Annotated in this window: 60 protein-coding genes and 1 riboswitch (1 of these 61 running past the window's edge); of the genes, 56 read left to right on the plus strand and 4 right to left on the minus strand. The window is 48.3% G+C overall.

Annotated elements, in window-relative coordinates; translation table 11 throughout:
• Positions 1-171 precede the first annotated feature (171 nt).
• A complete protein-coding gene (locus FHS16_RS30010) occupies positions 172-702 on the minus strand; it encodes a transposase (protein ID WP_183571195.1) in 531 nt (176 codons plus the stop codon).
• 234 nt (positions 703-936) lie between these two features.
• Here FHS16_RS30010 and FHS16_RS30015 point away from each other — a divergent pair, with 234 nt between their 5' ends.
• From FHS16_RS30015 to rsmI, 10 genes are all read left to right on the plus strand, one after another.
• Positions 937-1128, plus strand: coding sequence for a sigma factor G inhibitor Gin (locus FHS16_RS30015; protein WP_183571197.1), 192 nt, complete (start codon positions 937-939; stop codon positions 1126-1128).
• 102 nt (positions 1129-1230) lie between these two features.
• Entirely contained in the window at positions 1231-2733 is a 1503-nt protein-coding gene (locus FHS16_RS30020; RefSeq protein ID WP_183571199.1) for an aminotransferase class I/II-fold pyridoxal phosphate-dependent enzyme, read from the plus strand.
• 115 nt (positions 2734-2848) lie between these two features.
• The gene (gene tmk, locus FHS16_RS30025) at positions 2849-3505 is read left to right on the plus strand and encodes a dTMP kinase (RefSeq protein WP_183571201.1); all 657 of its coding nucleotides are present in this window, start codon (positions 2849-2851) and stop codon (positions 3503-3505) included.
• Between the two features lie 124 nt (positions 3506-3629).
• A complete protein-coding gene (gene darA, locus FHS16_RS30030) occupies positions 3630-3959 on the plus strand; it encodes a cyclic di-AMP receptor DarA (protein ID WP_137186827.1) in 330 nt (109 codons plus the stop codon).
• Positions 3960-3975: 16 nt separating this feature from the next.
• On the plus strand, positions 3976-4419 hold the full coding sequence (locus FHS16_RS30035) for a YaaR family protein (RefSeq protein ID WP_183571203.1): 444 nt from the start codon (positions 3976-3978) through the stop codon (positions 4417-4419).
• Between the two features lie 33 nt (positions 4420-4452).
• Positions 4453-5430 carry a DNA polymerase III subunit delta' gene (gene holB / locus FHS16_RS30040; protein ID WP_183571205.1) on the plus strand — a complete coding sequence of 326 codons (978 nt, stop codon included), beginning with the start codon at positions 4453-4455 and terminating at the stop codon, positions 5428-5430.
• 3 nt (positions 5431-5433) lie between these two features.
• Complete coding sequence (locus FHS16_RS30045) at positions 5434-6237, plus strand: PSP1 domain-containing protein (protein ID WP_053373398.1); 804 nt, start codon at positions 5434-5436, stop codon at positions 6235-6237.
• 62 nt (positions 6238-6299) lie between these two features.
• On the plus strand, positions 6300-6701 hold the full coding sequence (locus FHS16_RS30050; RefSeq protein WP_183571207.1) for an initiation-control protein YabA: 402 nt from the start codon (positions 6300-6302) through the stop codon (positions 6699-6701).
• 153 nt (positions 6702-6854) lie between these two features.
• On the plus strand, positions 6855-7523 hold the full coding sequence (locus FHS16_RS30055) for a tRNA1(Val) (adenine(37)-N6)-methyltransferase (protein ID WP_183571321.1): 669 nt from the start codon (positions 6855-6857) through the stop codon (positions 7521-7523).
• Entirely contained in the window at positions 7520-8404 is an 885-nt protein-coding gene (gene rsmI, locus FHS16_RS30060; protein ID WP_183571209.1) for a 16S rRNA (cytidine(1402)-2'-O)-methyltransferase, read from the plus strand. The genes FHS16_RS30055 and rsmI overlap by 4 nt, the downstream gene beginning before the upstream one ends.
• A 127-nt stretch (positions 8405-8531) precedes the next feature.
• On the opposite strand, the gene FHS16_RS30065 is transcribed toward rsmI, so the two are convergent.
• Positions 8532-8786, minus strand: coding sequence for an AbrB/MazE/SpoVT family DNA-binding domain-containing protein (locus FHS16_RS30065; protein WP_028609554.1), 255 nt, complete (start codon positions 8784-8786; stop codon positions 8532-8534).
• Between the two features lie 271 nt (positions 8787-9057).
• Here FHS16_RS30065 and FHS16_RS30070 point away from each other — a divergent pair, with 271 nt between their 5' ends.
• From FHS16_RS30070 to urtE, 23 genes are all read left to right on the plus strand, one after another.
• The gene (locus tag FHS16_RS30070; protein WP_183571211.1) at positions 9058-10356 is read left to right on the plus strand and encodes an HD domain-containing protein; all 1299 of its coding nucleotides are present in this window, start codon (positions 9058-9060) and stop codon (positions 10354-10356) included.
• 22 nt (positions 10357-10378) lie between these two features.
• The gene (locus FHS16_RS30075) at positions 10379-11146 is read left to right on the plus strand and encodes a TatD family hydrolase (RefSeq protein ID WP_183571323.1); all 768 of its coding nucleotides are present in this window, start codon (positions 10379-10381) and stop codon (positions 11144-11146) included.
• Between the two features lie 184 nt (positions 11147-11330).
• Positions 11331-11512, plus strand: a riboswitch (cyclic di-AMP (ydaO/yuaA leader).
• 250 nt (positions 11513-11762) lie between these two features.
• Positions 11763-12911: a resuscitation-promoting factor gene (locus FHS16_RS30080; protein ID WP_312891128.1), complete on the plus strand. Its 1149-nt coding sequence runs from the start codon at positions 11763-11765 to the stop codon at positions 12909-12911.
• A gap of 125 nt (positions 12912-13036) precedes the next feature.
• Positions 13037-13594: a ribonuclease M5 gene (gene rnmV / locus FHS16_RS30085; RefSeq protein ID WP_183571213.1), complete on the plus strand. Its 558-nt coding sequence runs from the start codon at positions 13037-13039 to the stop codon at positions 13592-13594.
• Positions 13591-14535, plus strand: a complete 945-nt coding sequence (gene rsmA / locus FHS16_RS30090; RefSeq protein WP_183571215.1) for a 16S rRNA (adenine(1518)-N(6)/adenine(1519)-N(6))-dimethyltransferase RsmA — start codon at positions 13591-13593, stop codon at positions 14533-14535. The genes rnmV and rsmA overlap by 4 nt, the downstream gene beginning before the upstream one ends.
• 56 nt (positions 14536-14591) lie before the next feature.
• Entirely contained in the window at positions 14592-15476 is an 885-nt protein-coding gene (gene yabG / locus FHS16_RS30095; RefSeq protein WP_183571217.1) for a sporulation peptidase YabG, read from the plus strand.
• Positions 15477-15740: 264 nt separating this feature from the next.
• Complete coding sequence (veg, locus tag FHS16_RS30100) at positions 15741-16016, plus strand: biofilm formation stimulator Veg (protein ID WP_053373389.1); 276 nt, start codon at positions 15741-15743, stop codon at positions 16014-16016.
• A 196-nt stretch (positions 16017-16212) separates the two neighbouring features.
• Positions 16213-16398, plus strand: coding sequence for a small, acid-soluble spore protein, alpha/beta type (locus FHS16_RS30105; RefSeq protein WP_183571220.1), 186 nt, complete (start codon positions 16213-16215; stop codon positions 16396-16398).
• 137 nt (positions 16399-16535) lie between these two features.
• On the plus strand, positions 16536-17390 hold the full coding sequence (ispE, locus tag FHS16_RS30110) for a 4-(cytidine 5'-diphospho)-2-C-methyl-D-erythritol kinase (protein ID WP_183571222.1): 855 nt from the start codon (positions 16536-16538) through the stop codon (positions 17388-17390).
• A gap of 82 nt (positions 17391-17472) precedes the next feature.
• Positions 17473-18300: a pur operon repressor gene (purR, locus tag FHS16_RS30115; protein WP_183571224.1), complete on the plus strand. Its 828-nt coding sequence runs from the start codon at positions 17473-17475 to the stop codon at positions 18298-18300.
• Positions 18301-18352: 52 nt separating this feature from the next.
• The gene (locus FHS16_RS30120) at positions 18353-18751 is read left to right on the plus strand and encodes a RidA family protein (RefSeq protein ID WP_312891129.1); all 399 of its coding nucleotides are present in this window, start codon (positions 18353-18355) and stop codon (positions 18749-18751) included.
• 130 nt (positions 18752-18881) lie between these two features.
• Positions 18882-19169, plus strand: coding sequence for a septation regulator SpoVG (spoVG, locus tag FHS16_RS30125; protein WP_183571227.1), 288 nt, complete (start codon positions 18882-18884; stop codon positions 19167-19169).
• A gap of 258 nt (positions 19170-19427) precedes the next feature.
• Positions 19428-20825, plus strand: a complete 1398-nt coding sequence (gene glmU, locus FHS16_RS30130) for a bifunctional UDP-N-acetylglucosamine diphosphorylase/glucosamine-1-phosphate N-acetyltransferase GlmU (RefSeq protein WP_281379236.1) — start codon at positions 19428-19430, stop codon at positions 20823-20825.
• 281 nt (positions 20826-21106) lie between these two features.
• Positions 21107-21757 carry a 50S ribosomal protein L25 gene (locus FHS16_RS30135; RefSeq protein WP_183571229.1) on the plus strand — a complete coding sequence of 217 codons (651 nt, stop codon included), beginning with the start codon at positions 21107-21109 and terminating at the stop codon, positions 21755-21757.
• A 183-nt stretch (positions 21758-21940) separates the two neighbouring features.
• Positions 21941-22501, plus strand: coding sequence for an aminoacyl-tRNA hydrolase (gene pth, locus FHS16_RS30140; RefSeq protein WP_183571231.1), 561 nt, complete (start codon positions 21941-21943; stop codon positions 22499-22501).
• A gap of 63 nt (positions 22502-22564) precedes the next feature.
• Entirely contained in the window at positions 22565-22795 is a 231-nt protein-coding gene (gene fin / locus FHS16_RS30145) for an anti-sigma-F factor Fin (RefSeq protein ID WP_183571233.1), read from the plus strand.
• Positions 22796-22845: 50 nt separating this feature from the next.
• Positions 22846-26433, plus strand: coding sequence for a transcription-repair coupling factor (gene mfd, locus FHS16_RS30150; protein ID WP_183571235.1), 3588 nt, complete (start codon positions 22846-22848; stop codon positions 26431-26433).
• 71 nt (positions 26434-26504) lie between these two features.
• Positions 26505-27572 carry a peptidylprolyl isomerase gene (locus tag FHS16_RS30155; protein WP_183571238.1) on the plus strand — a complete coding sequence of 356 codons (1068 nt, stop codon included), beginning with the start codon at positions 26505-26507 and terminating at the stop codon, positions 27570-27572.
• Positions 27573-28146: 574 nt separating this feature from the next.
• Positions 28147-29421 (plus strand): urea ABC transporter substrate-binding protein, encoded by a 1275-nt coding sequence (urtA, locus tag FHS16_RS30160; RefSeq protein ID WP_183571240.1) that lies wholly within the window; start codon positions 28147-28149, stop codon positions 29419-29421.
• A 127-nt stretch (positions 29422-29548) separates the two neighbouring features.
• Entirely contained in the window at positions 29549-30454 is a 906-nt protein-coding gene (gene urtB, locus FHS16_RS30165) for an urea ABC transporter permease subunit UrtB (protein ID WP_183571242.1), read from the plus strand.
• A gap of 21 nt (positions 30455-30475) precedes the next feature.
• Entirely contained in the window at positions 30476-31564 is a 1089-nt protein-coding gene (urtC, locus tag FHS16_RS30170; protein ID WP_246432054.1) for an urea ABC transporter permease subunit UrtC, read from the plus strand.
• Entirely contained in the window at positions 31536-32309 is a 774-nt protein-coding gene (gene urtD, locus FHS16_RS30175) for an urea ABC transporter ATP-binding protein UrtD (RefSeq protein WP_183571244.1), read from the plus strand. The genes urtC and urtD overlap by 29 nt, the downstream gene beginning before the upstream one ends.
• Positions 32287-32982, plus strand: a complete 696-nt coding sequence (gene urtE, locus FHS16_RS30180; protein WP_183571246.1) for an urea ABC transporter ATP-binding subunit UrtE — start codon at positions 32287-32289, stop codon at positions 32980-32982. The genes urtD and urtE overlap by 23 nt, the downstream gene beginning before the upstream one ends.
• 262 nt (positions 32983-33244) lie before the next feature.
• On the opposite strand, the gene FHS16_RS30185 is transcribed toward urtE, so the two are convergent.
• On the minus strand, positions 33245-33571 hold the full coding sequence (locus tag FHS16_RS30185) for a thioredoxin family protein (protein WP_183571248.1): 327 nt from the start codon (positions 33569-33571) through the stop codon (positions 33245-33247).
• On the minus strand, positions 33561-33947 hold the full coding sequence (locus tag FHS16_RS30190; RefSeq protein ID WP_183571250.1) for a MerR family transcriptional regulator: 387 nt from the start codon (positions 33945-33947) through the stop codon (positions 33561-33563). Before FHS16_RS30190 ends, FHS16_RS30185 begins: the two co-directional genes overlap by 11 nt.
• Positions 33948-34132: 185 nt before the next feature.
• Here FHS16_RS30190 and FHS16_RS30195 point away from each other — a divergent pair, with 185 nt between their 5' ends.
• From FHS16_RS30195 to FHS16_RS30305, 23 genes are all read left to right on the plus strand, one after another.
• Positions 34133-35005: an SPFH domain-containing protein gene (locus FHS16_RS30195; protein WP_183571252.1), complete on the plus strand. Its 873-nt coding sequence runs from the start codon at positions 34133-34135 to the stop codon at positions 35003-35005.
• A gap of 11 nt (positions 35006-35016) precedes the next feature.
• The gene (locus FHS16_RS30200; RefSeq protein WP_183571254.1) at positions 35017-35190 is read left to right on the plus strand and encodes a type II toxin-antitoxin system antitoxin; all 174 of its coding nucleotides are present in this window, start codon (positions 35017-35019) and stop codon (positions 35188-35190) included.
• Positions 35191-35594: 404 nt separating this feature from the next.
• On the plus strand, positions 35595-36368 hold the full coding sequence (locus tag FHS16_RS30205) for an ABC transporter ATP-binding protein (RefSeq protein ID WP_183571256.1): 774 nt from the start codon (positions 35595-35597) through the stop codon (positions 36366-36368).
• Between the two features lie 51 nt (positions 36369-36419).
• On the plus strand, positions 36420-36614 hold the full coding sequence (locus FHS16_RS30210) for a hypothetical protein (protein ID WP_183571258.1): 195 nt from the start codon (positions 36420-36422) through the stop codon (positions 36612-36614).
• A 296-nt stretch (positions 36615-36910) separates the two neighbouring features.
• Positions 36911-37453, plus strand: coding sequence for a stage V sporulation protein T (gene spoVT / locus FHS16_RS30215; RefSeq protein WP_183571260.1), 543 nt, complete (start codon positions 36911-36913; stop codon positions 37451-37453).
• Between the two features lie 162 nt (positions 37454-37615).
• Positions 37616-39481 carry a polysaccharide biosynthesis protein gene (locus tag FHS16_RS30220; RefSeq protein ID WP_183571262.1) on the plus strand — a complete coding sequence of 622 codons (1866 nt, stop codon included), beginning with the start codon at positions 37616-37618 and terminating at the stop codon, positions 39479-39481.
• A gap of 286 nt (positions 39482-39767) precedes the next feature.
• Positions 39768-41258 carry a bifunctional methyltransferase/pyrophosphohydrolase YabN gene (yabN, locus tag FHS16_RS30225; RefSeq protein ID WP_183571264.1) on the plus strand — a complete coding sequence of 497 codons (1491 nt, stop codon included), beginning with the start codon at positions 39768-39770 and terminating at the stop codon, positions 41256-41258.
• Positions 41259-41431: 173 nt separating this feature from the next.
• On the plus strand, positions 41432-41704 hold the full coding sequence (locus FHS16_RS30230) for an HU family DNA-binding protein (protein WP_053373361.1): 273 nt from the start codon (positions 41432-41434) through the stop codon (positions 41702-41704).
• A gap of 3 nt (positions 41705-41707) precedes the next feature.
• Positions 41708-41998 carry an RNA-binding S4 domain-containing protein gene (locus FHS16_RS30235; RefSeq protein ID WP_183571266.1) on the plus strand — a complete coding sequence of 97 codons (291 nt, stop codon included), beginning with the start codon at positions 41708-41710 and terminating at the stop codon, positions 41996-41998.
• Positions 41999-42122: 124 nt separating this feature from the next.
• Positions 42123-42422 (plus strand): hypothetical protein, encoded by a 300-nt coding sequence (locus FHS16_RS30240; protein ID WP_183571268.1) that lies wholly within the window; start codon positions 42123-42125, stop codon positions 42420-42422.
• A gap of 166 nt (positions 42423-42588) precedes the next feature.
• Positions 42589-42876 (plus strand): sporulation protein YabP, encoded by a 288-nt coding sequence (gene yabP, locus FHS16_RS30245; protein ID WP_183571270.1) that lies wholly within the window; start codon positions 42589-42591, stop codon positions 42874-42876.
• The gene (yabQ, locus tag FHS16_RS30250) at positions 42873-43481 is read left to right on the plus strand and encodes a spore cortex biosynthesis protein YabQ (protein WP_312891131.1); all 609 of its coding nucleotides are present in this window, start codon (positions 42873-42875) and stop codon (positions 43479-43481) included. Before yabP ends, yabQ begins: the two co-directional genes overlap by 4 nt.
• 8 nt (positions 43482-43489) lie before the next feature.
• Positions 43490-43801, plus strand: coding sequence for an FtsB family cell division protein (locus FHS16_RS30255; RefSeq protein ID WP_183571273.1), 312 nt, complete (start codon positions 43490-43492; stop codon positions 43799-43801).
• Between the two features lie 148 nt (positions 43802-43949).
• Complete coding sequence (locus FHS16_RS30260; RefSeq protein ID WP_183571275.1) at positions 43950-44474, plus strand: S1 domain-containing RNA-binding protein; 525 nt, start codon at positions 43950-43952, stop codon at positions 44472-44474.
• Positions 44475-45174: 700 nt separating this feature from the next.
• Positions 45175-47667: a stage II sporulation protein E gene (gene spoIIE / locus FHS16_RS30265; RefSeq protein WP_183571277.1), complete on the plus strand. Its 2493-nt coding sequence runs from the start codon at positions 45175-45177 to the stop codon at positions 47665-47667.
• Between the two features lie 444 nt (positions 47668-48111).
• Positions 48112-48837, plus strand: coding sequence for a vWA domain-containing protein (locus tag FHS16_RS30270; protein ID WP_183571279.1), 726 nt, complete (start codon positions 48112-48114; stop codon positions 48835-48837).
• Complete coding sequence (locus FHS16_RS30275) at positions 48821-49744, plus strand: protein kinase domain-containing protein (RefSeq protein WP_183571281.1); 924 nt, start codon at positions 48821-48823, stop codon at positions 49742-49744. Before FHS16_RS30270 ends, FHS16_RS30275 begins: the two co-directional genes overlap by 17 nt.
• A 33-nt stretch (positions 49745-49777) precedes the next feature.
• Positions 49778-51190 carry a tRNA lysidine(34) synthetase TilS gene (gene tilS / locus FHS16_RS30280; RefSeq protein WP_183571283.1) on the plus strand — a complete coding sequence of 471 codons (1413 nt, stop codon included), beginning with the start codon at positions 49778-49780 and terminating at the stop codon, positions 51188-51190.
• Between the two features lie 51 nt (positions 51191-51241).
• Positions 51242-51781, plus strand: a complete 540-nt coding sequence (hpt, locus tag FHS16_RS30285) for a hypoxanthine phosphoribosyltransferase (protein ID WP_183571285.1) — start codon at positions 51242-51244, stop codon at positions 51779-51781.
• Positions 51782-51879: 98 nt separating this feature from the next.
• The gene (gene ftsH, locus FHS16_RS30290) at positions 51880-53880 is read left to right on the plus strand and encodes an ATP-dependent zinc metalloprotease FtsH (RefSeq protein WP_183571287.1); all 2001 of its coding nucleotides are present in this window, start codon (positions 51880-51882) and stop codon (positions 53878-53880) included.
• Between the two features lie 349 nt (positions 53881-54229).
• Entirely contained in the window at positions 54230-55297 is a 1068-nt protein-coding gene (locus FHS16_RS30295) for a BMP family lipoprotein (protein ID WP_183571289.1), read from the plus strand.
• A 163-nt stretch (positions 55298-55460) separates the two neighbouring features.
• Positions 55461-56996, plus strand: a complete 1536-nt coding sequence (locus FHS16_RS30300) for an ABC transporter ATP-binding protein (RefSeq protein ID WP_183571290.1) — start codon at positions 55461-55463, stop codon at positions 56994-56996.
• Between the two features lie 5 nt (positions 56997-57001).
• A protein-coding gene (locus tag FHS16_RS30305; protein ID WP_183571292.1) for an ABC transporter permease crosses the window boundary here: on the plus strand, positions 57002-57671 show its 5' portion. The gene runs 413 nt beyond the window's last position; 670 of the gene's 1083 nt are visible here — the first part of the coding sequence; it begins with the start codon at positions 57002-57004; the stop codon falls past the right edge of the window.

Raw genomic sequence — 57671 nt, forward strand, 5'->3', positions numbered from 1 at the left:
CTCCAGCGCCAATGGTACTTAGACCGCAGGGTCTTGGGAGAGTAGGACGTCGCCAAGCACGAGAGACCTATCGCATGTGATGCGATAGGTTTTTTGTTTGTTCTGATATTAAATACGTCATAAAACCAAGAGGCCTTAGAACGCTCTACGTGAGCATCTAAGGCCTGTCTACTAACGGCGGTAATAGGAGGCTTCTTTAGATTCAAGCCGGAGCACGCCATCATTCTGTTCTTTACGAAATGAAAAGGATAGAAGCAAACGCGGAATGAGCAGCCATAGATGCCAGCTTACGATGCTTATCATCAATGATTCCTTAACCCAAGGATAAAGAAGTGCTACAGTACATAAGCCAATCCAGAACATATGACGATGCACACGGCGAAATAAAAGCAGTTTAATGTCATTGGCAGGCTTGAATCCGATCCATGGAGGCGCAATTCTCCAAATCCATTTGCGGTCGGCAGCTTCGTCTACTCCAATAAAAGTAACAAGAATAATGGCGATATGTATAATTTGTACGACCGCAAATCCGAATAACCAGGAGAATAATCCGTCCATTTGATACATAAGCACTTGGAATGCAAGGAATATCGCTGCTATAAGTATGTGGCTCTGGATGAGCTCAGTACGAATAATCGTTCGTTTTACAAGTTGGTATTGGTAAATGGTAGCGTTTTTTTGCTCAGATAATTTTTGATGCATAGCTAGGCGTCCTTTCTTTATCAACCTGACAAGCGACTCTCGTTAACTATATCGGTATTTATTGGCTAACTATCCATAGCTTTGGCGAAACAATTTTCTTGAAACAGTAACCATTTGCCCAGATGGGGCATACGATATATAAATATTTGAAATGCACTATGAAACAAGTATAAAAAGATAGACTATGTGTCATAATAGTAGCTATATAGGAACAAGCAGAAAGCGGGGATTGTTATGGACGATAATCGCGAGTATCAATGCAATATTTGCAGCGAAACGAAAGAAGAAGGTCAAGGTATCCGAATTGTGACTGGCTTCATATGCGAAAGCTGTGAAACGGAAATGGTCAAAACGGATGTTAAGGATGCCAAGTATCCATTTTTTATCCATCAGATGAAACAGATATTTTTAGGTAAAAATGCATGAGCGGTTTCTGATTACAGAAGCTGCTCTTTTTTTGTATGAGGTTAAGGTACAATGGAGTAAACCATTATTATGCATGCATATTGAAGGGATTGTCATTATATAATGAAGCCATTTATAGCACCTGTATTCGAAGCTTTGCTCCAGCATGCCAAATCAGCAGTTACGGGGTTCCACGTGCCAGGCCATCATGGCGGGAAAGCGCTCAACCAGCCTGGATGGACCGATTCAACAGATGCAAAGGTAATTGAATATTTTTACAAAATAATGGAAATTGATGTGACAGAACTTTCGTCAACAGATGATTTGCACCATCCGGAGGCTTGCATTAAAGAAGCTCAGCAGTTAGCGGCCCTTACTTTTGGCTCAGATGATTCTTATTTTTTGGTAGGCGGCAGCACATCAGGCAATATTGCTTTGCTGCTTACGGTCTGCGAACCGAATGACCTAGTGATCGTACAGCGCAACGTACATAAGTCTGTGCTTAATGGCTTGCGCTTAGCAGGAGCTCGTGCTGTGTTTCTATTGCCCGAGCTGGAATCACATTCCGGATTAGCGACCATACCTTCTGTTCAGGATGTGAAAGCAGCGCTTGCTAAATACCCGGAGGCGAAAGCAGTCTTTTTGTCCAATCCTAATTATTATGGCATGAAAGTTAATCTTGCTCCGTATGCAGAGGCTATCCACCATTATCATATACCGTTATTAGTTGATGAAGCTCATGGCGCTCATTTTGGCATGCACAGCGCCTTCCCGCGTTCTGCGTTATCAGAGGGGGCAGATGCAGTCGTGCAGTCAGCTCATAAGACGCTGCCAACGTTGACTATGGGGGCTCTGCTTCATGTTCAAGGCGACCGAATCGCGAGAAGCGTGTTAAGCGAGTCATTAGCGATGATTCAAAGCTCGAGCCCTTCATTTCCGATTATTGCGTCTATCGATATTTCCCGAGCAATGATCGATGCGTTAGGTCCGTCTATGTTCGAACAAAGCTTAAACGCGGCAGAAGCCTTCCGTTCGTGGCTAATCAGACAAGATACCGACATTTGTGAAATGACTATAGAAAGTGGAACAATGCTTGAACTAAGCAAGGATCCGTTGAGAGTCGTGCTTTTTGATAAAACAGGCAGGCAGACGGGCTTCGAGCTGCAGCACATGCTGGAGACGCATGGTTGTTATATTGAAATGGCTGACCCCCGATATGCTGTACTGGTTTTTGGAATTCAAACTTCATTGCATGATATACAGAAGCTTCAATATGCAATTACACAGCTGGATGACAGAAGATCGAAGAAACAGGAAAGCATTAAGGAACTACGATATGAACGTGGCTTCTTTAGTCCTGATGAGAACCGGATTTCGGAGCCTGTTTCGTTTGCGAGAGCCAGGTTTAAGAATGAAGCAACAGAACGCATACATTTGGAGGATTCCGTGCACCATATTTCGGCCGAGCTGGTTGTACCGTATCCGCCAGGAATTGCCGTGCTCTATCCAGGCGAAAAGATTACGGCTGCAGCGATAACCCGAATTAAGGAGCTGTCGTTGGCAGGCGCTAAGTTCCAAGGCGCAAGCGATGGGCAAATGAAAACAATTGCGGTATACCGCGAATAGACAGATTGGACAGAAGCTTTTGAAAAATGAAGTATTTCTTCATTGTACAAGGCATACTGCTTTGTTAATATAGAAGAAAGTATAGTTAACATAAACGTTAGGAGAAGCCTTAGTTTTGAGAAAAGGTATTTTCATCACCATAGAAGGCGGCGAGGGAGCCGGCAAATCGACACTGATTGAACAGCTTTCGAATATAATGCTTCAAAGAGGAGTAGCGGTTATAACAACGCGAGAACCTGGCGGGATTCCAATTTCGGAGCAGATTCGAGGCGTTATTCTGGATCGCAGTCATACGGCAATGGATGCTAGGACAGAGGCGCTGCTTTATGCAGCAGCCCGTAGACAGCATTTGGTGGAGAAGGTCGCACCAGCGCTGGAGCAAGGACTAATGGTCATATGCGATCGGTTCGTAGATAGCAGCTTGGCTTATCAAGGGCATGCTCGCGGTCTAGGAATGGATGAAGTATGGTCAATTAATCAATTCGCGATACAGGAATTTATGCCTGATCTGACGATCTACATGGATATTTCTCCAGATATCGGTCTTAAGCGTATCGCCGATGCTTCCGAGCGGGAGATTAACCGATTGGATCTTGAGAAACATTCGTTTCATGAAAAGGTAAGAGAAGGCTATCTGCAGCTGTTGCAGCAAAATCCGGATCGAATGGTGTTAATTGATGCCGAACAACGTCCGGAAATGGTGTTTAATGACGTTTTAGAAGCAATCGACAGTCGATTTGCAGGATTTTATGCAACCGATGTCAAACTTTAAAGTATAGACTTTTTTATTGCACGCAGTAATCTCTTTGAGACCGTTCTCAAAGGGGCATGCGGTCGATGAGCATGAGTATGAACCATCAATAACCTATTCTAATAGTAGTCAAGGGGGAATGAAGATGAAATTAGTAATCGCGGTTATTCAAGATAAGGATAGCAATCGACTGTCAAACGCGCTTGTGCGCGAAGGATTCAGAGCGACAAAGCTTGCAAGTACTGGTGGGTTTCTAAGAGCGGGCAATACTACTTTTATGATCGGTATAGAGGACGAAAGAGTACATGAGGTGTTGCAGGTAATTAATGCGAATTGCAAGGTGCGGGACCAGCTGGTTACTCCTGTATCACCGATGGGCGGTTCAACCGATTCATATATTCCTTTCCCCGTCGAAGTTCAAGTTGGGGGCGCAGCAGTATTCGTCATACCAGTTGAACGATTCGAGCATTTCTGATTGGGCGTGACAAAAGATGAAAATTGATCAGGGTTTCAGGCCGTTAGGGCAAAACCGTACAAATAACGATGCGTCAAGCAAGCAGGTTCAGCCTAAAAATTTTGCGGACGTCATGGTACAGCAGGATGCTGATCGCACTGCAGAACAGCTGCAGCTGAAGCTGCAGGATATTCATAGGCAAGGCGAGCGGCTTAGCCGAATCATGACAGTGCGGGAATTAAAGCTATACCGTCAAATGATTAAGAAGTTTTTGGAGGATACGGTCAGGCGCGGTGTCGTGTTGAAAGAGGTCAAAGGCTTTGATCGCAGAGGTCGTATCAAGCGATACAAGCTTTTGGATGAGATTGATGCCACACTGATTGCCATGGCTGAGGACTTGCTCGACAGCGAACAAGGAAGAATTGACTTGCTTAATAAAATTGGCGAGATAAGGGGTTTGCTAATCAACTTGTTGTTTTGATTAGCCGGCCATAGGGAAAGGTAAGGAACGGCTATGAGCCTTGAACAAATTCCAGGGCAATGGAAAGCACAGCGAATTCTCTCGCATGCACTGCAAAGCGGAAAGGTTTCTCACGCTTATTTATTTAACGGACCTTCAGGCACTGGACGTATGGCAATGGCTCGTGAATTCGCGAAGGCGCTGTTCTGTACAGCAGGAGGCGCAGACTCATGCGGAGAGTGCTTAGAGTGCAGAAAGTTCGAACATGGGAATCAAACGGATTTAACGATTGTAACCCCTGACGGCCAATCGATCAAAATCGACCAAATTCGAGAACTTCAGCGTGATTTCTCCTATCGCAACAGTGGAACGAAGCGAAAGGTATATATGATTGAGCAGGCCGACAAGATGACGATGCAAGCGGCAAACAGCCTGCTTAAGTTTTTGGAGGAGCCCCTGTCACCGGTTGTTGCTATATTGATAACGGATAATGGACAAGCTGTTCTTCCAACGATTCGATCACGTACGCAGTGGGTTCCCTTTCTCCCAATGCCGCCTGAGAGCATGCTGCAGGTTCTGATAGCTGAGGGCGCACCATCCATTCTGGCTCGAACGGCAGTCCATTTAACGTCCGGACTGGATGGAGCGAGACAATTTCTCCAGCAGAATCAGTTTGCAGAAATTAGAACCCTAGTGATACAATTAGGCAAGGAGAGTTTGACCCGATTCACCGCGGCGATGATCACTGCTGGACAGCAGCTATTTAAAACGGATTTAGTGGAGCATACACAGCTGCTGCTGTCGTTATTAGTTATATGGTTTAAAGATTTGATACAATTCCAGGCCGGTAGGCAGGACAACATTGTTTTTATAGATCAGTTGGATTGGTTAAGCAAACATGCCTTCAATCGTTCATTCGCAGGTTGGGTGTCCTGCATCGAGCATACGTTAGAAGCGAGTAAGCGTATGCGCGCAAATGTTACGCCTCAGCTCGCATTTGAGCAACTATTGGTAAACTTACAGGAGGGCTAATTCTTGTATAATGTCATCGGTGTCCGTTTCAAGAAAGCGGGCAAGATCTATTACTTTGATCCGGTTGAGCATCCCGTGGATAAGGAGCAACATGTTATTGTTGAAACAGCACGCGGAATCGAATACGGTAAAGTGGTGGTGGGACAGAAGCAAGTCGGTGAATCGGATGTCGTTCTTCCTCTTAAGAAAGTGATACGTATTGCAAGCGATGTGGATGCGAAAGTCGTCGAGGAAAATCGCGCTGCAGCTAAAAATGCGTTTTCTACTTGTCTTGAAAAGATAAAAGGACATCAGCTGCGAATGAAGCTGGTTGATGTCGAATTTACGTTTGACCGCAACAAAATTATATTTTACTTTACGGCAGAAGGCAGAGTAGACTTCCGTGAGCTAGTTAAGGATCTTGCCAGCGTGTTTCGTACACGGATTGAGCTCAGACAAATCGGAGTTCGTGATGAGGCGAAAATGCTTGGCGGGATTGGCCCATGTGGACGTGTATTATGCTGCTCCTCTTGGCTGGGTGATTTCGAGCCCGTATCCATTAAGATGGCCAAGGATCAGAATTTATCGCTTAATCCGACAAAAATATCAGGATTATGCGGACGCCTCATGTGCTGCCTAAAATATGAGCATGACAATTACGAAAGCATCCGCGAGGAGCTTCCGGCAATTGGTAAATTCGTGGTCACCTCATATGGTGAGGGTAAAGTAACGGGCATTAACACATCCACCAAAAGCGTGTATGTGCAGTTATTTGATACACCAGGTAAACCGAAAGAACTGTCGATGGATGATGTCGTCATCAAATAAGCGGCAGAGTGCGATTCTCACGGGTGAGGTTACACTCACGCTTGAAGCTCTGGGGTGGGAACTTGGAGAAGAACAAGATTTTTGCGAAAATGGACGAGTTGGATAGCCAAGTAGGCGTGTTCCATAAGGAGCTTACCGATTTGAAGCAGAAGGTAAAAGAGCTGCTTGAGGATAATAAGCGTCTAAGTGAGGAGAACAACCAGCTGCGTCAGTTGTTTAAGAGAGAAGCAGAGCTGGAGCGCGAAGTGGTTAAAGCGCCAGCCAAAGGCAAGAAGCCTGGTGCAAATCAAGAGGTTCTTCTTCCACCTGATCATGCTTTCGCAGAAGCGAGTGTCGCGATCGGAGAAGGACATGACAATTTGACCCGGCTGTACCACGAAGGATTCCACATATGCAACGTATATTACGGGCATTTGCGGACGGAGGGAGACTGTTTATTCTGTCTTTCCTTTTTAAATAAATAATGGAATCCATATCGACATGCCGTCCTTGCCGCAAAGGGCGGTATTTTTATTCATATATAGCTATGCAATAATGAAAACAAACCAGGACGAGGAGCGGCTTACAACGTGTCGGAACAAATAACTTTAGCAGCAAATGAACGGCTTGATGATCTCATGACAGAATCAGGCCTGAAAATTATACAAAGCAGGGAAGTGTTCAGCTTCTCGCTTGACGCTGTATTGCTTTCTCGATTTGCAAGTATTCCGAAGCATGGTCGCATCGTTGACTTATGTACGGGAAATGGCGTTATTCCTATGCTACTGACGACAAGAACGAATGCAAAGATCGATGCGGTTGAAATTCAGCCAAGACTTGCCGATATGGCTAGAAGAAGCGTTGAGCTTAATCAGTTAACGGAGCAAATTACAGTGATTGAGCAGGATCTTAAATTATATCCTAAGCTAGCGGGAAATGGGATATATGATGCAGTTACCGTTAATCCGCCTTATATGCCGGTCACAGCAGGTGAACAGAATGAAAATGAGCATTACGCAATAGCTAGGCATGAGATTCATTGTACGCTTGAGGATGTAGCTGAGGCTTGCTCGCGGCTTGTCCGTCCAGGCGGTAAAGTCTCAATGGTGCATCGCCCGTCTAGGCTGTTGGATATCGTTGAAACGATGCGCAAATGGAGACTTGAGCCTAAGCGCATTCAATTTGTCCATCCACATGCAAATGCTGAGGCTAATATGGTGCTAATAGAAGCGATGCGTGATGGCAAGCCGGATATTAAGCTTCTTCCGCCTATTATGGTTTATGAGAATGGGGTGCAAATCGTTTGAATATACAAAAAAGCTTTGCTGACGCAGCAGCTTCCGGTGTAGGCAGCCTTTATCTCGTCGCTACACCAATAGGCAATCTAGAGGATATGACCTTTCGTGCGATTCGCACGCTTAAGGAGGTGCAGCTCATTGCAGCAGAGGATACGAGACAAACTCGTAAGCTGCTTACACATTTTGAAATACCGACGAGAATTGTAAGCTATCATGAGCATAACAAGCGGGCTAGCGGGCCTGAGCTGGTCAGATTGCTGCTAGAAGGACAATCGATTGCACTCGTTAGCGATGCGGGGTTACCGGCCATATCAGATCCAGGGGCAGACCTTGTGAAAGAAGCTATCGAGAATGACATTCCGGTGATTCCTATTCCTGGTGCAAATGCAGCATTGTCTGCCCTTATTATCTCGGGTTTGCCGACTGACCGTTTCTTGTTCGCAGGATTCCCTCCACGCGAGAAAAAATCATTAACCAAGTGGCTGCAAGAGATGCAAGGCCAAGCAGGGACGCTTCTATTCTATGAATCTCCGCATCGGATCAGTAAAACACTCGTTATTCTCGGCGAGGTTCTTGGAGATCGCCAAATCGCATGCATAAGAGAGTTAACGAAGCGCCACGAGGAAGCCATACGCGGAACGATATCGGAATGTATAGATTGGTTTGAGGAGCATCCGCCTCAAGGAGAATTCTGTGTAGTCGTAGAGGGAGCAGGAGGAATAGGCGCAAGTGAGCAGCCGGCCGCTGTGATTTGGTGGAAGGACCTAGACCTAGCGGCACATGTTGCCCACTACGAGGAACAATACGACCGTAAGGAAGCAATAAAAAGAGCAGCGCTTGATCGAGGTTTACCTAAACGCGACGTATATAATGAGGTAAACAGAGGATAATGAGTTAAAAACAGGAAATGTAGACAAAAAAAGACCTTCCTGGCCGGGTTCAAGCACAGGAAGGCATCAAGGAGTATAAAAAAGGTTAGAATTAACAAGTTGATAAGTACAGTATAACCTATTTTTTTTATTTTGTCACAGGTGTTGGCATCTCTGACAAACAAATATGACAAACTATTTTTCCTTTAAAATAGGAAACGTTTTCTGCGTTGCCGCAGAAGATACATGCAGGCTCATATTTCTTAAGCATAATACGCTCTCCGTCTACATAGATCTCAAGCGCATCTTTCTCACCTATACCTAGTGTACGACGAAGTTCGATCGGAATAACGACGCGTCCCAGTTCATCAACCTTACGAACAATACCAGTAGATTTCATCATAATCTATCATTGCCCCTCTCAAAATACGATTCGCCATCGTTCGACATAGTTTTTACTTTTAGTATTACTATAATACCAACGATTACCATAATAGTCAACTAAGAATATTGCTTATAAGTACCGTAGTAGTGAGTATTTGACTAGATACCAAGGTCATATTACTCTGTAATAGAATACAACAGCATCGACAATTTGGAAACTAAATTACGACACTATTCGACATGATATTCGGTTAATGTGTCGAAAATATGAACAAAGGAGATGAGAGACGATGAAGCAACCGCTGACAGAAGAGAAAGTTTTTAAGGATCCGGTCCACAATTATATCTATGTGCAGGACCAGACAATTTGGGACCTAATCAATACAAAGGAGTTCCAAAGATTGCGCAGAATACGGCAATTAGGAACGTCATATTTAACTTTTCATGGCGCGGAGCATAGTCGATTTTCGCATTCGCTCGGTGTCTATGAAATTACACGTAAAATCATATCGCAGTTTGAGCGCAATGGTTATCCGGACTGGCCAGCTGAGGAGAAACTGGTCTCATTATGCGCAGCTTTACTTCATGACGTCGGCCATGGCCCATTCTCCCACTCGCTAGAAGAGGTATTCGACACGGACCATGAACAGTGGACCTGCAAGATTATTCTGGAGGATACGGAGATCAATCGGGTACTGCGTTCCGTATCTGAACAATTCCCAGAGCAAGTGGCGGCTGTCATCCAAAAAACCTATCCCAAACCCATTGTCGTTAGTTTAATATCGAGTCAAATGGATGCGGATAGAATGGACTATTTGCTCAGAGATGCTTATTTTACCGGCGTTAACTATGGCACCTTCGATTTAGAGCGCATTTTGCGTGTATTACGACCCTATAAAGGGAAAATTGTAGTGAAAGAAAGCGGCATGCATGCTGTTGAGCATTATTTAATGTCGCGTTACCAAATGTACTGGCAGATTTATTTCCATCCTGTTACAAGAAGCTCAGAAATTATATTACGTCAAATATTTCGCAGAGCACAGGAGCTTTATGTGGGTGGGTATGTTTTTGATTGGATGCCGACACCAATTATGAGGCTTATTCAGAATACAATGACAGTTCAGGATTATTTGAAGCTGGACGAGGCACTGGTTCAAACGGCATTCACACAGTGGTCGGAAGAGTCTGATCTCATATTAAACGATCTATGCAGTCGATTTATGAACCGGCAATTATATAAGTACATAACCATAGATAACCCAGATGAAGCGTTATTAAATGAGATAAGTGATTGCTTCTCTTCTATAGGAATGAATCCCGAATACCATATGGAAATTGATTACCCTTTCGACTTGCCGTACGACGTTTATAGACCGGATAAGAAAGAAGGCGAAAAAAAAGAAAAAGCGCCGATTTTGTTGCTTGATGGCCAGGATGAAATAAGCGAAATATCTGCCAAATCCGACATCGTTCGCTCAATTACGGGGCTGCATCAAGGGCAGTATCATCTCTATTATCCGGAGGAGCCGCTCAAAAAAAATATACATTCCATTCCGGATTCATTAAAAAAAATATTTAAACTTGATTAAAGGAGTTAACACAAACATGACATTGTTATTTGACACACACACCCATTTGGATTCCTATAAATTTGACGAGGATCGTGACGAAGTGATTCAGCGTGCAAAGGATGCTGGGGTGCACATGCTCGTCAATATCGGCTTTAACCGCGAAACGATCCCAACGACGATGGCTCTTGCTGAGAAACATGATTTTATTTATGCAGCGGTAGGCTGGCATCCCGTAGACAGCATTGACATGCGGCCAGAAGATCTAGAATGGATTGAACGGCTTTGCTCCCATGAGAAGGTTGTTGCCATCGGTGAAATAGGGCTCGATTATCACTGGGATACCTCACCTAAGGATGTTCAGCAGCGTGTATTCAGGGAACAGATTCGACTAGCCCGCAAGGTTGGAAAGCCGATTGTCATTCACAACCGAGATGCTCACGAGGATGTCATTCGCATCCTTCAGGAGGAGAATGCATCCGAGATCGGAGGAGTCATGCACTGCTTCTCAGGGAGCTGGGAGACAGCTAAGCAATGCTTGGATATGAACTTCTATATTTCATTCGGGGGACCGGTTACATTCCAAAATGCAAGGGTGCCAAAAGAGGTGCTTAAACAGGTTCCGCTCGACCGGATTTTGATTGAAACCGATGCTCCTTACTTGTCGCCTCACCCCTTCAGAGGGAAGCGAAATGAGTCTGCATATGTACTGCGGGTAGCGGAGACGGCAGCAGAATTATTAGGCAAATCGGTAGAAGAAATAGCCTTAATTACGACCGAAAACGGTAAAAAATGTTTTGGTATTGTATAAAAACGAGAGAAATGGAGAGAATGAGAGACCTTTATCGCGTAAAAACTGATTTTTATAGCGAATATCGCTTAATTTTTCCGTCTTTATCCACCTTTTTCGCTTAAATCGTCTTTTATCGTATCTTTACAATTCACCTCGTATGAGGGTATGATTCATCTCAGAGCTTTAAAATTTTGTATTGGATTTCCAGTTTGCGCTTAATCTCCAAGTTGGAGAGCGGGGGAACCAGATGCGGGAAAGCGTTCCGTGTTTTGAATTCTTCAGGGGTGAATTTTGCAGCCATTGCCATGAGCATTGTTTTGCGAATAGGGCGACTCTCTTGTCCGAATCCGTCAGCTAACCTCGTAAGCGTTATAGAGAGTGATCAACCTCGTGCATCCATTTTCTGTATCCCAGTGTAATCAATTACTCGGGAAGCCACGAAACAGATCCTCTGTCGACGGCTTCTTTTTATTTTCGAATAATCGAGAATTTGTCGACATAGGGATAAAAGATGGGGGTGCCTGGATCGATATAGCAGTACTGGATTGCGTGCTTGCACGCCAATATACTATAGTCGCGTCAGTTGTATCATGCGTAACACTTGGCGGCGGGGCTATGAAGGAGGACCGATGAAGTGGGAATACTCCAGGTTAAGGACACCCATGGGAAACGATCATCCAGCATGTCTTTCGCATTGCGATGGAAGCGTGAAAACTTGCGTTTGATTCTTTTGAGTGCTATTATCTCAATCGCTATGACTTTCATGTTTTTGGTGTTGTTGTACGGAACGGCTGTCAAAAGCGTCTCCGTAGTAGTGAACGGACAAGAAACCATTGTAGAAACGAAGCAATGGGTCCTGCAACGCCTACTGGATGAACAAGCTATCGCAATTGGACCACATGATGAGGTGTCCATACCGCTTAATGCGGCTATAAAGGACGGAGATCGTATTGAGGTGACTCATGCGATACCGGTAATTGTGAAGGCTGATGGCAAGACCTCTACTGTGTACACGACAGAGAGAACAGTGCAGGCAGCGATCGAGGAATTACATATTCCAGTTCGTGATCAAGATAAAGTTCAGCCTCCGCTCCATACCGTTTTGGATAACGAGCTTACGGTAACCGTTGTTCGCGTCGACACGAAGGTGGCAGAGTCCGAGCGCTCCATGCCATTCTCGATCGTGAAGAAGGTGGACCCGACACTTGCTGCAGGCAAGGAAAAACTTGTGCAGACGGGTAAGGAAGGTCTCATCGTAGAGAGCATCGAGAAGCAGTATGAGGACGGAGTTTTAATTTCGAAGAAAATGGTCAGCAAGGTTGTTCAGACAGCTGCTGTTGATCAGGTCGTAGCCATTGGTACGAAGAAGGAAGAGCCTAAGGTGACGGTTCTGTCTAGCAAGAGCCCGAGCATTGCAACACTAGCCAAAGGCGGCGTTAATTTCAAGGCCAAAAGCGTCCTTAAAAATGTTACATTAACTGCTTATTCAGCAGGCGTGGCTTCGACAGGCAAAGAAAAGGGCCATCCTCAATATGGAATTACAGCTTCGGGAACCAAGGTCCAAGAGGGACGAACGATTGCCGTAGATCCCAAAATCATTCCAATCGGCTGGTGGGTATATATAGAAGGAATAGGTTTCCGTCGAGCTGAGGATAAGGGCAGTGCGATTAAAGGAAACAAAATTGACGTATACTTTGATAGTACAAAGGTCGCTAATAAGTTTGGCAGAAAGAAAGGCATAACCGTTTATGTCCTTGGGCCGAATAAGCCTACTGCAAGCTAGAGCAGCAGTGATACCATCAGCATATCGCCATTTATAATTAAATATGCCATCATAAGGAGAGGCACTGCCTCTTCTTTTTGCATGTTTCGGAGTAAATGGAGTTTATGTAGAAAGGAAATGGCTTGATGATTAAAGAGATCATTGTCGTAGAAGGCAAGTCTGATACCGTTGCAATCAAACGTGCGGTGGAGGCAGATACAATAGAAACCAATGGCTCGGCTATCGGTGAGGATGTCCTCAGAAGAATCGCGTTAGCGAACGAGCGCCGCGGCATCATCATTTTTACGGATCCAGACCATGCGGGCGAGCGTATTCGTAAGATCGTTGCGCGTCATGCGCCTGGCTGCAAGCATGCCTTTTTGCCGCAGGAGAAGGCCTTGTACAAGGGGGATATCGGAATCGAGAATGCAAGCCCGGAAGCAATCCGGACTGCACTCTCCGAGCTTCGTACAGAGTCGGTGGATGAAGCCGGGGAAGTGAGCTTTGAGGACTTAATGGAAGCGGGCTTAATTGTTCATCCAGATGCGTCTAATCGACGTTTGATCATTGGCAAGCTGCTGGGCATCGGTTATGCGAACGGCAAGCAGTTTTTTAAGCGCTGTACAAGCTTTCAAATAACGAAAACAGAGTTTATTGCCGCATATCGGAAAATGGAAGAACAATTGGAGGGGGAGATTCGATGAGCGGTCAAGAACAGAATGAAGCGGGCAGTAAAGCGGCGGTGAAACAAGCTGGGACTGAAGTGGCTACACCCAAACGGACGAAAGAGATTATCGCCAAATATGGTTTCTCTTTCAAGAAAAGCCTCGGTCAGAATTTTTTGATCGATCAAAATATTCTAAACAACATCGTCGCGGCTGCCGAGCTGGATGAAACAAAAGGAGCGCTTGAGATTGGCCCGGGTATTGGCGCGCTTACACAAAGGCTCGCACAAGCAGCTGGCAAGGTGACAGCCGTAGAGATTGACAATAGGCTTATCCCTATCCTGAAGGATGTACTTGCAGAAGAAGCCCATACAACAGTTATCCATGGCGACGTGCTTAAACTTGATTTGAAGCAGTTATTTGCGGAGCAGTTTGCAGATGTTTCCGGTGTGAGCGTCGTAGCGAACCTGCCTTATTATGTGACTACCCCAATTTTGATGAAGCTGCTTGAGGAGAAGCTGCCGCTTGAGCATATCGTCGTGATGATACAAAAGGAAGTAGCGGAGCGTATGGCTGCAAAGCCAGGGGGCAAGGAATACGGAAGTCTGAGCGTTGCAGTACAGTACTACTGCGTGCCTAAGGTTGTTTGTACGGTGCCGCATACGGTATTTATACCTCAGCCTAATGTCGATTCGGCTGTTATTAAGCTATCCCTGAGAGAGAAGCCGGCTGTCGATGTCCCTGATGAGGACCATTTTTTCCGCGTTGTGCAAGCGAGCTTCGCACAGCGCCGAAAGACGCTGGCTAATAATCTGACTGCGTTTGTCGGCAAAGAGCGCCGGGAAGCGTTGACTGAGATGCTTCTGAGTAATGATATTGACCCGATTAGACGGGGAGAGACACTGTCTCTTGTAGAATTTGCCCGCATTAGCCGCAGCATGCTTGAAGCGGGCTGGGGCACCCAAAGCGTTTCGTCATAAAAATACTCACCATTCGCACTGTCTGCCCATAGGATAGACGAAGAGGTGATTTACCCATGAAGCAAGGGGACCTGGTCGTCCGCAAATCGTATGGCGGTGACGTGCTGTTCAAGGTAGAGGCTGTTCGTACACATACCGCGGTTCTTAAGGGCACGGATTACCGATTGCTTGCGGATGCTCCGATTCCTGACCTGTCGGTCATACGAGATCCGGAAACGACAAGCGCGGTTCAAGAAGTGCGGATTAAAGTCAACGATTCCTTAAAACGGATGCACTCCGAGCGAGAGCGTCAAGCTATGGAGAATGAAGATCATATTCGGCATGCGATGCAGCAGAGCCAGCCATTTTTTGAAGTGCCTGGGAAGGTGCTTCATCTCGACGGCGACGGTAACTATTTGAAGAAGAGCATGCAATTGTACAATACGATGCATGTCCCTTCGCATGGACTTCACGTACATGAATCGCAAATGGCTGATGTGCTGTACCGACTGCTGCCGCAAATACAACCTGATATTGTCGTCATTACGGGTCATGACGGAGTTCTGAAAAATCGTGCTCAAATGGATCTGTACAGCTTAAGCAGCTACAAAAACTCGCAGCACTTCGTGAATGCCGTTCGTGTTGCGCGCGAATATGAGAAGAATCGTGATGGTTTAATCGTAATTGCCGGAGCTTGCCAGTCACATTTTGAGGCTTTGCTGCAGGTAGGCTCTAACTTTGCAAGCTCACCAGGCCGAATATTGATTCATGCGCTGGATCCGGTCTATATCGCGATTAAAGCCAGCTATACATCCATTAAAGACACGATTAATTTGTCTGATGTTATTCACGGTACGATAAGCGGTATCGATGGCGTAGGCGGCATCGAGACGATGGGACGATTCCGCGTAGGGTTGCCTAAGCCCAAAATAACAGCGTCCAACTCGGTCTTAAAACAGTAAATGGTTAGTTTCAGCCTTGGTAAAGATGGTCCATATCCTACGGGTGAGGGCGAAAAATAGCCGCTGAAAATGCGTAAATATACATATTGAAGTGTAACCAACTTCTTAATATGTATATTTTTTGCATATCTATGCATCATTTTTTAAAAATTGGGTGAAATCACCGTTGACAAGTAAATATTCCTACTGATATAATATTTTGCTTTGTTTGACAAGCCCTCTCTTTTTGGTTATAATGAACAAGGAAAGAGGTGGTAGTGGACAATGGCAAAAAATGCGCTATTGGATATTAAACGCAGCTTGGAAGCTCATGTTGGCTCCAAAATACGTCTTCGAGCGAACGGTGGCCGACGAAAGACCATCGAACGAACCGGTACGTTGGAAGAAACCTACCCTTCTGTTTTCATTGTTAAGCTGGATGAAGAACAACACGCGTTCAAGCGTGTCTCATACAGTTATGCGGACATACTGACTGAGTCGGTGGAAGTGACCGTATGCAATGATGAAGGTCAAGTCCGTATCGCACATTTGCAACAGTAGAATATATATCGCCTTGAGGCATGTTAGCGCAGAAAGCATCTGCGCTTTTTTTTTTTTCGTAAATAAGCATAGCTCCCGCAATAAAGCTGGTTGGCATTCCTTTGTATCGTTGTCCTTGAACGGAAGCATACTAGCTAGGCAATTGTGACAATGGCATAAAGAATTAGGTGACAATTCAGAAGCGGAGGTTTTGCGAATGGGTCGACGAAGACGCGGAGTAATGTCGGAGCAATTGAAATATGAGCTGGCCAAGGACTTGGGATTTTATGATACGGTTCAACAAGAAGGCTGGGGAGGCATTCGTTCGAAGGATGCCGGAAACATGGTTAAACGCGCGATACAGCTTGCAGAGCAGGCAGCTGCCAAGAGCAATCAGCCTTAGATTAATAGCGTATTACGGCATGAAAAAGCTAAGTGGAAGACGTCCGGATATAAACGGATTGTCATCTCTTAGCTTTTATTGCGTTCGTTTGATATAATGTTGCTTAAAGCTTATGGACGAACGGGTGAACTCATCGGATGAAAATTTATGAAAAAGCTCCAGCCAAAATTAATTTACTGCTCGACGTGCTCCGCAAGCGTGATGACGGGTACCATGAAGTCGAAATGATTATGACGATGGTGGACCTCGCTGACCGACTTGAAATGGAAGAGCTGCCTAGAGATACGATCATTATCTCTAGCCAAGTGGGCTACATACCGCTAGACGAGAAGAACCTGGCCTTTCAAGCGGCTAGGCTAATTAAAGAACGCTACGACGTGAAGCAAGGCGTTTATATCCATTTGGACAAAAAGATACCGGTCGCTGCAGGTCTTGCTGGAGGCAGCAGTGATGCTGCTGCTGCGCTGCGCGGGCTCAATCGGCTATGGAAGCTGCAAATCCCAGAGGACGAGCTATGCCGTTTAGGAGCGGAGCTCGGCTCTGACGTTCCTTTCTGCGTCACTGGCGGAACCGCAATAGCCCGCGGCCGCGGCGAGAAGCTCGAGCATATCGAGAATCCGCCGCAATGCTGGGTCGTGCTTGCAAAGCCGCCAATCAACGTATCCACAGCAGATGTGTATGGACGATTCCGTGCCAATGAGCTGAAGGAGCATCCATCCATACCCAATATGGTTCGTGCGCTTGAGCAGGGCTCCTTCACCGATATTTGCGAAGGACTCGGCAATGTGCTTGAGAATGTTACGCTAGGCCTCTATCCGGAGGTCATGCAGCTGAAGGAAAGCATGATTCGTCTCGGCGCTGACGGCGTCCTTATGTCGGGGAGCGGACCGACTGTATTCGGGCTCGTTTCGAAGGAAGCCAAACTTCCGCGCATTTATAATGGGCTTCGCGGCTTCTGCAAAGAAGTCTATGTGGTAAGAATGCTGACATAGGACTGACGTTCTTCTTGATTAAATCCGTATAAAAATGTTATATTGACAATATATTATTCGGATTTAGTGGGGGGAGATGTGTTTGAAGAAGTTGAAACGGAGCTCGCGGTTGGTAGAAATGACTCAATACCTGTTAAGTCGTCCCCACACGTTAATTTCACTGACAGCATTCGCTGATCGATATCAATCGGCAAAGTCTTCTATAAGCGAGGACCTGGCGATTATTAAAGAAGTGTTTGAGGAAGAAGGCATTGGTGAGCTTCATACCCATGCAGGGGCTGCGGGCGGAGTGAAGTATACGCCAAAAATGCAAGAAGCGACGGCTCTTACGATTATGACGAGCATATGCCGCCAGCTAGAGCAGCCTGAGAGGGTTCTTCCCGGCGGCTATTTGTATATAACGGATATGTTAGGCCAACCGGAGCTGCTTGCCGATGTCGGAAGGATGTTTGCCACCGCATTCGCAGACCGGAAAATCGATGTCATTATGACCGTAGAAACGAAAGGCATTCCTCTTGCTTATGCAACGGCTGCCTGTTTGAATATCCCGGTTGTCATCGTGCGTCGCGATAATAAGGTAACGGAAGGCTCAGCGGTAAGCATCAACTACGTGTCGGGCTCAACCAAGCGTATTCAGACCATGTCTCTGGCCAGACGCGCGCTGAAGGAACAGTCACGCGTTCTTATTATTGATGACTTCATGAAAGCGGGCGGGACGATCCAGGGCATGATGGATCTGCTGTTCGAATTCAAGGCTATCGTAGCGGGAGTCGGCGTATTTGTCGAGTCTGGCGAGGTAGAGCTGGAAGAGAGGCTGCTGGAGGACTATATCTCGCTCGCTAAGCTGACAGCTGTTGATATGAAGACCAAGCAGACGACAGTCATTCCAGGCAATTATTTTCAAGCATAACGACATGCAGCAGCATACTCATATCATCTCTTTATGGAAGGCTGGGACCTCAGTGACAACAAAACAACCATTGCAAGTTATTTCAACGGACAAAGCACCAGCGGCGATCGGACCGTACTCACAAGCAATTAAGCTCGGAGGGCTATTGTTTACTTCTGGACAAATACCGCTTGATGCATCGGGCGAGCTTGTTGAAGGCGGCATTGAAGAGCAGACTCATCAAGTATTCCGCAACTTGGAGTCCGTGCTTGCGGCTGCTGGTGCGAGCTTTCAAGATGTCGTAAAGGCGACTGTATTTATGAAGGATATGAACCAGTTTGCGACGGTAAACAGCATTTACGGCTCTTACTTTGGAGAGCATAAGCCAGCCCGGTCTACCGTTGAGGTAGCAAGACTGCCAAAGGATGTTTTTGTCGAAATAGAGGTCATTGCATCGACAATTGTCGAATGAAAACGAAAAAGATTCAATTTGAAAAAAATATTTTAAATAGAGCATGAATTTACCAAAAATGTAGAAGGAATTGGCACAAAAACGTGGAAGTATACACCAAGTCTCTGATAGACAAAGGTGGTGAACACAAGTGCAAATTACTGATGTCAGACTCCGCCGCGTAAATTCCGAAGGGCGTATGAAGGCAATCGCATCCATTACTATTGATAATGAATTCGTTGTTCACGATATTCGTGTCATCGATGGAAACAATGGTATGTTCGTTGCAATGCCAAGCAAACGTACTCCGGATGGAGAATTTCGGGATATCGCTCATCCGATCTCTTCAACAACTCGGGAGAAAATCCAGGCTGCTGTTCTCGCTGAATACGAGCGTGCCGCAGAATCAGAAGAAGTAGTCATTGAAGAAGGCGCTTAAACAAGTTTTTTCGAGGTTGGGGTTGATTGGAGAAGAGAGCCATGGCTCTCTTTTCTTTTTTTTGCAGTTTTCTGATAGAGTCGAGATACAGGGGCAGCTCTGTTAAGCTGAGGCCTAGACGTACGTAGGAATAGACGGCCCATTAGCGTTAACGCTTGGAAAACCAAGAACATCTTCGTATAATGGAATATATAATATAGCTAGTAAATGGCGAAATGCTGCAATGATTATCGATAGACGATCTAGGGGGTCTTTTAATTGAAGGTTATGGCGATTGTGCTTGCTGCTGGACAGGGCAAGCGAATGAAATCGAAGTTATATAAAGTGATGCATCCGGTATGCGGCAAGCCGATGGTCGGTCATGTGCTGGACGTAGTTAAAGAAGCGCAAGCAGAACGTGCAGTCGTAATCGTTGGACATGGTGCGGAAATGGTGAAGTCGTACTTGGGAGATCGCGCAGAATATGTGCTGCAAGAGCAGCAGCTAGGTACGGGCCATGCCGTGCGCCAAGCAGAAGCGCTGCTTGGCGATGAAGAGGGCACGACGATCGTTATTTGCGGCGATACTCCGCTTGTGAAAGCTGCAACAATTACAGCAATGCTTGAGCTCCATCAAACAAGCGGGGCAGCTGCAACCGTACTGACGGCAGCTTTTGCCGATCCAACCGGTTATGGACGCGTTATACGGGGCACTGACGGCACTGTGCAGCGGATCGTAGAGCAGAAGGATTGCTCTGCCGAGGAAGCAGACGTTAAGGAAATTAATACAGGAACCTATTGCTTTGATAACAAAAAGCTATTCGCGGCCCTCGCAAAGGTAACAAACAATAATGCGCAGGGCGAATATTATTTACCCGATGTGATCGGCATCTACCGCGAGGCAGGAGAATCGGTTCAAGGCTACTGCACGACTGACTTAGCCGAAGCGATTGGTGTAAACGACCGCGTTGCGCTTGCAGAGGCTGAGGGCTTTATGCGTGAGCGAATTAATCGCAATCATTTGCTAGGCGGCGTAACGTTGATTGATTCAACTTCAACCTATATAGAGGCTGATGTTCAAATCGGATCGGATACGGTGATTTACCCGGGTACCTTTCTGCGCGGTGCAACGGTTATTGGAGAAGATTGCGTGATCGGCCCGCAGGCGGACATTGCTGATAGTACGATAGGCAATGGCGTAGCCATCAAATATTCGGTAGTTGCAGACTCAATTGTTGGCGATAAGAGCGCAGTGGGTCCTTATGCCAATCTGCGTCCAGGCTCAAAGCTCGGCATAGGCTGCAAAATCGGCGATTTCGTCGAGCTTAAAAATGCGTCGCTTGATGACGGCAGCAAGGTATCCCATTTAAGCTATGTCGGCGATGCAAAAGTCGGCAAAGACGTAAATATTGGCTGCGGCGCGATTACGGTCAATTATGACGGCTACAATAAATTCGTAACCGAGATCGGCGACAATGCGTTCGTCGGAAGCAACGTCAACTTGATTGCTCCTGTGAAAATCGGTGATGGCGCATATGTCGTGGCTGGCTCAACAGTAACACATGACGTGCCAGCCGGAGACCTTGCTATCGCGCGCGAGCGTCAAGTCAACAAAGCGGGCTACGCGGATAAAATCCGTGGACGTGCCAAAGCGAAAAAAGATAAAGGCAAGCAATAATTAGGTTCTAAGCGACAACATGCAGGGAAGAATTCGTAATCGAATTCGTTCCTGCATGTTTTTTTAAAATATAGGAAAGTATATCATTTCGCCAACTTTCTCTATATTTCTACGCGAAACGTAAGCTTAACCGCCAGAGGACGGCTTCAGCCGTTTACGCTTGTGTGGTGAGGAGGAATTAAAAGTTTAATTTTTGGTGGGAGTGGGTAAGTTATAGGGAAATGATTTGCAATGCTTCGTTTAGTTCTTCTAAACAAAGCAAACTCTAGGAGGTAATTGATATGGCGATAGCTATGAAGGCGGATCAACGAACGGTCGCGACGAAAGGCGAGTTGCGCCAATTGCGGCTCCAAGGAAAAATACCTGGTGTGGTTTATGGAAAACAATTAGACCAAGCAGCGCAAGTAGCTGTGGATGGCAAAGAGCTGCAAGCGCTGCTGCGCAGCCAGCCTAATGCTGTGCTGGAGATTAATATTCCTTCACACGGCAAAACGTCTGTGATGATATCGGAAATCCAGCGGGATTCGTTAAGCCGTCAGGTGCTGCATGTGGATTTCCATCAAATAAATATGAATGAAAACGTCCGTGCCAATGTCCGCATACAAGCGGAAGGAGATTCGCAAGGGGTGCGTGAAGGCGGAATCCTCCAAATCATCCTCCATGAGCTTGAGGTACAGTGCTTGCCGGGCAGTATTCCTGATGCGGTAACTGTAGATATCTCGGCGCTAGAGGTTGGCGGAAGCTTGCTTGTAAGCGACTTGAGCCTGCCGAAAGGCGTAGAGGCGCTAGCTGATCCAGAGCAGGTTGTCGTGACTATACTGGCGCCGCAGAAGGAGCTTACCGAGGAAGAAGCAGAGAATGCTGCAGTGGAAGCTGCAGAGGCCGATGCCCGTTCCAAGGAAGAGCAGCTTGAAGGCGTCAAAAGCTTGTAGCGATATCTGCTTGGCAGGGTATAAATGCGCAGCGCAATCGGCGCCGTCCAGAATAAGGACGGCGTTGTTTGTTGTTTGCTTGAGAGGGTTAATCGAAATCATACTGCTTCCGCCGGATACCTCCACGTGTTTACGCTTGCAATAGATTGTGTTACATTTGTCCGTAAAGGAGTGGAGCAAGCAATGAGGTGGATTGCAGGACTAGGCAATCCCGGCGGCGCTTATCAAGGGACTAGGCATAATGTCGGATTTATGGTCATTGACGAGCTGGCAAAACGCTGGGGAATTAACGTAACGCAAAATAAATGCAGAGCATTAATCGGCGAGGGCAATGTGCAAGGCATGAAAGTCATCCTTATAAAGCCGATGACATATATGAATTTATCGGGTGAGTCCGTTCGTTCGTTCCTTGATTACTTCAAGGCGGATCTCGAAGACGGGGTCGTAGTATATGATGATTTGGATACTGAAATCGGCAAGCTGCGTCTCCGCTATCAAGGCAGTGCTGGGGGTCATAATGGAATCAAGTCTCTCATCCAGCATTTGGGCACGCAGACGTTTGATCGCGTTAGAATGGGCATTTCCCGGCCGCAGCCGGGAATGAATATTGCCGATTACGTGCTTTCGTCATTTCCGAAGAGTGAGCAAGAAAAGCTGTCTGCAATGATTTCAGACGCGTGCGATGCAATAGAATTCAGGCTGAAGGCACCATTCGAGGAAACAATGGCAAAGTTTAACCGTTAATCTGTTAAATTGCCATTAAGCGGGCATACTGAAGGGAATAACAAACCTTCAGGAGGCATACATATGGCTGTAAACTATATCTGTCGGCATTGCAGAACGTCAATCGGTTCCCTTAGCGGGTCGAATATTACCGAGCAGCAGCTCGGTTTCCATTTCTTGACCCCCGAAGAACGCAGCGATATAATAGCGTATGACCCAAATGGAGATGTAACGGTAAAGGTTGTTTGCGATTATTGCCGAGAGGCGATTGATGCGAACCCAGAGCTTCATTTGGTAACTAGTCCACTTCAATGACGGCAAGTAAATGTTGTGAGCCTTAGCGGTTTGGCTGAGGCTTCTTTTCAATGTACAGGGAGCGATCGTATCACTCTCCGATTGTGTATAGAAACGGGGTGTCGCAAAAGTTGAAAGCGTTAATTAATGCTTTTGCCGCGGATGCGGACGTTCAGTCCGTCATATCCGGTATTCGTAAAGGCATGCGTGAACAGATGATATCTGGACTCGCAGGCTCTTCCAGGCAGGTGCTTATTGCAGCACTGCAGGAAGATGTAGAGCGTCCTATGCTCGTAGTTACCCATAATATGTTCTCGGCACAGAAGATTGCAGAGGATCTGCAGGAATGTCTTTCTCCAGATAGCGTATTGTTATATCCCGCCAATGAGCTGGTTGCTGCAGAAGCAGCGATCTCGAGTCCCGAGACGCTGGCGCAGCGAATGGACGTGCTGATCAAGCTGTCTAAAGGCTATCGCGGGATTGTTGTCGTGCCGTTCTCCGGGGTTCGTCGGTATTTGCCGATCAACAGCGTGATGGCTGAAGCGCAAATCGATGTAAAGGTCGGCGATTCACTGCCGATTGACACGTTCCTTCGCCAAATGACGGCGCTCGGCTACGCGAGAGCTGACCGGGTTGAGCTTCGCGGCGAGATGAGCGTGCGCGGAGGCATTGTTGACTTCTATCCTTTAATGGCTTCTCATGCGTATCGCATCGAATGGTTCGGAGACGATATCGATTCCATTCGTACCTTTGACCCGGCGGATCAACGTTCTTCCGACAGGTTGGAGTCTTTTGTCGTTCCGCCTTGCCAGGAGCTTCTAGCAGACGGACACCGTATGGAAATTGCGGCTGGCCACGCGCAGCAGCTGCTTGAGAAGCAGCTCGACAAAATGACGGACCGTACGGCGAAGGACCGTCTTCGCACGGAGCTCGGCGGCGAGATTGAGAGATTGCGCGAGCATGTTTATTTTCCTGAGATATATAAGTATGTTTCATTGCTGTATCCAGAGCGGCAAACCATTGTCGATTATATGCCGAGCGATACGTTGCTCATACTAGATGAGCCAACGCGCCTAATCGAGACATCCAAACAATTGGAACGGGATGAGGCGGAATGGTCGATGCATCTGCTTCAGAACGGCAAATCGCTGCCAGGCTTTGTATTGGCGCGCGACACGGAAGAGATCTTGCATCACCGTCCGTTCCCGACTTTGTTCTTATCCCTGTTCCTAAGACAAATTCCGCATTCGCAGCCTCAAAATATTTTAAATATGACCAGCCGTTCGATGCAAAATTTCCATGGGCAGATGAATGTGCTCAAGACGGAAATGGAGCGTTGGCATAAAACAGGGGCAACGGTCATGATGCTTGCCGGCAATGCGGAACGCATGGAGCGGATGCGGCGTGTTCTGGATGATTACAGCATTGAAATGCCTACGCTGCTGGAGGGCAACCTGCAGTCCGGATTTGAGCTGCCGTCATCCCACCTTGTTATTATTACGGAAGGCGAGATGTTCTCGCAGAAGCAGCGCAAAGCTAGGAGATTGGATAAAAAGGTAGACAATGCCGAGCGCATTAAAAGCTACACCGAGCTTAAGGTTGGCGACTATGTCGTTCACCATAATCATGGTATCGGCAAATACGTAGGCATCGGTACGCTTGAGATTGCAGGCATTCATAAAGATTATTTGCATATCCTTTACGCGGGCGGGGATAAGCTGTCCGTCCCGATTGAGCAAGTGGACATGATTCAGAAGTATGTGGGCAACGAGGATAAAGAGCCAAAGGTCAACAAGCTCGGCGGCAGCGAATGGACGCGGGCCAAGAGCAAGGTAAAGGCGTCTGTGCAGGATATTGCAGATGATCTCATAAAGCTGTATGCAGAGCGGCAAACGGCGCCAGGCTATTCCTTCGGACAAGATACCTCGTACCAGAATGAGTTCGAGGCGATGTTCCCCTATGACGAAACGCGTGACCAGCTTCGTGCAATCGAAGAAATTAAGAAGGATATGGAAAAAACGCAGCCGATGGACCGGCTTCTTTGCGGCGACGTGGGCTACGGCAAAACGGAGGTAGCAATCCGTGCAGCATTTAAAGCGGCGATGGACAGCAAGCAGGTCGCGGTTCTGGTGCCAACCACTATTCTGGCACAGCAGCATTATGAGACATTCCGGGAGCGTTTTGCCGGTTATCCAATTAACGTTCAGGTGCTCAGCCGATTCCGTTCGCGCAAAGAGCAGAATGATACGATGAAGGGTCTGAAAGCAGGGACGGTTGATGTCGTTATCGGCACGCATCGCTTGCTTTCACAGGATATTATATTCAAATCGCTGGGACTGCTAATCGTCGATGAGGAGCAGCGTTTCGGTGTTTCGCACAAAGAGAAGCTGAAAAAGCTGAAAACAAATGTCGACGTACTCACGCTGACAGCGACGCCGATTCCGAGAACGCTGCACATGTCGATGCTCGGCGTACGCGACTTGTCGGTTATTGAGACCCCTCCAGAGAATCGCTTTCCGGTTCAAACGTATGTTGTGGAATACAGCCCGTCTCTCGTGCGGGAGTCGATCGAGCGGGAGCTTGCGCGCGGCGGCCAAGTCTATTATCTCTACAACAGGGTGCAAGGCATCTATCAAATGGCCGAGCAGATTAATGCTCTGGTACCAGGAGCTAGAGTTGCTGTTGGGCATGGGCAAATGTCCGAGCAGGAGCTGGAGAAGACGATTCTTGATTTCCTTGATGGCGAGTCGGACGTTCTAGTCAGTACGAGCATTATCGAAACAGGCGTAGATATTCCGAACGTCAATACGTTAATTGTGCATGATGCCGATAAGATGGGACTCTCGCAGCTCTATCAACTGCGCGGCCGTGTTGGACGCTCAAACCGAATTGCATATGCATACTTTACGTATCAGCGGGATAAGGTGCTTACCGAAGTAGCAGAGAAGCGTCTGCAGTCGATAAAGGAGTTTACGGAGCTTGGTTCCGGCTTCAAAATCGCAATGCGGGACTTGTCCATACGCGGAGCGGGCAATCTGCTTGGGGCCGAGCAGCATGGTTTCATTGCTTCAGTAGGCTTTGATATGTATTCACAGATGCTTGCTGATGAGATTGCGAAGCGCAAGGCAGAGATGAGCGGCGAGGAAATAAAAGAAGAGAAGCCGGTAAGCACAGTAATCGATGTCAGCATCGACGCTTATTTGCCTTCGGATTACATTTACGACAGCATTCAAAAAATCGAGATTTACAAAAAAGTCGCTGCCATTCGAACTTTCGAAGAGTCGGATGATGTAATTGACGAGCTGGTAGACCGGTTTGGAGATCTTCCGCAGGCAGTAAGCAATCTGCTTGCCGTAGCGCGAATGAAAGTATACGGGACGCAATATAGAATGGAGCAAATTAGCGGCAAGGGTGACGATATTCTCCTTCGCTTCGCGACGGGCGAGAAACGCCGCATTGACCGAAAAAAGGTCGATCAGCTATGTCTGAAGCACGAGAATCGATTCAAGCAGGGAAGCGACCAAGAGCCGAATCCGAGCATCCTGCTGCGAGGCAAGGGATTGAACATGGAGCAGAAGATTCATATGATCGAGCAATTTTTGCAAGGCTACAAAGATACGCTTCTGTATCAGGACCAATTGCAAAAGGTGACCCCATAGACAATATTCGCTTTATATGTTCCTTTTCTGATACAATACTATCAAGCTCACAAAATGAAAGGGGATTCAACATGTTACACAATTCACGCAAATTGGCATGGCGCAAGAGCGCGCTGCTTATCGTGGCAGTGCTGCTAGTCATGACAATGGCGGCATGCGGCGCGAAAGAAACGGAAGTAGCAACATACAAAGGCGGTAACGTAACCGATAAGGAATTCAATAAGTATTTGGATGTATTCACGGTTATTCAGCCGACTTACGCGCAGCTCATTGAAATTCCGCAATTTAAGGAGCAGTTGCTCCAGCAGTATATTTCTTACAAAATTCTTGGCAGCCAGGCTTCCGAGGAGTCGGTTAAGACAGCTGAGACAGAAGTGGCTGAGCAAATGAAGCAATTCAAGGAGCAGCTTAAAACGAATACGGAATTGAAAGCGGCTTTGGATGAGAAAAAATTGAAAAACAAAGATATGGAAAACTACCTGCTGCTTACCTCGAAGGTTGTGGCACATATGAATTCCCAGGTAACAGACGAGCAAATGAAATCGGAATATGAAACGAATCTAGTCAATTACGCTACCGTTTCGGTGCGTCATATTCTAGTTGCAACAAAAACAACGGATCAAACGACGCAAGAGGAGAAAGAGCTCCGTACAGCCGAAGAGGCTTTGGCGCGTGCCAAAGAAGTGAAGCAGAAGCTTGATGCAGGCGGAGATTGGACAGCCCTTGCCAAAGAATATTCTGACGATCCAGGCTCCAAGGAAAAAGGCGGTCTTTATGAGGACCAGAAGAACGGCAATTGGGTAGAAGAGTTCAAACAAGCTTCATTCAAACAAGAAATTGGCGTTGTGGGCGAGCCGGTTGAAACCGAGTTTGGCTACCATGTTATTCTTGTGGAAAAACGCGATACGCCGGCATACGACAAAGTGACTGATGCGACTAAAGAAGAAGTGAAAAGCGCTGTCGCATACACGCTCATGAACAAATATATGACGGACGAGCTGCCTAAACAAGAGATTGTCAGCAAGCTGCCAAAAGCTGAAGAAGAAACACCAGCAAGCGACGCGCCTGCCGGTGACGATGCAGCGGCAACAGATGCTCCGGCTATGGATGCACCTACAGAGGCGCCTGCAACGAAATAAGAAATATAAAGGCTTGTCAGACCCTTTAACCGTTCTATGGTTAAGGGGTCTTTTGCAATTGTATGGAGCTAAGGAAGGATGGCAGGATGAAAACGAATCCGTATTGGCTCCGCAAGGCGACTAGCCTCGTGTGTAAAACAGCTGATGTGTCTACCCTGATTGATATAACACCAAGTGTGTGGATTAGCTTGCAATTACGGAGCAAATAGACCAATTCGTTAACATAATGATTCAATGGATCGAAGAAATTAAAGATGCATGAAAACTCACCTGGGGCTTTTAGAAGCCCTAGGTGAGTTTTTATTTTATGTGATTAAACCTATCATAAAATAAGCGATTTAGGCATACATAAAAAGAGTATTATACAATTGTGTAAATATACCTAACTTTACAACGGTGAAATTCCCCCTAAAAGCCTATTTTTGAGTGAAAATCTATCCCTCAAAAATTTTGGTGTAAAGTATATTGACATACATAATCTGGTCATTCTATAATGAATCCACGAACGTTAGAAAATGTTTTGTAGAGAATGTTCGGAAATAGAGACAAATATAAAGAAATGGGGAGTGGGAAGATGAAAAAGAGAATGTTTTATCAATTCAGCTTGTTGCTAGTAGCGGTAACGATCGTATTGGCAGGCTGCGGAGGCAATAACAACAAAACGGCATCTACGAATGGGGAGACAGATAAAGCAACAAACACAGCGAATTCGGGATCTAACGCGGAGGGGGAAATTAAAGTAGGCATCTTGCACTCGCAGAGCGGCACGATGGCCATCAGTGAGGTTTCTGTCATTGACGCAGAAATGATGGCCATTGACGAGATCAATGCAGCCGGCGGCGTATTGGGCAAAAAAATCGTTCCCGTACTGGAAGATGGCGCATCCGATTGGCCGACCTTTGCTGAGAAAGCACGCAAGCTGATTTCGGAGGATAAGGTCGCTACGGTATTCGGAGGATGGACTTCGGCAAGCCGGAAAGCAATGAAGCCGGTATTCGAAGAGTTGAACGGGCTGCTCTGGTATCCCGTGCAGTACGAAGGATTGGAATCATCCCCTAATATTTTCTACACGGGCGCTACGACGAACCAGCAGATCGTACCCTCGGTCTCTTGGCTGCTTGAGAACCGGGGCAAGAAGTTTTACTTGCTCGGTTCAGACTACGTATTCCCTCGTACCGCAAACCTCGTCATTAAAGAACAGTTGAAAGCGGAAGGCGGCGAGCTTGTAGGTGAAGAATACACGCCGCTCGGCCACACGGATTATAGTACGTTGATTAGCAAAATCAAAGAAGCGAAGCCGGATGTTGTTTACAACACGTTGAATGGTGACAGTAACGTCGCTTTCTTCAAGCAATTAAAGGATGCGGGAATTACGGCAAAAGATTTGACCACCTTGTCCGTATCGGTTGCGGAGGAAGAAATTCGCGGCATTGGCGTCGATGTGCTGGAAGGCCACTTGGCAGCGTGGAACTACTATCAAACGACAGACACGCCGGCTAACAAAACGTTCGTGGAAAATTACAAGAAAAAATACGGAGACGAACGCGTAACTGCTGATCCGATTGAAGCCGGCTACACAGCGGTATACTTGTGGGCGGCGGCTGTTGAGAAAGCGGGCTCGGTCGAGGTGGATAAAGTAAAGGAAGCCGCGAAAGAACTGGAGTGGGATGCGCCAGAAGGCAAAGTGAAAATTGATGGTGCGACGCAGCATATATACAAAACGGTTCGGATTGGCGAAGTGCAGGCTGACGGTCAATTCAAGGAATTGTGGAATTCAGGCGAAGCGGTTAAGCCGGATCCGTATTTGAAAGGTTACGATTGGGCGGCTAGCATTCAGCCGACAGAATAATTCATAAACAAGCTATGGTCTAATACGCAGCGATACACGGGGGAGTATTCGGCTAACTTCGAATACTCCCTATCTTTTTTGAATAGGCGAACGGCTACAGTGGTTTACGTTAGAGGGGAGTGGTCATGTGGAAGTATTTCTGCTGCAGCTATTTAATGGTTTAAGCATCAGCTCCATCTTGTTGCTGGTTGCCCTAGGACTGGCAATTACGTTCGGCCTAATGAAGGTTATCAATATGGCGCACGGCGAGTTGATTATGATCGGTGCCTACTCCACGTATCTTACGCAAAATCTATTTCAAGATTATTTGCCCAAATCCCTGTTTGATTGGTATTTCGTGCTAGCGGTACCTGTCAGCTTTGTGATTGCTTTTATCTTTGGCCTCATTCTTGAAATATCGCTCATCCGCTTTCTGTATGGCCGACCTCTCGACAGCTTGCTGGCCACCTGGGGCGTCGGCCTTGTGCTACAGCAGCTTGCGAGATCCATCTTCGGCGCACCCAACGTAGCCGTGACGAGCCCGGCGTGGCTGAATGGCGGCATGAAAATCATGGACGGCACGCTCTTGCCTTACAAGCGTATTTTTATTATTGCACTCGTAATCGCTTGCTTAGTTTCCATGTACTTCTATATTTACCGCAGTCATGAAGGAAGAAGAATGCGTGCCGTTATGCAGAATCGTGACATGGCCTCTTGTCTAGGTGTATCGACGCGGAGAGTCGATGCCATGACTTTTGCTATCGGGTCGGGTATTGCTGGTATTGCTGGTTGTGCGCTAACGCTGCTTGGTCCTATCGGACCTTCGCTCGGGACGTACTATATTGTCGATGCCTTTATGGTCGTTGTGCTTGGCGGTGTTGGCAAGCTTGTTGGAACCGTGCTTGGTGCAACGGGAATCGGCATGTTCAATACGCTGTTTGAATATTGGACAAATGCGTCGCTTGGCAAAGTGCTCGTGTTTGTGTGCATCGTTGCTTTCCTGCAGTGGAAGCCGATGGGACTTGTTGCGATGCGCTCGCGGTCGCTGGATTAGGAAAAGAAGGGTGGGATGCTCATGCGTATACAAATGAAAAAATTTACGCCACAGCGTATATGGATATTGATCGCATACACGGCAGCCGCTGCGGCGCTATTCTCTGCACCGCTTTTCGTCAGTGATTTCAGGCTTAATCTGCTTGCGAAATTTCTAGCCTTTGCCATCGTAGCATTGGGGCTTGATTTAATATGGGGCTTCACCGGCATCCTGAGCCTTGGACACGGTATTTTCTTCGGTCTTGGCGCGTATGCCATGGCTATGTATCTGAAGCTTGCGGCAAGCGGAGGCAAACCGCCCGATTTCATGGGCTGGAGCGGGCTTAAGGAGCTCCCTTTATTCTGGCAGCCGTTCCAAAACTTCTGGTTTGCTGTCGCTATGGGTATCGCCATACCGGCGTTCTTGGCTCTTGTGCTTGGATATTTCACCTTCCGCAACCGAATTCGCGGCGTTTACTTTACGATACTGACGCAAGCGCTCGTTATTATTACGACGACCCTGCTTATTGGACAGCAAGCGTTCACGGGGGGAACGAATGGAATTACAGGTTACTCAACCGTGCTTGGCTATTCGATTGGATCTCCGGAAACGAAGCGCGTGCTGTATTATGTCACCGTTGCCGCTCTTATCGCTATTTTTATTTTCTGCCGCTACGTCATTGGAAGCCGGTTCGGCAAGGTGCTTCGCGCCATACGCGACGGAGAGAACAGGGTTCGATTCATCGGATACAATCCGGCGATTTATCAGATGGTCGTATTCACCATATCCGCAGGCATAGCGGGAGTAGCTGGCATGCTGTTTGTGCTCCATGTCGGCATTATTTCACCGTCCATGCTGGGAATCGTACCTTCTATTGAAATGGTGCTATGGGTTGCGATTGGCGGGCGCGGAACGCTTGTTGGAGCGGCTCTCGGCGCCATTCTAATGAACTGGGCAAAAAGCGAATTCAGTACGGCATATCCGCAAGGCTGGCTTTTCTTCATGGGCTTGCTGTTCGTGGTAGTCGTTGTGTTTCTTCCGAAAGGCGTTGCCGGCCTGATTGGTCAAATAAAGTTCCGCAGAAAAAGGAGAGAGCCGAATCATGAAGGAGTCCGCAATCCTGCTGTGTGATGATGTTACGGTTGAGTTTGATGGGTTTAAGGCTGTTCAAGGGATGAACCTGAAGCTGGAGAAGGGGGAGCTTCGGTTTCTTATCGGGCCAAACGGAGCCGGGAAAACGACGATATTGGACGTGATCTGCGGCAAAGTAAGGCCAAGTGGCGGGCGGGTGACCTTTGGCAAGGTGGATATTACCAAAAAGAAGGAGCATCAAATCGCTGAGCTCGGTATTGGCCGTAAATTTCAAGCGCCTTCGATTTTTCCGTCCATGACCGTGTCAGAAAACCTGGAAATCGCTATGCGCCAGAGGAGAACGGTGTTTGCCACGCTCTTTGCCAAAATGGCGGAGGAGGAGCGTTCGCGCATCGATGGACAGCTTACGATGATTGGCTTGCAGAATAAGGCGGATTGGCGGGCAGGCGGCTTGTCGCATGGTGAGAAGCAGTGGCTGGAGATTGGCATGATGCTGCTTCAGGAGCCGGAAATTTTGCTGCTCGATGAGCCTGTGGCGGGGATGACGGACAAGGAAACGGATAAGACGGGTGAGCTGCTGCATGAGATTGCGCGCAAGCGTTCCATTGTTGTAGTAGAGCATGATATGGAATTCGTGCGGAATTTCGCGAGCAAGGTCACGGTCATGCATGAAGGTAAATTGTTAAAGGAAGGTTCTATGGACGAAATTCAGCGGGATGACCGTGTAGCCGAAGTGTACTTGGGGAAAAGGCGGGATGCCGATGTTAGCCGTTCAACAGCTTGAGGCCGGGTATGGTGAAAGTGTTATTTTGCGCGATGTTTCTTTGAAGGTGAAGCGGGGGCAGGTTGTTTGTCTGCTTGGACGCAATGGCGTCGGCAAGACGACCCTTATGAAAAGCATTATGGGTTTGTTGAAGGCACGGGAAGGCTCGGTTACCTACAACGGCAAGGACTTAACGAAGAAAGCGCCGGGGCTGAGGGCCAAAAGCGGAATCGGCTACGTGCCGCAGGGCCGCGAGATATTTGCGCAGCTGTCTGTTTACGAAAACCTGCTGCTTGGCTTGGAGGCCTCCCGGGTTAAGGTGTCGACTGTGCCGGAAGAGGCAATAGCTAAATTCCCGGTATTGCCGACCATGTACGAGCGCAGGGGCGGTGATCTGAGCGGCGGGCAGCAGCAGCAGCTGGCATTCGCAAGGGCGCTTGCCGCAAGGCCTGAGGTGCTGCTGCTTGATGAACCGTGCGAGGGGATTCAGCCCTCCATTGTGGATGATATTCGTGATGTCATCCGCTCGATTAAAGCCGATGGCCAAACGGCAGTGCTGCTCGTTGAGCAGAGTCTTGATTTCGTGAAGAGTGTAGGCGATTATTTTTACGTGCTGGAAAAGGGTGCTGTTGTGTGGGAAGGCAGCCTGGAATCGTTGGATGATGAGGTCATTCGTAAATATTTGACGGTATAGAGAAACGAACCGGTTTCTATTGATACCGAAAAGAAGCGCATCCCCCAAAAGGGCGGATGCGCTTCTTTTGAAATATAAGACTTAATATGTTTCACGCGGTAAAGTGTTCTTCTATTTCTGCGAGAAACGGATACCCTCCTCTTGCAGGGATGGCAAGGCTGTTTCTTCTTGATATATAAGACTTTATATGTTTTCACATATTAATGCGCTTATATATATCCGCGAAACGGCTGCTTTTGCCACAGAGGACGGCGACAGCCGATTACGCTTGTTGCGAATATTTCTCGATGACTGCTTGATAAACCGCCTTAGGACGAAGTCCAACTAATTTATCCATAGGCATCCCGTCCTTATAGACGATAACCGTAGGCATGCCCAGCACGCCTGCTGCGGATGCAGAGGCGGGCAAATTCTCGCAGTTGACCTTTACGATATCAATTCTTCCATTCAGATCTTGATCCAGCTCTTCTAGAATTCCGAATAAAGTCTTGCAGGGAGGGCACCATGGCGCTCCGTAGTCCACAAGGACAACACCGCTGCTTACAATGGATTCGAGCATATGGTCTGATACTGCATTTCTAATGGTCATCTTGATCCTCCTCGTACTTTTTATCCTGATCTCCATGCTGAATCGAGGTTATTCGATCGACTAAATTGGCTTTGATTTGAGTTAATTGAGCGAGCTGCCGCTCGATTTCAGCAAGCTTTTGCTCATAAACAGGCATGATCTCGGCGCAGAATGCTTCCTTGTTTTTTAATACGCAGGTAAGGAAGCTCGAAATTTGTTCTGTTGTTAGCCCGAGATTCAAATAAAGCTTAATGGTTGCGACCGTGTCCTCCGCAAGCGGGGAGTAGTCGCGGTAGCCATTAGGCAAACGGATAGAAGCGATCAGCCCTTGCTTCTCGTAATGGCGCAAGGATCGTATGCTTACGCCTGTTATGCGTGATAACTCACCGATTCTCATGGCGGGGCCCCCGAGTTTGTGAAATGGTTTAGATACAGTATAAACCGTGACATTAGTGTCAGGGTCAACTGTTTTCGGTCGATCGTCAAATGAAAATAGATCTTTTTAACATTTGCTTATTTATGTAAAAAGTGATATCATTTTTATATCAAAATAATATAGTTTTCGCAAAGGGGCGGGGTTAAATGAATGAAAAGAAGGCTTGGTATGTTAGTGGATATTTAGCTTTGTTATTGTCGGTCGTGGCAATAGCGGGCGGTGTATATTTAATCATTTATGAAGCTTCCAAGGAAAGTGTATCGCCGTTATTCATTGTTGTCGGCATCATTCTTCTTCTTCTTGCTTCTATCTGCTTATCGTCGCTGATGATCGTACAGCCGAATGAGGCGAAGGTTGTGACATTCTTCGGTACGTATATGGGCTCGGTGCTGGAAAGCGGCTTGTGGATGGTGCTTCCGCTTACGAGCAAAACAAATATTTCGTTGAAGGTACGCAATTTCAATAGCCAGACGCTTAAAGTGAATGACGCGGAAGGGAATCCTGTCGAGATTGGCGCGGTTGTTGTGTTTAAGGTGATGGATACGGCTAGGGCGAGCTATGACGTGGACAATTATGAGCGGTTTGTCGAAATTCAAAGCGAAACGGCCGTTCGGCATATTGCAGCGCAATATCCGTATGATGTGTTCTCCGAAGATGCGGCTGTGTCGCTGAGAGGGAATGCGGATGAGGTGGCGGCGGAGCTTAACCGTGAATTGCAAATCCGCTTGTCGGTAGCTGGGGTGAAGGTGCTGGAAACTCGTCTCACGCATCTGGCATATGCACAGGAGATTGCAAGTGCGATGCTTCAGAGGCAGCAGGCTATTGCAATCGTATCGGCGCGTTCGAAGATCGTTGAGGGTGCTGTAGGTATGGTGGATATGGCCCTTCGCCAGCTTGAGGAGAACGGCATTAAGCTTGATGATGAGCGCAGAGCCGCGATGGTGAACAATCTGATGGTGGCGATCGTGTCCGATCGTGCCGCGACTCCGGTTATTAATACTGGAACGTTGTACGGCTAGAGGCCAATCCTATGGCAAAAGAAAAGAAAGCATTTCCGCTTCGATTGGATCCGGATCTTCACCGTGCGCTTGAGCAGTGGGCAGCAGATGAATTCCGGAGCGTCAATGGGCACATTGAATTTTTGCTAAGAGAAGCGCTGGGCAAAGCGGGCAGGCTGAAGCGGCCGGTCAAAGAGGATGAATGAATCGGGTTTGCAAGAAGTTAAAGAGCGGCTATCGGGAATGTTCCGATAGCCGCTTTTTGAACGAAAATAGGGTTTATTTTAACCTTGTGTAATAAAACCTTACATGTGAATTGACAATTCCGTATGTTTCGCTCTATACTACGAATTAACGTTAGGTTTTATCACAATTGAATAAAGGCTTTCACGGGTAAATTTGTGTGAGAGCGACAAGTTGTCTAGGGTTCCGTTTAAGCCATTTGCATTGCTCCGCCAGGAGTGAAGTGGATTAAGTTCTGGTCCGAGAGACGGCGTACAGCGATGGAAGCCCGATAGGCTTCAGACTGTATAACACGGAAGGATAAAAGCCTGGGAGACTACTCCCGGGCTTTTCATTATTTTCAAATCATGATAGAGGGAGTGATCCTATGCTGGCTGCGCCATCGAAGAGCGGAACGATTGAAATTAAAGGATTGCAGAAGGTATACGAGTCGAAAAAAAGCCGGTTTGAAGCGCTGCGAGATATTGATCTTACGATTGGCGAGAATGAGTTCCTAACTATAGTTGGGCCGTCCGGCTGCGGGAAATCAACGCTGCTCCGCATGGTTGCCGGCCTTGATGAGCCAAGCGGCGGGTCACTTCAGGTAGACGGCGAGGAAATTATCGGACCAGGCGCCGACCGCGGCATGGTATTTCAAGGCTACACGCTGTTCCCTTGGCTGACCGTACGCGAGAATATCGAATACGGGCTGAAGCTAAAAGGGGTATCCATTCTGGAACGGCGTAAAATTTCGAATTATTTCCTGAAGGTGATTCGGCTGGAATCCTTCGACAAGTCCTATCCCAAGCAATTGTCGGGCGGCATGAAGCAGCGGGTAGCGATCGCGCGCGCGTTAGCTAATCGGCCTAGGGTGCTGCTGATGGATGAACCATTTGGCGCGCTCGATGCGCAGACCAAGCTGGAGATGCAGGAGATGCTGCTTGAGGTGTGGGAGAAGGAGAAGACGACGGTACTGTTCATTACGCATGATATTGACGAAGCTATATTCTTATCGCAGCGAATCGTAGTGATGGGCGCGGGCCCTGGACGTATTTTGAAAGAATTCCGTGTTGAACTGCCGGAAGGCCGCACGCCGGAAGTGCGCGAGCATCCCGATTTTCTTGCTTTGAAGCGAGAGCTGGGACAATTGTTGAAGCATTAAGCTCATCCTCTTCATTCCCATATTCAACGATTCATCATAGGAGGCGTGAAAATGGCAAAAACGACTGAAACAGCAAAAGACCGACGTATTCGAGAGGATCAAGTGGAGTTATCATCTTCTTCGCCCCAAGCACGGCCGCGCCTTCTAAAGGTGCTGGGCATTATCGTTATCGCCATGTTCTTCAGGCATCCTGCAGCTCTCTCCGGAGCGGCAGGATGTTTTTTGTTTAACGGGGCGAAGCGCTGATTCTGATTCAGCCCTACCGAAAAATGACTTCTGCATGCAAGCAAAAGGGAGAAATGGGGAATGCTGAAAAAGGATAATAAGGAAGCGGAGGCACGCAGGCCGATGAGTAGGTTGGCCGCCTTTTCGAAAAGAGATGGAACGTTTGGCTAGAACTGTAATCCGTGCATAAGAATTTGGGAGCGGATGAATACTATGGTCAGATTCAAAATCTTTTGAAGGATGTTTCTTCTTCGTTATAAAAAAGCAGCATGTGTCCAGTCGATTCAAAATCCTCTAGGAAAGCGGGGCAACAAGAAATGAAAGCAACTGGAATTGTACGTCGCATCGATGATCTCGGGCGTGTGGTGATTCCGAAGGAGATCCGCCGTACACTGCGTATTCGCGAGGGTGACCCTCTGGAAATATTTGTAGACCGTGATGGCGAAGTTATTCTGAAAAAATATTCTCCTATCGGCGAGCTAGGCGATTTCGCAAAGGAATACGCAGAATCGTTATTCGAGGGCACCAACCACATTACATTGATCACGGACCGGGATACCATAATCGCTGTTGCAGGAGCTTCAAAGAAAGAGCTGCTGGATAAGCAGGTAGGCGCTGTGCTAGAGAGCTGCATGGAGAACCGCAAGACGCTGGCTGAACCGAATGGCGGAGCCTTTGAGATTGTGAAGGATACGCAGGAAACGTACACCTCTTTCGTGATTGCGCCAATCATCGCGGGTGGCGACCCGATAGGGACGGTCGTGCTGCTCAGCAAGGATGAGTCGGTCAAGATGGCGAATATGGAAACGAAAATGGCAGAGACGGCTGCTGGCTTTTTGGCTAAGCAAATGGAACAGTAGGTTATCTTGTTAGCTGCTAAAAGGGAAGTAAACCGCAAAAAAACGGAAAATGACAGCTTCTTTAATCGAAAGAGATTTCGATTGGGGAAGCTTTTTCAACGTTTGCCATTGTGAGGTATAATAGTTACCAATATCAATGGCAGAACAGCAGGAGTGTGGGGAATGAAACGCAGGCTGGGGAAATCAGGACGAACGACGGGATCGTCCGGGCCTGCAAGCAGGCAAAATGCCGATGGAGAAAAGCAGGCGGCTATGGCAGATGAACGCATAACCGCTGCCACGCTCGAGGAGTCCGCGGCAGGGAAGGATACGGGCGGACTGTCGGGATCATTTGCCGAAGGGCGCGTGGAAACGACTCGCGGATCGAAGGGACTTTTGGCCAGCGGCGTCGTGCTGATGGCAGGCGCGGCGCTGCTATCCAAGCTGATAGGCGTTTTTCAGAAAATTCCGCTGCAAAATTTGGCTGGAGACCGGGTATTCGGCATTTATAACGCAGTTTACCCGTTCTACCAGCTGGCGGCTGTTCTTGCGACGGCAGGCCTGCCTACGGCTGTATCGCTGCTGATCGCGGAACGGCTTCGCAAAGGCAACGATCCGGAGGGGGTTAGGCGGACGCTTTACGCAGCGCTTCTGCTGCTTGGCGTCACGGGAATTGTCGCATTCGGCTTGATGTGGTCGGGAGCGGAGACGACTGCCGGCTGGATAGGCGATTCGGACACGGCGGGGGCTATTCGCTCCGTCTCCTTCGCCCTGCTGCTGTCCCCATTTGTCGCCGCGCTTAGAGGTTATGCGCAGGGGCTGGGCAGAATGGGCTTGTCGGCAGCCTCGCAGGTTGTGGAGCAAATGATCCGCGTAGGCACTATGCTGCTTGTGCTGGCACTCAGCTGGTCGGCCGGCTGGGAGGAGTCGACAATTGCGGCCGGTGTAATGAGCGGCTCGGCGTTCGGGGCATGCGCGGCGCTTGTCGTGCTTGGACTCCAATCATGGCGCGCCCGCAGACGGGAAAAGCTGTCGCCGCAGGCTGGCTTGCTGCGAGCGGAAATGAAGAAGCTTGCCATGATTGCGCTGCCAGTCGCTCTCGGAGCGGCAGTCGTACCTGTTCTCGGTGTCGTCGACGCCTTTATGGTTCCCCGCTTGCTGCAGGAAGGGGGGGCCACAGAGGCGGAGTCTATGTCGTTGTTTGGCATATACAGCCGGGCACAGCCGCTTGTGCAGCTCGTTGTGATGGTTGCGGGAGCGGCTGCGGCCGCGCTTGTTCCAGGGCTTGTGCTCGCTAGAATGCGCGGGGCTTACAGCCAGCTGCGGGTTCAGCTGTCGTTCGCAGAGCGCGCATCGTGGGCTATTGGGGCTGCTGCGGCTCTCGGGCTCGTCATGCTGGCCGAGCCGCTGAATAGGATGCTGTACCAGGATTCCGCAGGTACGTTTTCGTTCGCGCTCGTCGGCTGCACGGCATTAGCCGGCAGTGTCAACGCGATTACGGCGCCTGTCCTTCAAGGGCTGGGCGCGGTGCGCGTTCCCGCCGTGCTGCTGCTCGTTGCGGCGCTGCTCAAAGGCGTGTTCAATGCCGTGCTTGTTCCCCTCTACGGCATTGAGGGAGCGGCTTCCGCCGGCATAGCGGCTCTAACGGCAGCCGCGCTGCTTGGCACGCTGGCGGTCCGCTTTAAGGCAGCCGAAGCGGGCGCTTCGCTCGCCGGCAGCTGGGGCGCGCGGCGCGGCGCCGGAGAAGGGCGGAGGCCGCTGCTCGGCAGCGCGGCCGCAGGCACGGCCCTTGCGCTCGCGGTCATGGCCGCGGCGCTTGCTGTCGCCGAGCGAGCGCTTGGCGCCGCGCTTGGCGGGCTGCCGCCCAGGGCGGCAGCAGCTGCGCTTGCGCTGACGTGCGTAGCCGTCGGCGCTTGCGCCTTTGGCGCCGCGGCTCTGCGCGGCGGCGCTGTAAGCGCGCGCGAATTGCGCGCGTTGCCGGGCGGCGGCGTGCTTGCCGCGCGGCTGCAGCGCTGGCGGCTTATGCCGCGGGCGCGGGAAGAGGAGTGACGACGCGGCAAGCGGTCGCGAGTGCGGTTTATTTGCGATAATGAACGCAAGTATTATTAATTTTTCATAATGATATTGAAGTTTTCGCTATTATGGTCCATTATTACTTTTTGGAGAAAAATAAGGCCTAGCTCTCGGAAAATTGCCGCCAGCTTGGCATGCATGGGGCATGGCTCTACATAAGCATGCAGCATTTTTAAGGATTGCGGCCGGCTTTCCCGCAACAAGTAGCCCTAACGCGATTGTAACTATAAAACAAATCAATCCAAAAGGAGGCTGTCGAAGGATGGCAAATGCACAGCTAACGGTTGTTGGACTTGGCTCAGGCGACCCGGATCAATTGACGCTGGGCGTATGGCGCAGATTGCTTGCCGCGGAGCGTGTTTTCGTACGCACGGAGCAGCATCCCGCCATGTCTTTGCTCCAAGAGAACGATATTGCGTATACGTCGTTCGACTCGCTTTACGAGCAGCATGATTCTTTTCCGGACGTGTACAAGGCTATTGCAGAGACGCTGATCACGGAAGCCAAACGCAGCGCAGAAGGCATAATTTACGGCGTGCCGGGCCATCCGATGGTTGCCGAGCGCACGGTTCAGCTGCTCCGCGAGCAATGCCCTGCAGCCGGCATCGAGCTGCGGATTATCGGCGGCGAGAGCTTCCTGGACCAAGCTTTCGTCAGCTTGGGCATGGATCCTATCGAAGGCTTCGCGCTGCTCGATGCGGCTGAGCTTCAGCCATCGCTTCTCCAGCCGCAGCTTCACACGCTGATCGGCCAGGTGTATGATACGTACACGGCATCGGATGTAAAGCTGGCACTGATGGAGCGATATCCAGATGATTACGAAGTCGTCGTTGGACATGCTTTGGGCGTGCCTGCCGAGCAGCGAATCCTTCGCGTGCCGCTATATGAGCTTGACCGCACGCCAGGCTACGGCAATCTGTCGCTGATCTGGGTGCCGCGCTCAGAGGATGCATCGCTTCGCAACCGTTCTTTTGATAGGCTGCATGAGATCGTATCCATTCTGCGCAGTCCGGAAGGCTGTCCGTGGGATATGGAGCAAACGCATCAATCCATTCGCAAAAATTTCATCGAAGAGCTGTACGAAGCGCTTGAAGCCATCGATAATGATGATCCGGACGGCATGCAGGAGGAATTCGGCGATGTTATTCTCCAAGTGATGCTTCACAGCCAGATGGAAGAAGAGACGGGCGCATTTTCTGTCTATGATGTGATACAATCACTAAACGAGAAGCTTATTTTCCGCCATCCGCATGTTTTTGGAGAGCAAGGGGCCAGTAATGCGCAGGAAGCGCTGGCGAACTGGGAACAAATGAAGGCCGAGGAGAAACGCCTGAAGGGAACCGATGCGGGCCGCAAGTCGGTACTCGATGGCATCCCGCCGGACTTGCCTTCCTTGATGAAAGCCTATAAGCTTCAGAAGAAAGCAGCCAAGGTAGGCTTCGATTGGGATGAGATTGGTCCAGTTCTCGCGAAGATTGAAGAGGAGCTTGCCGAGCTTCGCGAAGCGATAACGTCGCAAACAGAAGAGGAGCAAGCCTCGGAGCTTGGCGACTTGCTGTTCGCGGTGGTCAACGCCTCGCGCTTCATTCATGCCGATCCCGAAGAGGCGCTTGCGCGTACGAACAAAAAATTCCGCAGCAGATTTGCGTATATTGAGGAGCAGCTTCGTATAAGCGGCAAGCAATTTGACCAGACTGATTTAACAGAAATGGATCGCTTATGGGAAGAGGCAAAGCGCCAATCATCGTTTTGATTTCTCATGAATCGCCTTTTTTCGGCACCATTCGCAAAAAAATTTCAAGCAGCGGCAGGATTTATTTGCAGGTAGGCAGAATAAGTATTCTTCGTGAGAGTAAAAATTGGAAGCAACGGCGGCGCCACAAGCGTCGACCACAAATAATGGTAAACAATTAGGAGGATTTTATAATGAACAAAACAGACTTGATCAACAACATTGCAGAAAAAAGCGGTTTGACTAAACGTGACGTTGAAGCGGTACTTAACGGCTTCTTGGGCGAAGTAACCGATGCACTTGCAGGCGGAGACAAAGTACAATTGATCGGCTTCGGTACTTTCGAAACTCGCAAACGTGCTGGACGCACTGGCCGCAACCCGCAAACAGGCGCTCCAATCGAAATTTCGGAAGCAAAAGTTCCTGCATTCAAAGCAGGCAACAAGTTGAAAGAAGCTATCCAATAATCTATGCGATTAGATAAATTTCTTAAGGTATCCCGGCTGATCAAACGCCGTACCGTTGCAAAGGATGTTTCCGAGCAAGGGCGCGTATGGATCAACGGCCGCGAAGCGAAAGCGAGCAGTGCCGTGAAAGCAGGGGATGAGCTCCAAATCCAGTACGGCCAGAAAATCGTCACCGTGCGTATCGAACGCACAGCGGAGACGACCCGTAAGGATGAAGCCGGAGAGCTGTATACCTTGGTGAAAGAAGAGCAACGCCAGCGCGAGAACACGCTCGACTGGGAGAAACCGCAATAACAACGAGGCTGCCTACAAGCATTATGCTTGTAGGCAGCCTTTTTTTGAACTTTATTTTTCTAGTTTTCTTCTCTTATGTGTTTCAATTGTTTCAATTCGGTTTACATATTCGGAGGACTTTTTCATGAATGTTTTGCAGCTCCCCATTCCGGAGTATCGGCGGAAGGGTTTTTCTTTGATCAGTCATGCCATTTCGTTATTTTTCAATAATGTACTGCCCATTTTGTTTATCGTAGCCTTTATTGCTTTGCCGATAGAAGCGATCAAAAATGATTGCTTTTTTGAACCGGATGACAGTGCGCTATTTATCCCGGATAACCGAATGGATAATTTCGTTAAGAACGATCGTATGCTGTTAGTCTTCCTGCAAGAGAAGACAGAGAGAGACGATCAGCCGCAGGATGCTAACGATCAAGCGAGTTAAGTTCTAATTCTCGGCACCGCCCCATAAGCTAGTCTTAACATATAAGGCAGGTTAAGCTTTGTGCTTGCCCCTCTCTTATATTCAACGCAAACCGCATGCCGCGCCGCTTCAGGCCTGCTGGCAGCCGTTTGCGCCTAGACATGTTAAGGAAGCGGAGGACGAGTCTATGGTTGACCAAGGCAAGGGGCAGAAGCGTCAGGAAGTCAAAATGCTTAATCGAAAACTGCTGGAGCTTACGGGCGTCGTGAACGTAGAGAGCTTCGACAGCGAAGAGTTTTTACTTGAGACAGAGCTTGGCTTCCTGGCGGTAAAGGGCCAAAATTTGCATATGAAGCATCTCAGCCTCGAACAGGGAATGGTGGCAATTGAGGGGCTTGTCCATTCGCTCGCCTATATGGATGGCAGCAATGCCTCATCCAAATCCAAAGGATTGTTCGGGAAGCTATTTAAGTGACGCTTAGTATGCAGTGGTTGACGATGGCCGTCATGCTGCTGTCGGGCCTTGGCATGGGAACGGTATTCGACGGCTATCGGGTCGTAACGAATGAGCTGCGGTTCCCGCGCTGGTGGCTCCCGGTGCTTGACGTCATCTATTGGATTGCGGCGGGGCTAATTGTCTTTCGTGTATTGTACGCCAGCAACAATGGCGAGGTGCGGGCGTACGTTTTTATCGGACTGGCTATCGGCATCGTCATCTATTATTTTCTGCTTAGCAGATTCGTCATTGCAATCGTGAAATGGATGATTGGAGCGGTGAGGAAGCTAATCGGATTTATTCTCAAATGTTTGGAAATTCTTGTCGTAAAACCTATCCTGCTGCTCTACAAAGTGCTGATGGTTATTTTTGCGTTTGGGTCTGCGCTCACTATTTTCATCTTGAAAATTGTGATACAATTAGTCCGTCCATTTTGGAAATTGTTTGTTTGGATGGCAGGACCAGCCACAAGGCCGCTTGGCCGCTGGCTATCGCGCTATGCATCCAAATGGCAGCTGAATGAGAAAGCCAGCAGATTGGGACAACAAATCGCTCGATTGTGGGGCAAATGGTTTAGGAGGTAACACCGCTCATGGCAGCAGCAACAGCAGATAATAAGATGCCAGGGAATGCTGGCACGAAACGCCGGTTTAAGCTTTGGATGATGTTCATCGTGCTATTTATGGGCTGGGCGGCGTATACGATCTTTGGCCAGATGCAGCAGAAGAATGCTACCGGCATCAAGCTAAACGCAGTTCAGAGCCAGATAGATGCATCGGTGCAAGAAACCGAAGCGCTCAAACGTCAAGTTGAACGATTAAACGACCCAGAATATATTGAACAGCTAGCAACCAAAGAGCAAGGCATGGTTAAGAAGGGCGTACAGCAAATTTTTAGTGACTAAATAGGGCTCCGAATCGGGTGAACGTCTGTTGACCTTACTTGAACGGTTCGGTTATAATCACGTTAATAGCGTTTTCGCAAAACTTTTAGCATATGCTTATGAACTCAGTTTTGCTTCGCATAACTTTTAGGGAGGAACATTTTATTTTATGGCAATTGAAGTGGGCGCTAAGTTAGAAGGAAAAGTGACAGGCATTACGCATTTTGGGGCATTTGTCGACTTGTCGGGAGGTGTCACGGGTCTTGTTCACATTTCGGAAATTGCTGATAATTACGTCAAAGACGTGAAGGATCACCTGAAAATCGACGATGTCGTGAAAGTAAAAGTGATCAACGTGGACAAAGACGGAAAGATCGGACTTTCCATTAAGCAAGCCATTGACCGGCCAGAAGGCCAACCAGCGCCACAACAACGCGAGCGTCATAGCGGAGGCGGCGGTGGAAGCACTGGCGGCGGTAGTGGTGGTGGTGGTGGTGAACGTTTCAATCGCGGCGGTGGTGGCGGTGGCGGCGGACGTCCCTTCAACAAGCAATCGGCTGGCAGACCTGCATACGGTAAACCGTCATTCGAGGATAAAGTGTCACGGTTCCTGAAAGATAGCGAAGAACGCATCTCCTCTTTGAAGAAGAATACGGAGGGCAAACGCGGCGGACGCGGTGCCAAGCGAGTATAAGCTGAATCGTCATAACACTATACATGGAGCAGAACCCTAACCGGTTCTGCTTTTTTTGCAAATATAAGATTTTTTATGTTTCACGCGATAAAGTATTCTTCTATTTCTACGAGAAACGGATACCCACCTCTTACAGAGGAGGGTATCCGTTTCTTATTGAAATATAGGAAAGTATATCATTTCACCATACTTTCTCTATATGTCTTCGCGAAACGTAAGCTTAGCCGCCAGAGGACGGCTTCAGCCGTTTACGCTTGGTTTATTAGGCATATCTGCTTGATTCATTAAGAAAGCGCTTACTGAATGCTGTCGAAGCGGGGCAAAAAGCGTGTATATAGAACGTAATTGCTTGTATTTGCTACGCTTTTGCACGGTCAGTGTCGTTTAAATTTAACGTTTCGCTTGAAAAAAATACTTTTCTCTCATCCTCCTTCATTCCCGACACGATACAACGTCCTTTCGCCACTATATGGAAAGCAGTCGACACAGAATTTGTTGGCTCATACCAGCAAGGAGGATATGGACGAGACACGGTAATCGTATACGGGGCGTATGTTTGCTAGCCTGTGGGTATGCGCTGCGGAGCCGATTATTTTTGTCGGAAAAAAATTTTTGATGTGTTACGTTAACTGACAAACTTCATGCGGACAACCTCCTATAATGAAAAACACATTACATTCGGAAATGGTGGTGTCTGCTCATGGAAAAGGAAAACGCGGTTGTGCTTCCAGGTGTGAAACGGACTGGTTTAGCTAGAGCGATGATGCAGAAAGGGCGGGAGTGGGCGGCTGCACGCCGGTTCATTCAAGTCATTTTGGCCAAGAAGTGGACATTTTTACTCGTTGGTGTAGCTTTTTTACTTGGAAGAGCGGTTATTCTTGAATCGCTGATGCCGTTCGCTATTGCATACTTTGCAGTCATTTATTTCATGAGGCGAGATATTTACCCATGGGTAGCCATCTCTCTTGTGGCAGGCAGCTGGCTGGCGGCTGATCCAGCGCCTATGTGGATTGCGATGGAAATCGCGGTGTTGTTTTTATTCCTGAAGGGGCTTGAGGCTTATGAGAGGGCTGAGCTTTCTTCGGCGCCAATATTGGTATTCGCATCGACGATATTGGTGCAGATGTTCAGCGTCTTTATTGGGGACGAGCTGAGCTGGTACAATTTCATGCTCGTTGTGGTAGAAGCTGCTCTTGGTTTCGTGCTTACATTGGTGTTCATTCAAGCAATTCCCGTTCTGACGATGACAAAGAAATCTGCCTCGCTCAAAAACGAAGAAATCATATGCTTGATGATATTGCTCGCCTCTGTCATGACGGGGGCTGTTGGGTGGGTGTTTTACGGACTGTCGGCAGAACATGTAATGTCGCGTTATATGCTGCTTCTGTTTGCTTTGGCGGGAGGAGCACCGCTTGGCGCTTCGGTTGGTGTGGTTGCAGGACTCATTCTAAGCTTGGCTGACTTTGGTGCAGTCGTTCAAATGAGCTTACTCGCATTTGCGGGATTGCTGGCTGGCCTGCTGCGTGACGGCGGCAAAATGGCGGCGGCTTTCGGAATGTTGCTTGGCACATCAATTTTATCCATATATGTAGGGAGCCAGGCCGATGTTATGAGCTCGACCTGGGAGTCGGTAGCAGCTGCTACGCTGCTTATGATGACGCCGCGAAGCATGATTCGAACGATTTCCCGTTACGTTCCGGGCACGAATGAGCATGCAAAGTCGCAGCATGATTATGCGAAGCGAGTGCGCGAAGTAACGGCAGACCGCGTGTCGCAATATTCGGAGGTGTTCAAGCAGCTAGCTCGAAGCTTTGGACAGCTTAATAGCAGTGCAACAACCTTAAACAAGGAGGAAGAGATCGGGCACTTTATGAATGCGGTTGCGGAACGAAGTTGTGCAAGCTGCCATCGGCAAAACGCTTGTTGGGAGGACAAGTTCTTTCATACGTACAAAATGATGACGGATATGATGACGGTTGTGGAGGAGGATCGAATTCCGTCTGCCAAGGAAATTCCTAGAGCCTGGTCTGCGCATTGCGTGAAAGCCTCACAGGTGCTTACCGATATGAGACAGCAGTACGAGCTATATCAAAATAATATGCACTGGAAGAAGCAAATATTCGACTCACGCGGACTTGTAGCTGATCAGCTGCAGGGGGTATCGCAGGTTATGGAGGATTTGGCGAAGGAAATTAAACGGGAGGGGCAGACGCTGCATTTGCAGGAGGAGCAAATTCGTGAGGCGGTGGAAGGGCTGGGATTATCGGTTCAAGGCATTGATATCGTAAGCTTGGAGGAGGGAAATGTAGATATTGAGGTGTATCATTCGTTCGGACAGGGCTATGATGAATGCCGCAAAATCATCGCGCCGCTGCTGAGTGACATACTAGGCGAGCACATTGCGGTAAAGTCGGAGATTCCACCATCGAGGAACGGTGAGCCTACGCTGGTTGCTTTCGGATCGGCGAAGCAGTATGAGGTAGAGACAGGTATCGCCGGGGCTGCCAAGGGAGGAGATTTGCTGTCTGGGGACAGCTTCAGCATGGTTGAGCTGGGCAATGGAAAATTCGCCGTGGCAATTAGCGACGGGATGGGAAATGGCGAGCGTGCGAGGCAGGAGAGCAGTGCGGCGCTGTCGATTCTGCAGCAGCTGCTGCAGTCGGGCATGGATGAGAAGCTGGCGGTGAAATCCGTGAATTCGGTATTGCTGCTGCGCTCATCCGATGAAGTATTCGCTACCGTTGATTTGGCGATCGTAGATTTGTACACGGCACAAACGACGTTTATGAAGATAGGCTCTACGCCAAGCTTTATCAAACGAGGAAATGAGGTTATTCCCATTACGGCCAACAACCTGCCTATCGGCATTCTTCAAGATATTGACGTTGATTTCGTATCCATGCAAATGCAGTCTGGAGATACGCTTGTCATGATGAGTGACGGAATATATGATGCGCCGGGATTAGCGGTCAATAAGGAGCTTTGGATGAAACGAATCATAAGCGAGCTGGCAACGGATGATCCGCAAGAAATGGCGGACGCGCTGCTCGAGAAGGTGGTACGACACCATAATGGGGAAATTGTTGATGATATGACTGTGCTTGTGGCACGTATTGATAAGCATTTGCCAGAATGGGCGTCGTTCCGCTTTCCCGGCGTGACACGCATGGAGCGGCCGAGGACGGTGAGCTGATGGTTTTGTAGAGTATTGTGTGAAATAGGCGGCACTTGAACGGTGAGCTAGTGTGCGCTTTCAGATGACCACAGAAAGGATCAAGCCTTTGTTCGTCGGCTTATTTATGGCTGGCGGCCATTAGGCTTTTTATTTGTTGAATCGATGAATGGAGAAAGGGAGGGTTAAGGCTGGAGCTTCTATTGCTCTTTACCACGGTGGCGATTCGATGAAACAGGGTCTATGCTACTATTTAGCTTACATACAGAATAAACCGATGAAAGATATAGGGAATATACATATATGATGAGCGGCAATTGCCGATTTAAAGGAAGATTATCGATCTTTTGCTAGTCTAGCTGTTTATCCCTCTCAAAAAAGGCAAAGCTAATAGAAAGGCTGAGTCCAAGCCTAAGCTTACGATGCTGTGTTTGATTCTCAAACACTTGAGGAGGGTAAACGATAATGAAACAAATATTGTTAATTACGGATGGCTGCTCGAATGTAGGGCTTAGTCCGGTGGTGGCGGCCGCGCATGCACAATCGGAGGGGATATCCGTAAATGTGGTCGGCGTGCTTGATCACGGAGACGTGGGGGAGCTCGGTGCTGCAGAGATTGACGAGATTGCGCGGGCGGGCGGCGGGCTCAGCAGAATGGTCAATATGCGTCAGCTGTCTCAGACCGTGCAGATGATGACGCGCAAGACCGTGGTGCAGACGATTCAGCTTGCGGTGCAGAAGGAATTGAAGCAGGTACTCGGGAACGCGTCGATAGAGGCGCTGCCGCCGGAGAAACGCAGCGATGTCGTGCGCGTTATCGATGAGCTTGGTGAGACGTCGAGGCTCCAAGTGGCTCTGCTGATCGATGCCAGCGCCAGCATGAAGCCGAAGCTCGCGGCAGTAGAGGATGCTATCCATGATTTGATGCTAAGTCTTCAAGCAAGGCAAGGGAAGAGCGAAATATCGGTTTTTCATTTCCCTGGATCCAGGCATGGCGACGACTGCATATTGGACCTCGATTGGACGAGTCACCTGAACGGCGTACACGCCATCTTCCCGAAATTGCAGATGGGCGGAACGACGCCTACAGGTCCTGCGATTATGCATATTGTTGATTTTTATCGCAAGGGCGATTATGGTAGACAGAGCAGAGATGAAACGGATGGGATGATGAGTGACTACGTCGTTTAAGGTTGACCTTCGCCGCGGGATGATGGTGACCGGCAAGTGGAAGCAAGGGAGATACCGGGTGGAGAGGTTGCTTGGTGAGGGCGCAAACGGTAAAGTATATCTCGTACAGCGCGACCGCAGCTGGTATGCGATGAAGCTTGGCATCGATGCGCTTGATCTTCAATCTGAAGTTAATGTGCTGCAATCTATTGCCAAGCAGAAGCAGCATGGGCAAGAGTCTTATTTATTTGACGTGGACGATTTATATGGACCGGACGGCAGAGAATACCCTTTTTATGTAATGCGTTACGTGCTGGGATCCAAAACGGACGACTTCTTGAAGCGGCAAGGCGCAGAATGGTTTCCGCTGGTAGGCCTTAATTTGCTAGGAAAGCTGGCGAAGCTGCATCAAGCAGGTTGGGTGTTTGGCGATTTGAAAGTGGAGAATGTGCTGGTTGCCGATTATGGTCATGTCGAACTTGTCGATTATGGCGGCGTGACGGCAGTTGGCAAGAGCATCCGGCAATTTACAGAAATCTATGACCGAGGTTATTGGAATGGTGGCTCCCGCTCTGCGGACCCGCAGTATGATCTATTTTCATTCGCGGTCTTGTGTATACAGCTGCATGAGCCTAAGCGGCTGCAGCATTTGACAGTAGAGCTGTTGCCGCAGAATCGCTCTGTCGGTGAGCTTATGCAGATCGTGGAAAACAGTCCGGCCTTGAAGCCTGTTGCAGGCTGGCTGCAGAGGGCATTTGCCGGTCAATTCGCGGATGCGGGCGATGCTTCAGCAGCATGGCGTTCGTTGATGCATAGGCGTGACACCCATAGGTCGTCCTCGACACCTTTCTGGCTAAAGGGGCTTGCAGCCGCTTCTGCCGTGCTGCTAGGAATATCGGTATATTGGCTGCTGCGTAATTTGATGTAGCGGCAGCATGGAAATGAAGGTGAGGTATTACCTATGAATTTGCAGATGGAACTAGAGAAGGAAGCGGAGGATCGGGGGTTTTGGTCTCCTGGTGATGGCATCGTTGTTGCCGTATCCGGCGGTCCGGACTCCATGGCGCTTCTGCATATGCTCTCTTCTATCGCTAAAAGAAGTGCTATTACCATTATTGCGGCACACGTTAATCACGGCTTTCGCGTGGAGGAATCTGCGCACGAGATGGAGGTCGTTCAATCTTTTGCGGAGCAGCTTGGCGTCGTATTCGAGTCGGTTACGCTTGATATGCCGGCTTATATAGAAGAAACCCGCATGAACGGGCAAGCTGCCTCGCGCGAGCGGCGATATGCATTCCTGCATCAAATTGCCGAACGGTATCAAGCCTCGCGCATCGCGCTTGCACATCATGCGGATGATCAAGCCGAGACGGTGCTTATGCGAATAGTCAGAGGAGCAGGTTTAACAGGACTTGCCGGAATGTCTCTAAAAAGAAGAGAAAAAAACGTGGAACTTATTCGTCCGCTGCTTCGTATGAACAAGTCAGACCTTCTGCGTTACTGCGAAGAGCATCATATTCCTTACTGTACGGATAGCAGCAACAAGGAACGCTATTATTTCCGAAATATCATTCGGCTAGATATTTTGCCTTATCTGTCCAGACATAATCCACAGATCTCCCAATCGCTTCAGCGGCTTGCAGAAGTGGCGGGTGCGGAAGATGATTGGATGGAGAAACAAACCGATGCATTATTTGCGCAGCTCGTAACGTTATCCCCCAATGAATGCGCGATTAGCTGCCTTGATTTGCGCGGTCTCCACGTCGCTTTACAAAGGAGATTGATTAAACTAATATTAAGTTATCTTTCTAAGGAAACGGAAAAGATATCCTTCGAGCAGATTGAGACGATGCGGTTAGCCGCTTCCGCGCAAGCGCCGGCAACTTGGCGTACGGATGCTGGCGCCGGTATTCGCTGTGTTCGCGAGTACGACGGGATGCGCTTCATTTGTGAATCCCAGCTTTCGTCAGGAGAGGCAAGCGACTATTGGTATGAGGCGGTTTTGGATGAGAATAGCCTTGCGGTTGAACCGAGCGGCTGGACGTTTGAGTTTGTCCGAGCGTCCGCGAGTGATGACTGCAAACCCGTTTCACGCTACGAGGCCTGCTTTGATGCTTCGGAGTTAACGTATCCGCTCGTCGTTCGAAATCGTCGGCCGGGCGACAGAATTCAAGTTTTAGGATTAAATGGCTCGAAAAAAGTGCAAGATATGTTCGTTGACGAGAAGATTGCACCGTTGAAGCGAGAGCTATATCCGCTCTTGTTCGACGCAGCAGGGAAATTGCTCTGGATTCCCGGCATCCGCAGATCGAGTCACGCGCTTACGAGCGAGCACACCAAGGATGTGTTGTTCATAAAGGCGCGAGGCGAATAAGAAGCACTGGTACACTCATAAACATAGTTAAGGCGTAGGGGGATTTCTACTTTGCAGAACGATATTCAAGAAGTATTGTACGACGCGCAGCAAATCGGTGATAAGGTAAAAGAGCTTGGCGAAACGCTAAGCAAAGATTTCAACGGGCGCAACCCGCTCGTTATTTGTGTTTTGAAAGGCGCTTTTATTTTCATGGCCGACTTGGTTAAGGAAATGACAGTGCCGCTCGAAATTGATTTCATGGCTGTGTCCAGCTACGGACAATCAACCAAATCTTCCGGAGTCGTGAAGATCATCAAGGATTTGGACGTCTCGGTTGAAGGCCGCGATGTACTTATTGTTGAGGATATTATCGATAGCGGGCTAACGCTCAGCTACCTCATCGATGTTCTGGAGCGTCGTAATGCAAAGTCGGTTACGGTTGTAACCTTGTTCGATAAGCCAGCTCGCCGCACCGTTGAGCTTGAGGCTGACTACAAGGGATTTACGCTACCGGACGAGTTTGTTGTCGGTTATGGTTTGGATTTCGCGGAAAAGTACCGCAATCTCCCTTATATCGGCATTTTGAAGCCGCAGGTTTATGAGAAATAGTTGCGATTCACCCGTACATGCCCTTCTCCGTACACCTCTATTGTTATGGAAAGTCATGATATGGTAAAATATTTTAAGCGTCTGAGAGGAGGTTGGGGATGAATCGGATCATCCGTAATACTGGTTTTTATTTAATTATATTTTTGGTGACCGTTGGGATTTTTCAATTTATCAGCAGCCAAAATAACACGACCGTTGGATTGCGATACGATGAACTCGTAAATGCAATTGAATCAGGAAATGTTAAAGAGTTAAGTCTTAAGTACGAGAACCAATCTTATTTTGTTTCCGGTAAATATAAAGTGAAGCCTGCAGATGCTGAAAACGATCAATTCGTATCGAGGACGGGCATTAGCGCCGAGCCTAAGATAGCTGAATGGTCGAAACAGTACGGTTTTGCTTATGAAACGAAGGAAATGGATCAACCTAGCATCTGGCTAACGTTCCTTACCTCCATTATTCCTTTTGTTATCATCTTTGTCCTGTTCTTCTTCTTAATGAATCAAGCGCAGGGCGGCGGCGGCAAAGTGATGAACTTTGGCAAGAGCAAAGCGCGGCTTTACGATAACGAGAAGAAACGGATTACCTTTGATGATGTCGCCGGGGCTGATGAGGAGAAGCAAGAACTCGTCGAAGTGGTTGACTTCTTGAAGGATCCGCGGAAATTCAACTTGGTTGGTGCTCGCATACCTAAAGGTGTATTGCTTGTGGGTCCTCCAGGTACAGGTAAAACCTTGCTTGCCCGTGCAGTGGCCGGTGAAGCAGGCGTGCCGTTTTTCAGCATTTCGGGTTCTGATTTCGTTGAGATGTTCGTCGGTGTCGGCGCATCCCGTGTTCGCGACTTGTTCGAGAACGCAAAGAAAAACGCTCCTTGTATTATCTTTATCGATGAGATTGATGCTGTAGGCCGTCAGCGCGGCGCCGGACTTGGCGGCGGGCATGACGAGCGCGAGCAAACCCTCAATCAATTGCTGGTTGAGATGGATGGCTTCGGCGCTAACGAAGGAATTATTATCGTTGCGGCAACTAACCGTCCAGATATTCTCGATCCAGCCCTTCTTCGTCCGGGCCGCTTTGACCGTCAAATTACGGTTGACCGTCCAGATGTGAAAGGCCGCGAAGCGGTATTGAAAGTACATGCGCGCAATAAGCCGTTAGCTAAGGATGTTAAGCTTGAGGTTATCGCGAAGCGCACAACTGGTTTCAGTGGTGCAGATCTTGAAAACTTACTTAATGAAGCGGCGTTGCTTGCAGCGCGTCGGAACAAAAAAGATATTGCAATGGTTGAGGTTGACGATGCGATCGATCGGATCATTGTCGGTACGGAGAAGAAAAGCCGTGTTGTCAGCGACCGTGAGAAACGAATTGTCGCTTACCATGAAGCGGGACATACAATTGCAGGCTTTTTCTTGGAGCATGCGGATATGGTTCATAAGGTTACGATTATTCCTCGCGGACGCGCTGGCGGTTACGTCATTATGCTTCCGAAAGAAGATCGTATGCTTGTAACGAAGCAGGAGCTTCTCGATAAAATTACCGGCTTGCTTGCTGGCCGCGTCGCGGAAGAGCTCTTTATTGGAGAGATTGGAACGGGCGCTTACAGCGACTTTAAACAAGCGACAAGCATTGTACGCGCAATGATTATGGAGTACGGTATGAGTGATAAGCTCGGACCGATGCAATTCGGCAGCTCGCAAGGCCAAGTATTCCTTGGCCGCGATATCGGGCATGAGCAGAACTACTCGGATGCCATCGCCTATGAGATCGATCAAGAAATGCAGTCCATTATTACGGATTGTTATGATCGTGCGAAGAAGTTGTTGTCCGAGAAGAGCAAGGAAATGCATTTGATTGCCCAAACGCTCCTTAGTGAAGAAACGCTTGAGCTTGAGCAAATCAAACGTTTAGTCGAAACAGGTTCTTTGAATGGGGCCTTACCTTCCGACGGAGCAGCAGATACGATTGAACCAACAACAGAGCCGATTGTAGAAACGATTGGCGACGTAAAGGTTCGTATCCAAACTCGTGAGCAGGATGAAGTGAAAGGTCCAAGCTTAGAAAAACGCGACAACACAGACGAACCAGACAAGAACGAGTAGATTATTGGAGTTATGGCTAGCTATAGTCGTTCTGCTACTTGTAAGAGTAGCGGGACGACTATTTTTTACTTTATTAATGTTCGGATTTAGCCTATAATACACGTATAAACCACAAGCGGAAAAACAAGAAAGCTAACGTGAAGGTTTATATTTTTTTGGCTGTATATTACATAAATGTTACATTGATATAAAATCAATGATTTTGTGTCACAAAACCTGACATTAAATCATTGACGTTTATTTTTTTGTAACTATAATGAAATAATAGCGGCCAGTAACAGCAAGACTAAGAAGGTATAACAGGGGTTGCACAGCTTTAACAAAACAAGAAGCAAGGGAGAGAACACGCATGAAAAAAACATTTAGTCTAATGCTCGTGATGATGATCGCGTTGACACTTGTATTGTCGGCTTGCGGAGCAAAGAATAACAATGAGGGCGGAACAAACGGAGGTGCCAACGAAGGTACCAACGAAGGTACTAAAGTAGAGTCCGATGGATCGGGTAAAGACTTTAAGATTGGTATGGTAACGGATGTTGGCGGCGTACATGACAAATCCTTTAACCAAAGCGCATGGGAAGCTCTTGAGACTGTAACGGCCGAAACGGGTGCTGTTACGAAGTTTCTAGAGAGCAAAGGCGAAGCGGATATGGAGCCGAACCTGAACAGCTTCGTTAAAGAAGGCTACAACCTGACTTGGGGTATCGGTTTCTTGTTCAACGATGCACTAAGCAAAGTGGCAAAAGAAAACCCGGATGCTAAGCTTGCTGTTATCGACAGCGTAATTGAAGCGCCAAACGTTGCTTCCATTACTTTTGCTGAGCATGAAGGTTCTTTCTTGGTAGGCGTTGTTGCAGGCCTTATGACGAAAACAAATAAAATCGGTTTTGTAGGCGGAATGGAAATTCCGGTTATCAAAAAATTTGAAGCTGGTTTCAAAGCAGGCGTTGCTGCTGTTAAGCCGGATGCTAAAGTTGAAGTTGACTATACAGGCGACTTCGGTAAGCCTGACCTTGGCAAACTGGCTGCTGCTACGATGTACGATGGCGGCGTAGATATTATTTTCCACGCAGCTGGCGGAACGGGTAACGGTGTTTTCAACGAAGCGAAAGCACGTAAAGACAATGGCGATGCCGTTTGGGTTATCGGCGTAGATAAAGACCAATCGCTGGAGTTCGGCGATGAAATCACGCTTACTTCGATGATGAAGGGCGTAGAAGCTGCCGTTCATAAAGTATCCAAGGACTTGATCGCAGGCAATTTCGCAGGCGGTACAACACAAGAGCTTGGCTTGAAAGATGATGCTGTAGGCTTGCCGGATACATCTTCCAAGAACGTCCCTGCTGATGTACTTGAAAAAGTGGCAGAATACAAAGCAAAAATCGTTAGCGGCGAAATCAAAGTGCCTACTGAATAGTTTTCACTATTCCTTGGTATCCTTTGTTTGAGGTTCGTTTGCAGATTGCATCAGACAAGACCGGCTTCGGCCGGTCTTTATTCTTTTTTATTTTAAGAAATATGTGTATAATGTGCTTGCGCTACATGTTTTTATAGCGGTAGAACCGGGGAGATGATAAGGAATGGACCGGAGCTTAACGGCAGTACAGTTAAAAGGAATAACGAAACGGTTTCCTGGGTTGGTAGCTAATGATTCCATTAATTTCGAGTTGAAAAAAGGCGAAATTCACGCCTTGCTTGGCGAGAACGGTGCAGGCAAATCAACACTGATGAACATTTTGTTTGGGTTATATCAGCCTGACGAAGGCGAGATTTGGATTAACGGGAAACAGACAGTTATCGAGGGTGCTTCGCGGGCTATCGAATTAGGAATCGGAATGGTGCATCAGCATTTCAAGCTCGTACAACCTTTCACGGTTGCAGAGAATATTGTGCTTGGCAATGAGCCTGTAAAGGGGCTGAAAATTGACTATAAGCTTGCAAATGAGAAGGTTCGGACAATCTCTGAACGTTATGGTCTGAAGGTAGACCCTCAGGCGCGAATTAAAGATATTACGGTCGGCATGCAGCAACGCGTAGAAATTTTAAAAACGTTGTACCGGGGAGCGGAAATCGTCATTTTTGACGAACCGACTGCCGTATTGACCGTGCAGGAAATTGAAGAGCTCATTGAAATTATTCGAAATCTTGCCGCAGAAGGCAAATCGATTATTATCATTACGCATAAGCTGAAAGAGGTTATGGCCCTTGCGGATTCTGTAACCGTTATTAGACGAGGCAAGGTGATCAAGACCGTCACAACCGATGAAACGAATGAGCAGCAGCTTGCTGAACTTATGGTGGGCCGGGATGTTTCCTTTGAAGTGAAGAAAACAAAACGCGAGCCTGGCGAGGTTATTCTGGCGGTGGACAACCTGAAGATGAAAGGCGAGCAAGGCAAAAATGCATTGAACGGCGTCAGCTTGGATATTCGGGCCGGCGAGATTCTAGGCATTGCAGGCGTTGACGGGAACGGGCAAAGCGAGCTTATCTATGCGATAACGGGTATGCGGAAGGTCGAAGGAGGCGCTGTGAAGCTGAACGGGCGCGATATGACGAACCATTCCCCTCGTGATGTATCGGTTGCAGGCGTTGGCCATATCCCGGAGGACAGGCATAAGCATGGCCTCGTGCTGGACTTCAGCGTCAGCGAGAACATGATCCTCAACACTTATTTCGAACCGGAATTCGGGAAAACGATGTTTATTGATTATAAAGCGATGGATACGCTCTCGGATAAGCTGGTCAAAGAGTTCGATGTCCGCTCATCCGGCATTCACACGCATGCACGCGCGCTGTCTGGGGGCAATCAGCAGAAAGCGATAATCGCAAGGGAGTTGCACAAGGATCCCGATCTGCTTATTGCGGTGCAGCCGACACGGGGGCTTGATATCGGAGCAATTGAATATGTGCATAAGCGTCTAGTACAAGCCCGGAACGAGGGCAAGGCGATTCTGCTCGTCTCTTTTGAGCTTGATGAGCTTTATGCTTTGTCCGACCGCATAGCGGTTATGTACGAAGGCAGGCTGATGGGCGAAGTAGACGCAGAGAAAAGAGACGATCAACAGCTGGGCCTTATGATGGCCGGCAACAAGGCAACAGCCGACGGGAGAGGATAGCGCGCATGGAAATGTTGAGAAAAATATTTAGTAAATCGTCTATCCTCATACCTTTGGTTGCGATCATCCTCGGTCTAATCGTAGGTGCAATTGCGATGCTGGCTGGCGGATACAATCCGATTCTTGCCTATTCGTCCCTGCTGGATAAGCTGTTCAGCACGCCTTACAATCTTGGTGAAGCGATTCGAGCCATTACACCGCTCATATTTACCGGTCTTGCGGTATCGTTTGCATTCCGTACCGGATTGTTCAATATCGGGGTAGAAGGTCAGTTTGTCATGGGTATGACAGGCGCAACGATCATCGGCGTTTTGCTCGATCTACCGTGGTACATCCACGCTCCTCTCGCCATCATAACAGGCGCGGTATTCGGCGGCTTGTGGGCAGGCATTGCGGGTTATCTGAAAGCGAAGCGCGGCGTTAACGAGGTTATTTCCTCTATCATGCTCAATTGGATTGCCTTGTTTCTGTCCAACTTCATCGTTGCGAAGTTCCTTGTGGAAAAGGGACAACAGAAATCGATGACGGTTCATGAATCCGCTATGGTCAAAATCGATTGGCTGATCAAGCTGACGGATAATGCCCGTATGCACTGGGGAACCATCATTGCGATTGTCTGCGTTATCGTATTTTACATCGTACTATGGCGGACAAAGCAGGGCTATGAGCTGCGTG

The sequence above is a fragment of the Paenibacillus endophyticus genome (assembly GCF_014192395.1).
Taxonomy (GTDB): domain Bacteria; phylum Bacillota; class Bacilli; order Paenibacillales; family Paenibacillaceae; genus Pristimantibacillus; species Pristimantibacillus endophyticus.

What these genes read in the sequence shown, in the direction of transcription:
- FHS16_RS30010 (WP_183571195.1), bottom strand. Translation starts at nt 702, where the DNA reads ATGCATCAAAAATTATCTGAGCAAAAAAACGCTACCATTTACCAATAC.
- FHS16_RS30015 (WP_183571197.1), top strand. Translation starts at nt 937, where the DNA reads ATGGACGATAATCGCGAGTATCAATGCAATATTTGCAGCGAAACGAAA.
- FHS16_RS30020 (WP_183571199.1), top strand. Translation starts at nt 1,231, where the DNA reads ATGAAGCCATTTATAGCACCTGTATTCGAAGCTTTGCTCCAGCATGCC.
- darA (WP_137186827.1), top strand. Translation starts at nt 3,630, where the DNA reads ATGAAATTAGTAATCGCGGTTATTCAAGATAAGGATAGCAATCGACTG.
- FHS16_RS30035 (WP_183571203.1), top strand. Translation starts at nt 3,976, where the DNA reads ATGAAAATTGATCAGGGTTTCAGGCCGTTAGGGCAAAACCGTACAAAT.
- holB (WP_183571205.1), top strand. Translation starts at nt 4,453, where the DNA reads ATGAGCCTTGAACAAATTCCAGGGCAATGGAAAGCACAGCGAATTCTC.
- FHS16_RS30055 (WP_183571321.1), top strand. Translation starts at nt 6,855, where the DNA reads ATGACAGAATCAGGCCTGAAAATTATACAAAGCAGGGAAGTGTTCAGC.
- FHS16_RS30065 (WP_028609554.1), bottom strand. Translation starts at nt 8,786, where the DNA reads ATGATGAAATCTACTGGTATTGTTCGTAAGGTTGATGAACTGGGACGC.
- FHS16_RS30070 (WP_183571211.1), top strand. Translation starts at nt 9,058, where the DNA reads ATGAAGCAACCGCTGACAGAAGAGAAAGTTTTTAAGGATCCGGTCCAC.
- rnmV (WP_183571213.1), top strand. Translation starts at nt 13,037, where the DNA reads ATGATTAAAGAGATCATTGTCGTAGAAGGCAAGTCTGATACCGTTGCA.
- rsmA (WP_183571215.1), top strand. Translation starts at nt 13,591, where the DNA reads ATGAGCGGTCAAGAACAGAATGAAGCGGGCAGTAAAGCGGCGGTGAAA.
- yabG (WP_183571217.1), top strand. Translation starts at nt 14,592, where the DNA reads ATGAAGCAAGGGGACCTGGTCGTCCGCAAATCGTATGGCGGTGACGTG.
- veg (WP_053373389.1), top strand. Translation starts at nt 15,741, where the DNA reads ATGGCAAAAAATGCGCTATTGGATATTAAACGCAGCTTGGAAGCTCAT.
- FHS16_RS30105 (WP_183571220.1), top strand. Translation starts at nt 16,213, where the DNA reads ATGGGTCGACGAAGACGCGGAGTAATGTCGGAGCAATTGAAATATGAG.
- ispE (WP_183571222.1), top strand. Translation starts at nt 16,536, where the DNA reads ATGAAAATTTATGAAAAAGCTCCAGCCAAAATTAATTTACTGCTCGAC.
- FHS16_RS30135 (WP_183571229.1), top strand. Translation starts at nt 21,107, where the DNA reads ATGGCGATAGCTATGAAGGCGGATCAACGAACGGTCGCGACGAAAGGC.
- pth (WP_183571231.1), top strand. Translation starts at nt 21,941, where the DNA reads ATGAGGTGGATTGCAGGACTAGGCAATCCCGGCGGCGCTTATCAAGGG.
- fin (WP_183571233.1), top strand. Translation starts at nt 22,565, where the DNA reads ATGGCTGTAAACTATATCTGTCGGCATTGCAGAACGTCAATCGGTTCC.
- mfd (WP_183571235.1), top strand. Translation starts at nt 22,846, where the DNA reads ATGTACAGGGAGCGATCGTATCACTCTCCGATTGTGTATAGAAACGGG.
- FHS16_RS30155 (WP_183571238.1), top strand. Translation starts at nt 26,505, where the DNA reads ATGTTACACAATTCACGCAAATTGGCATGGCGCAAGAGCGCGCTGCTT.
- urtA (WP_183571240.1), top strand. Translation starts at nt 28,147, where the DNA reads ATGAAAAAGAGAATGTTTTATCAATTCAGCTTGTTGCTAGTAGCGGTA.
- urtC (WP_246432054.1), top strand. Translation starts at nt 30,476, where the DNA reads ATGCGTATACAAATGAAAAAATTTACGCCACAGCGTATATGGATATTG.
- urtD (WP_183571244.1), top strand. Translation starts at nt 31,536, where the DNA reads ATGAAGGAGTCCGCAATCCTGCTGTGTGATGATGTTACGGTTGAGTTT.
- urtE (WP_183571246.1), top strand. Translation starts at nt 32,287, where the DNA reads ATGTTAGCCGTTCAACAGCTTGAGGCCGGGTATGGTGAAAGTGTTATT.
- FHS16_RS30185 (WP_183571248.1), bottom strand. Translation starts at nt 33,571, where the DNA reads ATGACCATTAGAAATGCAGTATCAGACCATATGCTCGAATCCATTGTA.
- FHS16_RS30190 (WP_183571250.1), bottom strand. Translation starts at nt 33,947, where the DNA reads ATGAGAATCGGTGAGTTATCACGCATAACAGGCGTAAGCATACGATCC.
- FHS16_RS30195 (WP_183571252.1), top strand. Translation starts at nt 34,133, where the DNA reads ATGAATGAAAAGAAGGCTTGGTATGTTAGTGGATATTTAGCTTTGTTA.
- FHS16_RS30200 (WP_183571254.1), top strand. Translation starts at nt 35,017, where the DNA reads ATGGCAAAAGAAAAGAAAGCATTTCCGCTTCGATTGGATCCGGATCTT.
- FHS16_RS30205 (WP_183571256.1), top strand. Translation starts at nt 35,595, where the DNA reads ATGCTGGCTGCGCCATCGAAGAGCGGAACGATTGAAATTAAAGGATTG.
- FHS16_RS30210 (WP_183571258.1), top strand. Translation starts at nt 36,420, where the DNA reads ATGGCAAAAACGACTGAAACAGCAAAAGACCGACGTATTCGAGAGGAT.
- spoVT (WP_183571260.1), top strand. Translation starts at nt 36,911, where the DNA reads ATGAAAGCAACTGGAATTGTACGTCGCATCGATGATCTCGGGCGTGTG.
- FHS16_RS30220 (WP_183571262.1), top strand. Translation starts at nt 37,616, where the DNA reads ATGAAACGCAGGCTGGGGAAATCAGGACGAACGACGGGATCGTCCGGG.
- yabN (WP_183571264.1), top strand. Translation starts at nt 39,768, where the DNA reads ATGGCAAATGCACAGCTAACGGTTGTTGGACTTGGCTCAGGCGACCCG.
- FHS16_RS30230 (WP_053373361.1), top strand. Translation starts at nt 41,432, where the DNA reads ATGAACAAAACAGACTTGATCAACAACATTGCAGAAAAAAGCGGTTTG.
- FHS16_RS30235 (WP_183571266.1), top strand. Translation starts at nt 41,708, where the DNA reads ATGCGATTAGATAAATTTCTTAAGGTATCCCGGCTGATCAAACGCCGT.
- FHS16_RS30240 (WP_183571268.1), top strand. Translation starts at nt 42,123, where the DNA reads ATGAATGTTTTGCAGCTCCCCATTCCGGAGTATCGGCGGAAGGGTTTT.
- yabP (WP_183571270.1), top strand. Translation starts at nt 42,589, where the DNA reads ATGGTTGACCAAGGCAAGGGGCAGAAGCGTCAGGAAGTCAAAATGCTT.
- FHS16_RS30255 (WP_183571273.1), top strand. Translation starts at nt 43,490, where the DNA reads ATGGCAGCAGCAACAGCAGATAATAAGATGCCAGGGAATGCTGGCACG.
- FHS16_RS30260 (WP_183571275.1), top strand. Translation starts at nt 43,950, where the DNA reads ATGGCAATTGAAGTGGGCGCTAAGTTAGAAGGAAAAGTGACAGGCATT.
- spoIIE (WP_183571277.1), top strand. Translation starts at nt 45,175, where the DNA reads ATGGAAAAGGAAAACGCGGTTGTGCTTCCAGGTGTGAAACGGACTGGT.
- FHS16_RS30270 (WP_183571279.1), top strand. Translation starts at nt 48,112, where the DNA reads ATGAAACAAATATTGTTAATTACGGATGGCTGCTCGAATGTAGGGCTT.
- tilS (WP_183571283.1), top strand. Translation starts at nt 49,778, where the DNA reads ATGAATTTGCAGATGGAACTAGAGAAGGAAGCGGAGGATCGGGGGTTT.
- ftsH (WP_183571287.1), top strand. Translation starts at nt 51,880, where the DNA reads ATGAATCGGATCATCCGTAATACTGGTTTTTATTTAATTATATTTTTG.
- FHS16_RS30295 (WP_183571289.1), top strand. Translation starts at nt 54,230, where the DNA reads ATGAAAAAAACATTTAGTCTAATGCTCGTGATGATGATCGCGTTGACA.
- FHS16_RS30300 (WP_183571290.1), top strand. Translation starts at nt 55,461, where the DNA reads ATGGACCGGAGCTTAACGGCAGTACAGTTAAAAGGAATAACGAAACGG.